This is a genomic window from Paraburkholderia sp. SIMBA_027 (assembly GCF_046535315.1).
GTDB classification, from domain to species: domain Bacteria; phylum Pseudomonadota; class Gammaproteobacteria; order Burkholderiales; family Burkholderiaceae; genus Paraburkholderia; species Paraburkholderia tropica.
This window is the reverse complement of the sequence record NZ_JAWRWY010000002.1, coordinates 1-55,126: the sequence shown is the minus strand read 5'-3', so window position 1 is coordinate 55,126 and position 55,126 is coordinate 1. Positions and strand designations below refer to the sequence as shown.

Here is a 55,126-nt window from a genome sequence, read left to right as displayed (position 1 = left end):
GAGTCGGGCGCGGCCGCGACTGCCGTGCAATCCGCGAGCGGGTCACGTGCCAGCGCTTCGAGCGCGGCCATGTCGCGCGCAATCACCTCGCCCAGATAGTTACGCAGAAACTCCACCCAGGTGCGGGTCTTCGCATCGACAAATTTGCGCGAGGGATAGAGCGCATACACATTGACCCGTTGCAGGATGTGTTGCGGCAGCACGCGCACGAGCGCACCGCTGCGCAGCCCGTCGATGGCCGCATAGACAGGCAGCATGCCGATGCCCATGCCCTCGCGAATCGCAACGGCCAGCGACTCCGCGATATTCACCTGCACCGGCCCATCGACATGCATCGACACAACGCCTTCGGGACCTTCGAGCGTCCACTCGTTCGCAGGCGCCGTGGGAGTCTTCAGGATCAAACAGTCGTGACGCGCGAGATCGGCCGGCGTTCGCGGCGCGCCGTGCGCCTGGATGTATTCGGGCGATGCGCACAGAATGCTGCACGACGCGCCCAGCCGATGCGAAACGAGATCGGAATTGGGCAACGAACTCGCGATCACCAGCGACACGTCGCTGCTGCCGCCATACAGATCGGGCATACGCTGCGAAAGCGTGAGTTCGACCGTGACGTCCGGATGCAGCGCACGATACTGCGAGATCGCTGGCAGCACGTAATGCTGCCCGATGCTCGCAAAACTATGCATACGCAGCACGCCCGCGGGACGCTCATGCGCGCAACTGGCTTCCTCTTCGGCGCCTTCGACGTCGGCGAGAATCTGCTTGCAGCGCTGCAAATAACGCTCGCCGGCCGTCGTGAGTGCGAGACGGCGCGTCGTGCGATTGAGCAAACGTGTACGCAGATGTGCCTCAAGCTCCGAAACCGCGCGCGACATCGCGCCGGTGGTCGAGTCGAGCGACTGGGCGGCTGCAGTGAAACTGCCCGCTTCGACCACGCGGGTAAACACCCGCATATTTTGTAGCGTATCCATCAGACCTTCAGTCGTTATCTTGTCTCGCGAATGACCATCGAGCGCGCCACGGGTGACATCGCCTGATCCGCGAAAAGGCTGCCGCGCTCATTTCAAGCGCTGCCGCAAGCTCGCTTCCTTGTATGAAGAATCGCGCCTGGTCGAGCTTCAGCCGAGAGCCAGTTTAATGAAAATTCAGCGATGCATATCGTGATTTTATGTCATAAAATTCAGTCGTTTTTTTCATGTGTCTTTAAGGCGGGAAGCATGCCGATCGATATCCGCGCACTGCGCTATTTCGTCGAAACTGTTCAACTCGGGAGCTTCACGCAGGCTGCCGCCGCGGTGTTTGTCACCCAGTCGACAATCAGCAAGATGGTGAAGCAACTGGAGGACGAAGTCGGTCAGCCGCTTTTGATCCGCGATGGTCGGCGAGTTCAGCTCACCGACATTGGCCGCGTGGTTTACGAACGCGGCTTGCAGGCGCTTTCCGTGATTGAACAATTGCAGCTGGAAGTCGCCGACGTCGCGCAACTCGCTCGCGGACAACTCACCGTGGGCATGCCGCCCATGGGCAATCTGTTTTTCCCCAGCGCGGTCAGAGCCTTTCAGCAACGTTACCCGACGCTCGAACTGCGGCTCGCCGAACACGGTGGGCAACTGCTCGAGCAGAAAGTCATAGCAGGCGAACTGGAAGTCGGCGCTACCGTGCTTTTACCCGGCAGCACGCCGGAAGGTCTTGCAAGCCGCGCGATTGCACGCCATTCGATCTGGGCGGTGGGTCCGCGTGAAGCCTCATGGCATGGACGCCGGACCGTGCGACTTGGCGCGCTCAAACACCAGCCGCTGATTCTGCTCGACGAAGGTTTCGCCCTGACCCGCCGCGTGCTTGCCGCGTTTCGCGAAGCCGGTATAGAACCTCATGTCGTGGCACGCAGCGGACATTGGGACTTTCTCGCCGCCATGGCGGCGGCAGGCCTGGGCACCACCTTCCTGCCCGAGCCGTTCCTGGCTCACCTCGACACGGGCAATCTTGCGGTCGCGCGCGTGACCGAACCCGCGCTCGACTGGACGCTGTCGCATATCTGGTCCACGGACCGGTACATGTCGCACGCCGCGCGGGCGTGGCTGGACGTCTGCCATGAGGTGCTGGGCAAACAAACGCGCGTCGGCGCGCTTTAAATTCCGCACGCATTCGATATCGGGCCGCGAAGCATTCTCATACCTGAGCCATGCGAAAGACCGAGATCGCCGTTTCGAGTTGCCCCGACTGCGCCTTGAGCGACAGCGCGGCAGCCGATGCCTGCTCCACGAGCGCCGCGTTCTGCTGGGTCACGCGGTCCATTTCGGAAACCGCCTGATTCACCTGCTCGATATCCTTGGACTGGGCTTCCGAGGCAACGGCGATTTCCTCCATCAAATGACTGGCGCGCTTCACCGAAGCCTGAATTTCCTGCATCGCTCCAATCGCACGATCCGCCTGTTTCGCGCCCGCGCCGACCCGATTCAACGAATCGGTAATCAGGTCCCGGATTTCGCGCGACGCCGTCGCGCTGCGTTGCGCGAGCGAACGCACTTCGCTGGCGACAACGGCAAAACCCCGGCCTTGCTCACCGGCCCTGGCGGCCTCCACGGCGGCATTCAGGGAAAGAATATTCGTCTGGAAAGCAATGCCTTCAATCGCACCGATGATCTCCGCGATCTTTCCCGACGAATCGGACAAGCCGCGCATGGTCCGCACCACGGCCTGCGTGGCCTCGTTGCCCTGATCGGTGAGCAGCGCGGTGCTTCTCACCACATCGCTCGCCTGTTTTGCATTCTCTGCGTTCAGGCGCACGGTCGCCGTCAGCTCGTCCATGGATGCAGCGGTTTGCTCCAGCGACGCCGCCTGCTCCTCCGTGCGCTGCGAAAGATCCACGTTGCCTTCGGAAATTTCGTGACTGGCCATTTCGATCTGGCGCGAGCCATCCCGAACGACGCCGATGGTCCGAATGAGCTTGCCCTGCATCGCCTTCAGGCCTTCCATCAGTCGCCCCATTTCGTCGCGCGAATGGACCTCGACATGCGTGGTGAGATCGCCGTTTGCAATGGCGCTGAAGTGATTGAGCGCCCGATCCAGCGGAACGCCAATTGCACGCTGCAGCGATCGCCACGCCAGAACCGCGGCCGCGAGCGCAATGGCGATACCCACGATGGCGATTGCCACAAACCAGCGAAAACGCGTCTGGGCGGCGTCGAACAATTCCCGTGCGGTCGTGACCTGCGTTCCGCCGAGCGAGTCCATGCCGTCGGATACATCGATAAACAGCGCGGGCGGCAGGTTTTTCCACACGTCCGCAATTCTGGCCGGGTCGTGGGTGTCGATCGCCGCGAACATCCGGTCCAGCCCGTTGGTGACGAGCAGGCCGAACTTCTCGTTGACGTCGCGCGCTTGACGCGCCTCGTCGGCGCTGGAAAACGGCAACGCGCGGTAACTGTCCCACGCGCTCCTGGCGGCGGTCAGCAAATTGTGGGCGGTCTGCGTCTCCTGCTGGACGTCGGGGCTCGTCGGGTCGAGTGCGATGCGATACAGCCACAAACGCGCCCGCGACAGCGCGACGTTCGCCTGCCCCAAGGCCTCGGAAGAAGCGAGCCGGTTCGCGTACAACTCCTTGACATCGTTATTGCTCACGAACACGCCGCCGACGCCCATCAGTCCGCCGATGACGAGCAAAACCGCGAGAAAGGCCATCGCCATCGCAAGGCGGGCACGAATGCTGACATCCTGAGGCATAGAGGTCGCTACCTGGGGCTAGAGTGTTTTAATGTCCCGCCATGATTTCCCTGTTGCCGCTGGAGAATGTGCATGGCATTTTTTTTGGTCACCTGCCCTGCTAACGGCGCGAATTCCCCGACCATTAGCGGTCAATTCAGAAAGGACATTTATTGAACTTCACATTGCCGCCGGCCCGATAAAATGATACATAACATGATATTGTCAGACGAATAACGACTGCCGATTTATTGTTTAAATCGCCAATACGCCTCCTCACGATAACGGCGCGCGCATTCACCCGATTTCGAGCAGATCGACCACAGCCCGCACGCCTGACGTCGCTTTGGCGGCTCCGAACACGAGCCTGCGTTCGGCATTCGACGCGACTTTGCCGGTGAGGATCGCCGTGCCGTCGTCAATCTCGATGCCAATATGCTTCGCTTCGCGATCGCCGTGACGCTGTATCGCATCGCGAATTCCCACCGCGATATCTTCCGCCGACGCCTCGCCCCGGACGCGAATCGTATCGGTGACACCCGTCACGCCGAGCAGATGCGCAATGGCGTTTTTCGCGGCATGACTCTGATAGCTCCAATCGCACTCGCCCATCAGCGTGACCCAGCCCTTTTCGACCCGCGCCTGCACCATCTGATTGTTCAACCCGACGGTCCACTCGAGAATCGAGCGCACGGTGTCCGCGATGTCCTCGTCGCTGCGCACGTCATGGCGCGCGAGACGCACCTCCATTTCGACGACGATTCCGCGCACACCCGCAACCCTCGCGGCCGCCCGTTCCGCCGCGAGTTTCTGCGCAAAGCTCGCGGGATGTCCCGACAAGGTGACGACGCCATTCGACACGCCGACCCCGATCTCCGCGGGGTTGATCGATTTATCCCACGCGAACTCGGCTTCGACGTCGCGCTTTAGTTCGATATCGGATTTCATTGCGTTTCACTCCTGATCTACACGCTGATATCTACGTCAGCATCATGAAAAAGATCGGCTGTCATGCGGCCGAAACGAACAGCTTGTCGGATTGTTTTTCGCAGCTGCATTCATGCATTTGCGTCATGCCACTGGCAGATTGCCGACCAGATATCCTGCGCGTTCTCGCAATAGCGAAAAAGCGTGAGGTCGTCGGGCGCGATCATGCCTTCTTCGGCCATCATGTCGAAGTCGACAAGGCTGCGCCAATACGCCTCGCCGACCAGCACCACCGGAATCGGCTCGATTTTTCTCGTTTGCAAAAGCGTCAGGACTTCGAATAATTCATCGCAGGTTCCATAGCCACCAGGAAAAAACACCGCGGCTTTGGCCTTTTCGAGCAGATGGAGTTTGCGAATGGCGAAGTAATGAAACCGGAAACACAATTCGGGCGTCAGATATGCGTTCGGAAGCTGATCGTGCGGCAACGCGATATTCATGCCGACGGTGGGCGAGTCGGTGTCGTACGCGCCGCGATTGGCCGCCTCCATGATGCCGGGACCGCCGCCCGTCACGATCGTGAGCCTCGGAAGCCGCGTGCTGCCCTCCGATGCGCCAACCAGGCGTCCGAACTCGCGCGCGATTTCGTAATACACGCTGTGGCGCATGTTTGCATCCGCCGCGCGAACCGCGCGTTGGCGCTGCGCGTCGGACGGTTTGGCCTTGAGCCGCGCGCGCGCCTCAGCGAGCCGGCGGCGCGCGCGAGCGGGCGCTTCGATGCGTGTGCTGCCGTACACCACGACCGTGTCACGAATGCCGAGCTGCTGCAGCTTTTCCTCGGCTTTCCAGTAATCGAGCTGCAAACGCACGCCACACATTTCCGGGCGACGCAGGAAAGCGCCGTCCTCATCGGCCTGAACATAGGTCGGGCTCTCGACGAGGCGGCGCACGCGCGGCGGCAGAGCCTGTCGTGTCTTTCGCGCGGGCCGCCGTTCCGGTTTGACAGACGTGTTCATGCGGGCACCGAAGCGAAGTGGCCGCGAACGAACTCGCGCACGCGTGCGAAGTCGGTTGGCGCGCCCGCGGAGGGCAACGCCGTGCCGGCTTCATCGAAATGGAGGTGGCCGACCACGTCGAACCCCACCGCGCCGAAGACGTGCACGTCCTGGAGCATCTGCATCGCCTGCCAGCGGCCGTTGTCGACGAACGAAGCCAGCGGCGAGCCGGAGACCGTCACCCGCGCCGCCTGTCGCCCCGCGAGCAAACCGCGCACTTCGCCCTGTTCCACCGTGTACGCGAAACCGCGGCTGAAAACACGGTCGATGTAGCCCTTCATCATCGCGGGCATCGCCATCCACCAAAGCGGGTAGATGACGGTCAGCACGCCCGCTTCGAGCACGTCTTCCTGCGCGGACAGCACGTCGACCGTCCGGATGTGCGCGGCCGTTCCGTCGATCAGCTCCGCCGCCGACAGCACGGGATCGAAGCCCATCCGGTACAGGTCGTGAACGCGCACGTCATGCCCCAGCCGCACCAGTTCGCCGACATACGTCCGCATCAGGCGCATGGTGAGACTGTCTTCGACCGGATGCGCGGCCACGATCAGGTGTTGCATGGCATGGGCTCCTTCACATTGAGGATGATGCGCGGCATCGTCGCTGCACACGCAGATTCATCGTGCGCCTCGCCGCCGACCTCGAATTGACACATATCAAGGATGCGAAAAGCACACAGGACGCGTCGATGTCTGCGGCGTACCTCGCCGCGCGCTCGGAGCGCGCAGTCCTGATTGACCTGAGTCAATCGCGCCCCCGTTCCGCGCGCCGAGACTGAAACGGCAGACGGATGCCATGGCACGCGCACTCGCTCAAGGCATCGCGCATTTGCAGCGCGCCGCCATCGGCGTCATCCCTGTGCGTCGACGCGCAATCCGGCTCGACCGCCACGCCAGCGACTGGAGCAATCTCATGACCCCTGTTCAACGCATCGAGTACGAACCCGCGCCGCAATTGCCGCCCGCTCGCGCGAGCGGCGAGGCGCCCGTCTTCATCGACCTGCCGCGCCCGCGGCACGACGCCGGCGCACCGCTCCTGAGCGCGCTTGCGCGGCGCAGAAGCACCCGCGACTACGCGGATACGCCCATTGCGCTCGACACGCTCGGCGAACTGCTCTGGGCGGCGAACGGCATCAATCGCCCCGAAACCGACGGCCATACCGCACCGTCCGCGCAGGCTTTCAACGAGATCGACATCTATGTCGCGTTGCCTCACGGCGTGTACCGCTACGAGCCGGAATTCGACCGGCTGGCGCTCAAGCATGCCGTCGATGCGCGCAACATGACGGGCTATCAGGACTTCGTGGGCAAGGCGCCGCTCGATCTCGTCTACGTGCTGCGCGGTTCCCAGGTGCTCTCGACGCCGCGCCAGCAGCGCGAACTGTTCGCGGGCATCGCCGCCGGCGCGATTTGCCAGAACGTCTCGCTCTACTGCGCCTCCGAGGGGCTCGCCACCGTGGTGCGCGGCTGGATCAACCACCGGCTGCTTGCCGATGTGCTGCGGTTGAACGAAGACGAATTGCCGATCCTCGCGCAGACCGTCGGCAAACCGGCTGCGTGATCGCTCGCAAGCCTGGGACGCGCGGTTGACCGCGGTTGACAGAACCGCGCCCCTGCATCGCGGGACGATCCCGACCGGTGCGCGAGCGGCGCGCGTGAACTTCGCGAGCCAGTCAGCCGCCGCGCACCGCACTCGCCGCACTCACCGCACACTCAGTAAAGGCCCCGGACGAGCAGCACCGGACAGTCTGCCTCGCGCACGAACGCCTCCGCGACACTGCCGAGGAACGCGCGGCTCACGCCGCGGCGGCCGTGCGTGCCGAGGACGGCCAGTTGCGCGTCCACACGCACGGCGCAGCGGATCAGGCACGACGCGACGCTGTCCGTCACCCCTTCCACTTCCAGCAATAACGTCTCGCACGCCACCCCGGCCGCCGTCGCCCTCGCGCACGCGACGTCCAGCAGCCGCTTCGCTTCTTCCCGGTATGCGTCGACGAGATCCGCCGGCACATAGGTCAGCCCCATGCCAAGCGGGGCGATCACATCGATGACATGCGCCACGTAAAGTTTCGCGTGAGCCAGTTGAGCGAGGCGCAGCGCTTCGTCAAGCGCTTGCAGCGAGGTTTCGCTGCCGTCGAACGCCATCAGGATTTTCTCGTACATGGTCTGCTCCTCCCCGGGACGCCCCGTTACGTAACGTCTTGCCTGAACCCATCTTCGGATTCGCCGACGTCACGCAATTGATTTACATCAATGGAAAAACGCGGTTGCGACACGGCGAAAGTTTGACCTGCGTCAGGCGTGGCGTCCCGTCCCGAGCGATCCTTGGCTCACCACCCAGCCGATTGCCGATGCGAGGAGAAGGCCATGAAACGCATCCATGAGATCACGCTCGCCGTCGCGCTGATGTCGGTGCTAGCGCCCGGCTTCAGTTCTGGCGCCGCGGACATCGCCGACGCCGATACGAACGCCACGGCGACGCGGTCCATGCAGAACGGCATGGCCTATATCACCGGGGGCGTCGGCATCGACGAAGCCGACGCGCTGCGCAGCGTGGCGCATCAGTACAGCTTGCGGCTCACATTCCTGGCGCAGGGCGGCCAGTTCCTGTCGGACGTGGATGTCGAGATCGTCGGGCCCTCGGGAGCGGCGGTCTTCAGGACGCGTACGCTCGGCCCCTACCTTTACGTGGCGCTGCCGCCCGGACGCTATCAGGTCGCCGCCTACGCGGCGGGAACGAAACAGGTGCGCGTCGTGGTCGTGAACAGGCGCCAGGGCACGAATGTGCAATTCGCCTTTGTGCCGGCCGTGCGCCACGCCGTCGCGCCTTGCTGCCCGACGCCGCCCACGATCCGATGACGCCCTTGCGCGTCCCGTTCGCCGCACCACGCAGGCGCTCGCATCAATCACCCGGCCGGAACACCGCACCATGCTGCCCATCAGTGACGAGTACATGCCGTTTGCCGTCGCGCTGGGCGTGGGGCTGCTGGTCGGCGCGGAACGCGAGCGGCGCAAGGGGGAAGGCGTGGCCCGCGCCGCCGCCGGCATCCGCACCTTCACCATCACGGCCCTGCTCGGCACGATCGCCATGCGCGTGGGCGGCGCGATCCTGGCCGCCACGCTGGTCCTCGCGCTCACCGCGCTGGCCACCGCCGCCTATCTGCGGCCGCACGACGACCGGGGGCTGACCACCGAAACGGCGCTGATCGCCACACTGCTGATGGGCGCGCTGGCCGTCATCGACGCACCGCTCGCCGCCGCGCTGGGCGTGGCGCTCACGATCGTGCTCGCGGCGCGCGCGCCGTTGCACCGCTTCGTCGTGGCGCGTCTCGATCGCAAAGAAGTGGTCGATCTGCTGACGCTGGCGGCGTCCGCATTGATCATCCTGCCGATGCTGCCCGACCGGCCCGTCGACCCGCTCGGCGCGCTCAATCTTCAGACGGTCTGGCGCTTCGCCGTCCTCGTCATGGCGATCAGCGCGCTGGGGCACCTGGCACAACTGATGTTTGGCGCGCGCGTCGGCCTGCCGTTCGCGGGCCTGCTCGGCGGCTTCGTTTCCAGCATCGCGACCATCACCACGATGGGCCGCCGCGCCGCGCTGTCGCCCGCCGACTGTCCGCAGTTCGCCGCCGCCGCCGTGCTGTCCTCGGTCGCGACGCCGGTGCAACTGGCGCTGATCGTCGGCGTCGTGCATGAACCGCTGCTGCGCCACCTCGCGCCGGCGTTCGCCGCGGGGATGCTGGGCGCGCTGGTCTGGGGTCTGCTGATCGCCTGGCGCGCGATCCGCAAGCCGATGCAGGAAGCGCTCGTGGTGAGCCGCGCCGTGGATCTGAAGGCGGCCCTGCTGCTCGCCTCGACGCTCATGATCCTGACGCTCGGCGGCACCCTGCTCGCGCGCTGGTTCGGCGAGGCCGGCCTGTTGATCGCCGCGGTGCTGGGCGGCCTCATCGACACGCATTCCGCCGCGGCCTCGATCGCCGCGCTCAGCGCCCAGTCGCTGCTCAGCGCAGACGAGGCGGCCATGCCGATCATCGTCGCGCTCACGGCCAACTCGATCATGAAATGCGTGGTGGCCGCGATCGCAGGCCATCACGCATTCGCCTGGACGGTGGTCCCCGGCCAGGCGCTGATCCTCGTCTGTGTCTGGGGGGCGTGGTGGTTCGCCCACTGAATGCCGACGCAAACTATGACTTGATGTACGTCAAGTCTTCACCCGCATCCGGCGACAACATGGCCACCGGGCACGCGCGCCTCGCCGCGCACGCCACGCCACGCCACGCCACGCCATTTTCCCCAGCGGAGGCCGCCATGCAGTACAAGACCGTGCTCGCCTATCTCGACCCGGACGACCGCGCAACAGCAAGACTGGATTTCGCGCTGACGCTCGCGGGACGGTTCGACGCTCACCTCATCGGCCTGTATTCGCCGTTCGCGCCGGACGTGCGCGCCTGCTTCACGGTCGCGGGCAGCGCCCCGTACTACAGCGAATACTGCGACGCGCTGCGGGGCCAGCAGTCGGCGTCCGAAGCGGCTTTCCATCACGCCTTGAGGCGCGTGGGCATGGACGGCGAGTGGATCGCGTTCGACTTCCATGCCGAACAGCCGATCGTGCGCCGCAGCCGCCACGCCGATTTGCTCGTCGCCGGCCAGACCACTCCCGACGACGACAACGCCTCCCTGCGCAGACGCTTTCTCGAACAGGTCGTCATGACGTCCGGCCGGCCGGTGCTCGTCTTGCCTTACGCGGGCGCGCTGCGCGCCACGTGCGAAACGATCGTGATTGCGTGGGACGGCAGCCGCGAAGCGGCGCGCGCGGTGCACGACGCCATGCCGCTGCTGGAAACCGCAAAACGCGTGACGGTGTTGCATATCGCGACGCCGAATTCGTCCCGCACGGCGAAGCCCGGCCCCGCGATTGCCGACATCGATCTGATGCTGGCAAGACACGCGGTCAATGTGGACTTCGCGCAAGACTTCAGCGACTCGGACGAAACCGCGGGCGAGACCTTGATTTCGTGGGTCGCGAAGAACGACTGCGACTTCATCGTGGCGGGCGCCTACGGTCATCCGCAATGGCGCGAGCGCCTGCTCGGCGGCGTCACGCTCGCCCTGCTCGAGTCGGCCACCGTTCCGGTGCTGCTTTCGCATTGAGGAGCCGTGGAGGCACGCGTCACGCGCGGGCGCCGATCGGATGCGCAAGGCCTGTAGGACAATGCCTACAGCCTCAAATCGCGACCTACACGACTTTCAGCGCCCGCTCATTGGAGCGCCGCGCCGCGCTGACCATACTGGAGACGTAGCGAACCGGCTCGAAAGGCCCGCCTCCCGGAGCATCGTCATGCAAACCGCGAACCACCCTGCGCTGTCCTCCGTTCCGCTCGCCACGGCGACTGCCCCCGACGACGCCGAATCCCTGCTCTCGCTCGCGCGCGCCGCCGGCATGCTGGTCACGCTGGACGGCCAGATCGGCCGCGAAAAATACCAGAGCATCGCGGGTTCGCTGGGCGCGTTCCAGCGTTTTGCCGCTGCGCTGCGCGCGGCGCTCAGCGCGGCGAATTGAATCGCGCTGGAGCAGCGCCTCGGCTTGCATCGTTCCACCGCGAACCGTCGGCGCAAGCGCGCATGGGCCGCCGTCAAACGGCTGATCCGCATCGACTGACAGGACGTGGCGCGCTGTCCGGCCGCGCAAGAATCTCGCGCGGCGTCTCTGTCGGCCACGGATCCAGGCTTGACTCAAATCAATTCCAATCCGACGTCCGCGCCTAGACTGAGCCGCACGAGACACCGCTTCGGTGTGCCCTTCACCGCGGAGCGCCCAACATGGAGTACCGCAACATTCTGGTTCACCTTGACGAAAGCGAGAGCGCCCGCAAGCGCCTCGACGTCGCGCTGCGCGTCGCACAGCGTCACCGCGCCCACGTAAGCGCGCTTTTCGCGCCGACCGTGCAGGAGCACGACGTGGCGTATGCATTCGTTCTGAACGCCGAATACTGGTCGCAGTGCCAGCATGAACACCAGGCGTGCCGCCGCGCGCTCGAACATCACTTCTTCGGCAGCCTCGCCGAAGCCGGACTCAAGGGCAACTGGCGCACGGCCACGCACGCACAGCACGAGCTGCTGATGCGCGCCCGCTTCGCCGATCTGATCGTGCTCGGCCAAAGCGGTCCCGACGACCCCTACGCGTCGCTCGCCAACCGGCTGCAGGCGCGCGTGACATTGAGCGCCGGTCGACCGGTCCTGTGGGTCCCGCACGAAGGCGGCTTTCCCACCGTGGGCGAGCGCGTGATGGTCGCATGGAACGCGGATCAACCGGCCACGCGCGCGCTGTTCGATGCGCTGCCGTTCATGCGCCTCGCGGAGCACACCGAACTCGTGACCTTCACGCTCGCGCGCAAGGAAAAAGACCGCATTCCGGGTGCCGACATCGGGCTGGTGCTCGCGCGTCACGGGCTGGATGTGCAGGTCACGGAACTGCATCCGCCGCCGACCATCACGGTCGGCGACGCCCTGCTCGCACGCGCCGGCAAGACCGGCTGCGATCTGATCGTGATGGGCGCCTACGGCCATGCGCGCTGGAAAGAGCTGCTGCTCGGCGGCGTCACGCAGACGGTGCTCGGCTCGATGCCGGTACCGGTGCTGATGTCGCACTGAGCGCGCGAGGCGCGCATCACCTCCAGGAAAAACGTCATGTGCTACAAGACTCTGCTCGTCCACCTCGACGATTCGCCGCGATGCGAGGCCCGCCAGGCCTATGCGCTCGATCTGGCGGAGCGCTTCGACGCGCATCTCATCGGGCTGTATCTGCCGATGCCGCATGCGCGCGCGCCGGCGGCGCGCAACGGGTCCGTGCCCGAGCATCGCCGTGAGCACACGCACGCGCAGTTCCTCGAAGCGGGCGCGCGCGCGGGCCGGATGGTCGAATGGCGCGCGCTGCAGCCGGGCGACACGCCGTCCGCGACGCTGCACGCGCGTCACGCCGACCTGCTCGTGCTCGGACAGGGCGAGCACGGCAACGCCGCGTTCGACCCGACCAGCGGCCTCGTCGTGGACCTCCTGATGACGGCCGCGAGACCCGCCGTCGTGATCCCGCATGCCGGGAGCTTTCCGACGCTCGCTCGCAACATCCTGATCGCCTGGGACGGCAGCCGCGCCGCGGCGCGCGCCGCGTCCGACGCCTTGCCGCTTTTGCAGCGCGCCGATTGCGTATCGATCGAAATGATCGCGGCGCGGCCCGGCACCGCGCGCGTACGCGCGGCAACGGAAGCGGAAGATGCCGCCGCATGGCTGGACCTGCACGACGTCGGCGCGTCGTTTCACGAATGCGCGCGCGAACCGGGCGTCAAGACCGCTGCGACGCTGCTGGACCGCGCGAGCGCGCTGCACGCCGACATGATCGTGGCCGGTGCTTACGCGCACTTGCGCAACTTCGAGCGCGTACTGGGCGGCGTGACGCACAACCTGCTCGAAACCATGACGATTCCGCTGCTGATGTCGCACTGATATGCAATCGCACGGCGGCGCGCCCAACACGCCGACGTGCCTGCCCGACGGGAGCCCACCATGCAAAACCCTCCAGCCGCAGTCGATTCCGCCCATCCGCCCTGCAACGGCGCCGCCGACGTCACGCACGAGTTCGCGCTGCGCTTCGCCGTGCGTCATGCGACGCTCGCGCCGTCGAGCCACAACAGCCAGCCGTGGCGCTTCGTCTCCGGCGCGGACCGCGTGATGCTCTGCGCGGACAGACTGCGGGCGCTGCCCGTCGTGGACCCTTACGACCGGGAACTCGTCATCAGTTGCGGTGCGGCGCTCTTCAATCTTCGCGTGGCGATCGCGAGCCTCGGCATGGGATACGCGATCACCCTCTTTCCGTCGAGCACCGATCCCGATCTGCTGGCCGAAATCCGCCTGCTGCGTGAGCGCGTCACCGCGCCGGAACTGTCGACGCTGCTGAACGCGATTCCCGAGCGAGTGACCACGCGTCATCCTTTCTCTGCCGATCCCGTCGACGCCATGATCGAGCAGCACCTGATGGACGCCGCGCGCGCGGAAGGCGTCGAGGTTGCGTGCGTGAGCGCCGCCGCGCCCCGCAACGCGGTCGCCGACCTCGTCGCCGAAGCCGACCAGCAGCAATTCGCCGATCCGCGCTTCAGGCGCGAACTCGCGAAGTGGATCCACCCGCGCCACACCAACGACGGGATGCCGGTCTATGCAGCCGGACTCGGCGCGCTGCTCGATTTCGCCAGGCCGCTCGTGACATCCGCGATTCGAACCTTCGACCTCGGCGGCGGCGTGGCCGCCACGCATCGCGAACTTGCGGCGGGCTCGCCGCTGCTGCTGTGCATCGCAACCGGCGTCGACGATGCGCAGGCCTGGCTCGCCGCCGGTCAGGCGCTCGAACGGGTCCTGTTGCTGGCGACCGTGCATGGCCTCTGCGTTTCCTACCTGAACCAGCCGATCGAGATCGCAACGTTACGCTCCCGCCTCGCCGTGCTGATGGGGCTTCAGAGGACGGACTTTCCGCAGCTTCTGTTGCGGATCGGGCGCGGCACGCCCGACGCGGCGTCGCCACGGCGCCCGCTCGAAGACGTGATGTCCTGAGCTCCGTCTTTGCCGCGCGCGCAGGAGCGATGCGCGACTCGCGGCGGCAAAGACACAAGCAGGACACAACCGAGACACAAGCAGGACGCGACCGCGCAAAGCCGGCAGCCGCGCTTTCTCTCAGCTTGCGCTGCCCACGTCTCGCGCGAAATCGCGCTGGCCCTCGCGCAACTGTTCTGCGCAGGAGCGATAGAGCCATCCGGGTCCGTTATCCACGCTGTACATACCCCGGCACATGCCCTTCAGGCGAATCGTCGCCGTTCCGTCAGCCGCGGTTTCGCGGGCGGCCCAGAAATAGGCCACGCCGAATTGGTGCGGCATCCGCGTCTCGATCGTTTCGTCCGTGCTCCGCTCGATCGGCGTGGGCGAATGCGCCTGGACGAATGCCCGCGCGCGGTTCCATGCCTGCGCGCAATCGCGCAGCGTCATGCAGTGAATCGCCGCGTGCTCGCGCGCGAGCTCCAGCCCCGATTCGGAATCACGAAAGGCTTCGCGGCTCGCATCGGTCGCGCACGCCGCAAGCAGCACCGAAAACACCGAAAACAGCACAGCAAGCCGACCCGTCAGCCGATGCTGACACCATCCCTGAAACATGCTGACAACCCCGATAAAGAACCGGTCCGCGAAGTCGGACCGCATGGCCCAATCTAAGGATTGCCCGCCGCCCCCGATTGATCTGCCTCAAATCAGTCCCTCGCCTTCGATCGCCTCACGACTGACGCAGATCAACCGCGCAACAGAGAAGCGCGCTGCAATCTGTCTCGGAGGCGCCGTGGGGCGCGTTGAGAGGGAGTGCATGATGAAGCTGACCTTTCTGGGTGCGGCGCAAACCGTGACCGGCTCGCGCTACTTGCTCGAAGCGCAAGGCAAGCGGGTGCTGATCGACTGCGGGCTGTTCCAGGGCACCAAGAACCTGCGTTTGCGCAACTGGGCGCCCTTGCCTTTTCCGGCCGATACGCTCGATGCCGTGATCCTCACGCACGCGCACATCGATCACTGCGGCTACCTGCCGGTACTCGCGCGCAGCGGCTATCGCGGCCCGGTCTGGTGCACGCCGGGCACGGCCGACCTGTGCGGCGTGATGCTGCGTGACAGCGCCCGCCTGCAGGAAGAAGACGCGGCGTTTGCAAACCGTCACGGCTATTCGAAGCACAAGCCCGCTCTGCCGCTCTACACGCTCGACGACGCCGAAGCGGCGCTGCGGCTCCTCGCGCCACGCGAATTCGACACGCCGGTCGAGCTCGGCGAACAACTGACCTTCCGGCTGCTGCCCGCCGGGCATATCCTCGGCGCCGCGAGCGTCGTGCTGTGCAGCGGCTCGACCGTCGTCGCCTTTTCCGGCGATCTCGGGCGCCCCGACGATACGCTCATGCGGGCGCCGATGCCGCCCGTTCACGCCGACTATCTCGTGGTCGAATCGACCTATGGCGACCGGCTGCACGATGCCCTCGACCCTGAAGACGAACTCGCCCATCTGTTCGCGCGCACCTTCGCGCGCGGAGGCATCGTGGTGATGCCGTGCTTCGCGGTCGGCCGCGCGCAGGAGGTGCTTTACTACATCGCTCACCTCAAGGAAACCGGGCGCATGGCGAACGTGCCCGTCTATCTCGACAGCCCGATGGCCATCAGCGTCACGGACCTTTACCGCCATCACATGCGCGAGCACCGGCTGAGCATCTCCCAACTGCACGCCATCGATCATGCGGCCTTCATGACCCGCACCGTCGACGATTCGAAGGCCATTGCCGCGCGTCACGGCCCGATGGTCATCATCGCCGGCAGCGGCATGGCGACGGGCGGACGCGTGCTCCATCACCTGAACCTCTATGCCCCCGATCCGCGCAACACGATCGCGCTGGTGGGCTACCAGGCGCCCGGCACGCGCGGCGCGGCGCTCGAGGCCCATGCGCCGACCATCAAACTGCATGGCGACTACGTGCGCGTGCGCGCCGAAGTGGCGTCGATTTCCTCGCTCTCCGCGCATTCGGATTACCGCGAAACGATACGCTGGCTGGCCGGCATGACCTGCCCGCCGGTGCGCACGTTCGTGACGCATGGCGAGCCCGCCGCCGCCGATGCCCTGCGCCGGCGTATCGCCGAAACGCTTCATTGGGACTGCTGTGTGCCGGAGCAGGGGCAAACCATCGAACTGCCCGAGAATCCGGTTCGCGAACATCCGTGTCCGCCGTGCGAGTCCGCCAGCGCGGCGTAAGCTCCCGCGCGAATGACCTTGCCGTACGCGGCGGCGTTCACGCCGCGTCGGCATTGCGGCGCGCCGCCCGCAGGCGAAAGAATTGCGCCCTGCGCCACACAAACTCGCAATTTTTTCCGGACAGATCTGCGCGGCGATCCTAAAATTAGGGCAAGCGGCCCATCCATCCCGGCTCCCGACTGTTCTCCAATGAAGTCGCTACTTCATAGGGGAATGACTGACACAACCGTTCCACGCAAGCGCATCTTCGCAACTTCATCCGGACAGTTGCCATGAGCACACGCGCTCAGCCACGCGCGCACGGCGCAGTACGCATGTTTCTCGCACGTCTACGTCGGCCGGCAGGGGCATCGGCGCTGACGTTCGTTGTCGTCCTGACGCTCGCGCTCGTCGTTGCCGCGTTCGTCGCCGCGCAATGGCAGACCACCGCCGGGCACCGATTCGCGCGCCGCGCGGCCGCGCTGCGCGACACGGTCGAGCAAGCGCTCGTCGCCGACGAAGCCGCCCTGCGCGGCGCGCGCGGATGGCTCGCGCAACAGCCCGCGCCCAGTTCCGCAGCCTGGCGGCAGTACGCCGCCGATACCGTTCTCGACGATTCCCGGCTCGCGGTGGTCGCACTCGGGTATTTCCCGCTGCCTCTCGGCGTGTCCGAGACGGCATCCGCGCAGTCTGCGCAGTCCACGCTCGCCACGCTCTGGGCGGGCCCGGCCGCTTCCGAAGCCGGCAGTGCGTTCGACACGAGCGCCGCGGCCGTGGCGGCGCGCCGCTACGCGCTGCAAACCGGCAATGCCGGGCTCGCCGCCGAAGCCGCTCCGGAACCGGCGCAGCCTCGTCTGCTGCTGTATCTGCCCGTCTATGCCGCGCCGGCGGCGGGCGACGCACAACGGCCGCTGGCCGGCTTCACCGTGGCCTTGCTCGATGTGCAGCGCCTCTTCGAGCCGATCGTCGCCAGCCGGCCGGACCTCGCCCTTGCCGTTCATGCCGGCCAGCACGCCGCCGAGCTGTATCGCAGCGCCCCCACCGAAAATGCCGCCGTCGCCGGGGGCGCGCGATTCGAGCACACCGAGACCATCGTGTTCGGCGGCACGACCCTCACGCTGCACACGAGCGCGGACGGCAGTCCCTTCGTCACCGGCGCGGCCCTCAGCGCCGCGCCCGTGCTGCTCTTCGGCGTCCTTGCCGCCGCGTTGAGCGCCTTTCTCGCCCATCGGCTCGCGCGGGCCAATGCCGCGTCGCCCGGTCGTCTCCCCGCGTCCGAGCCCGCGGTCTCCGACGCACGGCTGAACGAAGCACGGCTGAACGAAGCGCGCATGATGGGCATCGTGCGTTCGTCGATGGAAGCCATCATCACGGTCGACGAAGCGCAGCGCATCGTCATCTTCAATCCCGCCGCCGAGTTCGTCTTCGGGCTGTCCGCCATGGAAGCGATCGGCTCGCCGCTGTCGCGTTTCATTCCTGAGCGCTTCCGCCCGGCCCACGCGCGCCACGTCGACCAGTTCGGCGCCACCGGCGTCACCGAGCGTCAGATGGGCCATCAGCAACGCACGCTGTTCGGCCTGCGCGCCAACGGCGAGGAATTCCCGATCGAAGCGTCGATTTCGCAGATTCACGATGTATCCGGCAAGCTGTTCACGGTCATGTTGCGCGACATCACCGAGCGTTTGCGCGCGGAGGACTCGCTCAAGCGTTCGCGCGAGGAATTGCGAGAACTCTCCGCCAATCTGCAAAACGTGCGCGAGGCTGAAAAGACGCGTATCGCGCGCGAGTTGCACGACGATCTCGGCCAGCAGCTCACCGCGCTCAAAATCGATCTCTCCACGCTCCAGAACCGGCTCGGCGGCGCCGTCGACGACGACATCGCCACGCGGCTCGACGGCATGGGCAAGCTGATCGACTCGACCGTGCGGGCCGTGCGCCGCATCGCGGCCGACCTGCGCCCCGTCATGCTCGACGACCTGGGCCTCGTGCCCGCGATCGAATGGCTCGCGAACGACTTCACGAGCCGCTACGGCATCGCCGTGCAGCAGACCATCCACACCGGCAACACGGTGTTTTCCGGCGAGGCGGCGTCGGCGCTCTTTCGCATCATCCAGGAAGCGCTCACCAACGTCGCGCGCCACGCCGAAGCGAGCGTCGTCACCTTGAAACTCGAAGTCGACAGCCAGCACTGCACGTTGCGCATCGCGGACAACGGCCGCGGCGCGCAGCACACCGCCTGCGATCCGCAGCGGCACGGACGCCGCGAAAAGTCGTTCGGATTGCTCGGCATCCGCGAGCGCGCGCATATGTTCAACGGGGAAGTCGAGATCGACACGGCGCCGGGCGAAGGATTCGCCATTGCCATCACGTTCGCGCTCGACGCCCTCCTGCCAGCAGAGACCGCTTCATGATCAAGGTGATCCTCGCCGACGATCACACGCTCGTGCGTGACGGTCTGCGGCGCATCCTCGAAGACGCGCGGGAATTCGACATCGTCGGCGAAGGCTGCGACGGCGCGACCACGCTTGCGCTCGTGCGCGAGCGCGAGGCCAGGGTGCTCGTGCTCGATCTGTCCATGCCGGGGCGCAGCGGCGTGGAGCTCATCAAGCAGATCAAGGAAGAGAAACCGGCCTTGCGCATTCTCGTGTTGACGATGCATGCCGAACAGCAATATGCGGTGCGCGCGTTCAAGGCGGGCGCTTCGGGCTATCTCACCAAGGAAAGCGCCAGTGCGGAACTGGTGAACGCCGTGCTCAAGGTGGCGGCCGGCGGCGTCTACGTGAGCATGGCGATGGCCGAGCGCTTCGCGCAAAGCCTGAACGAGCCGGGCGACACCTTGCCGCACCAGCGTCTCTCCGATCGCGAGTTCGAAGTGTTCCGGCGCCTCGCCAACGGCGAAACCATCGGCGAAATCGCGCAGGCGCTCTGCGTGAGCGCGAAGACCATCAGCACCTACAAGGTGCGCATCCTCGAAAAAATGGAAATGCCGCACGAGGCCGCCCTCGTGCGTTACGCGCTGCGCCACAAGCTGCTCGACGATCAGGACGAACCCTGAGCCGACGCTGTTGCCAGTCGCTGTAGCCAACTTCCGCTGCCCTGCCCGGCGACGCATCGTCGCATGTTTGTAGGAATCGCCCTACATAACTTCCGTTTCGCGTACGCCGCTTTCCATCGCCGCCGATTCTCTTTCTCGCCGCGCTCGCCAATACTGGCTACATGACAGCCGATACCACCACGCGCGCGCTGCACGTGTTTCTCGTCGACGAGGCGACGGCGGTGCGCCGCAGAGTCGCCGAGACGCTCGCCGCCCTGTCGGACGTGAGCGTGGTCGGCGAGGCCGAGGACACCGTCACGGCTCTGCACGGCATCGCCACGAGCGGAGCGCATGTCGCGGTCGTCGACCTGCGGCTGAACGCGAGCAACGGCATGGAACTCATTGCCCGACTGTCGCGCGAACAACCGGGCGTGCTGACTATCGTGCTGACCAACCATGCGGCGGCGCCGTTCAAGGCCGCCTGCGAACGGGCGGGCGCCGCCTTGTTCTTCGACAAGACGTCCGAATTCGACGCCGCCTGCCATGCCATTGAAGCGCTTGCGAAACAACGCGCGACCCTCGCGCGATGAATTGGAGACTCTCATGTATGCCGAGCCCGTTTGCGACCCCTCTCTTCCCATGCCTGCGCCCACGCCCTGGCCGGTGATCGCGCTGCAACCCGCGGCGCACGAGGCCGCTGTGCGCCGTCCTGCCTCGCGCTGCTCGACCTGCTCGCTGCGCGCGGTCTGCATGCCGGCCGACCTCAGTTCCGCGGAGCTCCAGCAACTGGATACCCTCGTCCTCACGACGCGCATCGTGCGGCGCGGCGAGACGCTGTTTCGCACCCACGATCCCTTCCAGAGCCTCTACGCGGTACGCACCGGCTCGTTCAAAACGGTCGTCATGCATCGCGACGGCCATGAACAGATCACGGGCTTCCAGATTCCCGGCGAACCGCTCGGCCTCGACGGCGTGTGCGCCGGTACGCACAATTGCGACGCGATCGCGCTCGAAGACAGCTCGGTCTGCATCATCCCGTTCGGCCAGCTGGAGTCGCTGTGCCGCGAAAGCCGCCGCATGCAACATCATCTCTATCAGTTGATGAGCGGCGAAATCGTGCGCGAATCGAGCCTCATGATGCTGCTCGGCACGATGACGGCGGAACAACGGCTCGCGGCCTTCCTGCTCGACCTTTCCGCCCGTTTTCGCATGCGCGGCTACTCGGGCGCGCAGTTCAACCTGAAGATGAGCCGTGAAGAAATTGGCTGTTTTCTCGGCATGAAACTCGAAACCGTCAGCCGGATGTTTTCGCGCTTCCACCGGGAAGGGCTCGTCGAGCCGGACGGCAAGCAGATCCGCATCGTCGATGCGCAGGGTCTCGCGCGCGTGTGACCCGCGACCCATCCAGGGTGAATGTTCCGCAAGCTGGCCGCGGGTCGTCAGGCGCGGGGCGTTTTTTCGCCCTTGCCGCAGCGCTTCCCGCGGCGCACTTTTGGCCTTGACTCAAATCAACGCCATACCGCCGGACGATGTCAGCATGAACAAAGGCGGCGCGCCTTTCGGCCTGCCCGACACTCGAGGAGATCATTCATGGCCTGCGCACCGTTTCCCGCCGCCGTTGCCATTCGACCGCTGCGCGAATCGCGCCGCGCGCGGTCAGGCGCCCTGCTCGTACAGGCGGCTGTGTTAGTCGCCGTTTCGCTGCACGCCGCCGGCGCGGCCGCGCAAACGCAGGAGCCCGTCGAACTCGTCGATCAGCAGCATTGCATGTTTTGTCACACCTCCGACGCCCCGTTTCTCGCGCCCTCGTTCCACCAGATCGCGCAACGCTATCGCGACCAGCCCAACGCCAGCACGATGCTGGAGGAAAAACTCCGGCATGGCGGCAAGGTGCACTGGGGCGACATGTCCATGCCGCTGCCCGCCGATCGCGGCGGTCCGCTTTCGGCCGAGGACGCGCGCACGCTCGTCCAGTGGGTGCTGAGTCAGTAACTGCGCGGCGGCTTCGTGTGCGCATTCGTGCGTTTCGTGCGTGTCAGACACGCAAGCGAAGATCAGCGCGCCGCGACGCGCCCGATGCTCACCTCAATGACCGCGCCGCGCCGGACCGCTGTGAACGGCGTAGCGCGACGTACCGGCGAGTTGCAGTTCACGCTCGGCGGCATCGAAAGCCTGGCGGATGGCGACGAGCGGATCGTCGCCCGAGCAGTGAACGATGGGCTTGAGACCTGTGGCGGCCATGAGAAGATCGAGCCGCACATCGTAGGTCTGAACAGGGCCCGTTATATGCATCGACTCGATCGCCAGGTGGCATGCCTGCAGCACACCGCTGTACCGCTCCAGACGCAGGAGCTGCACACCGGCCTCAGCCTCGATCGCGGCGGACCCGACGAATCCGAGATAAACAATCTGCATGCCTAATCCCATTGCCGCGCCCCTTCTCTTCATACGCCCCATGACTGCGTGCACGCGCATCTCGCCGATCATCGCTGCACGTGGAATGCATGGCGATTCATGAGATCGATCCAGAGCATGCCTTCACGCAGGCCGTCGAGCATCGCGGCCGTCTCGGTGACGAATGTTCGATGATGATCGAAGGCGTGGCAGACCGCCTGTTCCGGCGCGCGCTGCCTGATCGCGATATGGCAGGAGAAGCCGCCTTGTGGCGCAGGCGACGTGACCGCCTCCACGATCCATGTATCGCTGTCGACCGTACCCTTGAGTGTCATGATGCGGATCTCTGTTTAGCACGTCGCTGAGAATGAAATGGCACGCGCGTCGGCGCGTGTCAGCTGCCATAAACGCGAAACACGCCGCTGTGCAGCAGCACGGGCGCCCCGCGCGTCGCCCGAATCAGCGTGACCGCCGTGTCCTCGATGGCGTGGCGATGCTCGTCGAAGGCTTCGACGAGATCCGTCTCGCGAACCGATCGCGCGCCGAAATGATCCTCAAGCGCCTCGGCGGTAATGCCGCACTCGATCCGCTTGCCGTCCACACAGACCGGAAACACCAAGGTGTAGCATTGCGCGTCGTATTGCGGCACCGACGGCGGAAACGTAATGTCCATGACCAGATCTCCTTGCCTCGCCTGCCACCCGCAGCTCACGGGGCGGCCTGAATTCAGCATAGGGTCTTGAAGTGCGGAACCGTTGACACATATCAATTCAGTGAAAGCTGCACCCAGCCGCGAAGACCAGGCGCTCAACAGTCTGCGGCACGACCCACCGTGGCCGCATCAGGCGTCGGCGAGAAAAAAAGCGCAGGGCGTGCCCTGCGCCTGACCGGCGCATCCCGTGCGGGCCAGCACGGATCGATGCGCCGCCTCCCCACAAAGCCCGCCTGATTTACTCGATGCGCAGCCGCTTTTGCTCCGCCGGCGCCTTTTTCAGCAGCGTCAGCGACAGCACGCCGTCCTGATACTGGGCCGTCGACGCGCTCTCGTCGATATCGCCGCCCAGCGAGAACGAGCGCGCAAACGCGCCGCTATAACGCTCGCGGCGGATGACCCGCTCGCCTTCCTTCTGCTCGGCCTTGCGCTCGACCTTCGCGCTGATCGAGACCACATTGCCGTCGATCTTCACGTCGATGTCTTTCTTGTCCACGCCCGGCAATTCCGCCTTGACCGTGTAGGCCTGATCGCTCTCGGTCACGTCGATTTTCATGGCCGCCAGATCGTGCTCCTCCGACGCGAGCAGGCCGCGCATAGGGCGGAACAGCCCCTGAAACAGATCGGAAACCGGCTCGACCGAAAACGGGTCGTAACGTGTCAGATTGCTCATCGCGATTCCTCCTTTTGAGCTGTCACTCGCCGCACCGTCCGCTTGCGCGCACCGCGCGGCAGCGCGGGTAGATGCCCACTCCTTGCGCGCCCGCACATCGCCGCCGGGCGCGCATCAGCTTCAATCTACGAACCCGCGACGTTTCCCGATTGATCCAACTCAATGCTCGTGTGTCTGAAGCGCGTCTCGACGCTGCACGGAAGTGCCCGATTTGGCGGAATAGGACGCTTGACTTAAGTCAAGCGTGCGCCCGTCCTCATTCGTAGACTCGAATTCATTCGTGGCCTGCATCAAGCCGGGCGACGATCGCCCGTTCCCACTCGCCGGAGCCCCGCCATGAGTTTGAAGACCTTGCTGCTTCATCTGGATACCAGTGCGCGCGCCAGCGCACGCCTCGCGCTTGCGTTGAAACTCGCGCGCACGTACGGCGCGCACCTGGACGGTCTGTTCGCGGTTTTCGAACCGAGCCCGCGCGAGTTTCACGTCATGGCCGGCACGGCGGACTACTACGACTCGCATCGCAGACTGCGAGCGGAACAGCGCGCCGCGATCGAGCGGCTGTTCCATGCGGAGCTGGCGCGCGCGCAGGTGAATGGCGCATGGGTGGCCGCCGAGGGCGAACCCGTCGCCGCCGTCATGCAGCGCAGCCGCAGCGCCGATCTGACGATCGTCGGCCAAACCGATCTCGACGAACCGGAAGCCTATGTGGCGAATCACTTTGTCGAATCGGTCGTGCTCGGCGCCGGCGGGCCCGTGCTCGTCATGCCCTACACCGGCCACTTCGAATCGGTAGGCGAACGCGTGCTGATTGGCTGGAACGGCAGCCGCGAGGCAGCGCGCGCGGTTCACGATGCGATTCCGTTCATCGCGCGCGCCGCACATGTCACGATTGCCGCCGTTTCCAGCAGCTTTACGCCCGCGCCTTCGGCGGCCTCGTGCTCGGATCTGGCCGCGATGCTCGCGCGCCATGGCGCGAACACCGTCGACATCACGCGTTTCGACCGCAGCGCCTCGGAATCCACGGGCGACGCCCTGCTCAGCTACGCGGCCGATAACGGCTTCGACCTGCTGGTGATGGGCGCGTATGGTCACTACCGCTTGCAGGAAACCGTGCTTGGCGGCGCGACGCGCTCGGTTCTGCTCACGATGACACTGCCCGTGCTCATGTCCCATTGAGCGGCAGCGAACGCACGCGACCGCACGTGCCCCGGAGACAGATCATGTTTTCCCGCATTCTCGTTGCACTCGACGGCAGCCAGACCGCGTCGAAAGCACTCGATGCCGCGATCGAACTCGCGCGTGACAGCGCCGCGGAACTACAGCCGCTGTACGTCATCGACATGCCGATGCTGGCCTACGACGTGCCGGGCTTCGATCCGTCGATCATTCGCGATGCGTACGTCGAAGAGAGCCGGATCCTCGGTGCCGATGCCCAGAACCGCATGACCGGCGCGGGCGTGAGAGGCGCCCCGCGCACGGCGGAAGTCCAGCTGGGCGCCGATGACATCGCGCAATGCATCGAACGCGCGGCCGCCGACTGGCACGCCGATCTGATCGTCATGGGCACGCACGGACGCCGCGGCATGCAGCGGCTGGCACTCGGCAGCGTCGCTGAACGCGTGCTGCGCAGCGCCTGCCGTCCGGTGTTGCTGATCCCGGCGCGCGCGACCGCGAAGGAGCGCGCCTGAGCCCTGGCGAGCGTGTGGCGCACCGCCCGCCTCCGTCAACATTGACTTAGATCAACCATTGACCGGATCGCGCTTGCGCGCACTAAACGTGACTGCCACTGCGCACTGTTGCTTGCGCGCGGCATTCAGCGTGCATAAACCCCGCTATCATTCAAAGAATAAGAAGATACGGGCGAACAATTTCATGGTGAAACGGAAAGGCACGCCGCACGATGCCGCCGCAAGCAATCTCCGCGGACAGAAAACTCAATCCGCACAGGCCTTCCGGCAGATCCTGAAGGTCATCGCCCGCAACATGGTCTCGCCGGCCGGCATCCTCGGTTGCAGCATCGTGTTGTGGCTGGCGACGCTCAGCATCGGCACCGCCATGTTAATGACGTCCCGCACCGACGCCTTCAACCACGCGCTACGGAATTCACGCAATCTCACGCTGGTCCTCGAGCGCGACATCGAGCGCAGCATCGATCTGTACGACCTTTCGTTGCGCGCGGTCTCCGACGGCGCGGCCGACAGCCAGGTGATGGCGTTGCCGGCCAACCTGCGCGACCGGGTCCTGTTCGACCGGGCCGCGACGGCCCACTATATGGGACCGATGACGATCAGCGCCGGGAACGGCACGCTGATCGCCACCTCGGATCCCCGATCCGCCGGGCGCGAGCGCGCCGCGCCGGATCTGAACGCCGCCGGCCACCTGATGACGCCGGACGGCCTCTATATCGGCCGCCCTGTCCATTCGTCGGCGAACCCCGCCCAGTTCGCCATTCCGCTAGGCCGCTCGATCTATCGCCCCGACGGAAAATTTCTGGGGACGGTCATGGGCAGTCTCAGCATGGAGTACTTCCGGGAACTGACCAATGGCTTGTCGATTGGCGAGCGCGGCTCGGTCATCGTGTTCGAAACGGATGGCACCTTGATTTCCCGCTTGCCGGACAGTTCGGAAAATATCGGCCGGAATTTCGCGCAGAGCCCGATATTCCGGCGCTTGATGACGGGCACGGAGGGCCACTTTGTGGGCACGCCGAACCTCGATGGCGTTCGTCGGCTTTACGTCTATAAACGCCTGCCCGATTTACCTTTGATTGTTGCCGTTGCGCCCGCGATGAGCACCGTCTATGCCGAATGGTGGGCGCGAGCGACGTGGTTCGGCGCGCTTATTCTGGCGTTCACGGCCATCAAGGCAGCCGGGACCTGGCTATTCGTGCGCGAGCTTCGCCGCAGGCAGCGCGCCGAGGCCTCGCTGGAGCGCATGGCGCATCACGACCCGCTCACCGGGCTGGAGAATCGCGCCACGTTCGACGACGTGCTGGCCCGGGAATGGAAATGCGCAAGGCGAAACGAAAAGCCACTGTCCCTGTTGTTTATCGATATCGACCGGTTCAAATCGTATAACGATCAATATGGTCATCAAGCCGGCGACGTCGCCTTGAAATCCGTGGCCACGCGAATTGCCGCGTGTCTCGACAGACCCGGCGATCACGCCGCGCGGTATGGCGGCGAGGAATTTATCGTCGTCTTGCCCGACACGGATACGCGCGGCGCCGCCTTGATGGCGGAGAAGATTCGGAGCGCGGTATTCAATCTCCAGATCGAGCATCGGCAAGCGCCATTGCACATGCTCACGGTGAGCATTGGCGTGTCGACGACGGCGGTCGATCGAGTGACGGACGCAAGCACCCTGCTGAAAACAGCCGATATGGCGCTATACGAGGCGAAGCGACTGGGGCGGAACTGCGTGTCGATCGTGCCGCAACTCGATACAGAATGTGCGGCCTGAAACTGGGAAGCCGCACGTTTCGACAACGCCTCGTTCGCTAGTCATCGCTGGACACGTCGACGCCGGTCACTCCGACAAATGGCGGAGCAGCACTGGATTGATCCAGACGCAGTTCGCCGCGCGCGCGCTCGGCAAGATTTTCATAGTGGCGCCGGAAGCGCGCCAGTTCCTTTTCGTCGAGTTCCTCCAGATCCAGTAACGCGTTGTGCGCGCCCGCGAGCGCGCGTATCAGCTCGTCCAGCTTGATCTGCATGGCAGCGGTATCGCGATTCTGCGTGTTCTGGATAAGGAAGACCATCAGAAACGTCACGATGGTCGTGGAGGTGTTGATCACCAGTTGCCACGTGTCGCTATAGTGGAAAACCGGTCCGGTGATCGCCCATACGATCACCAGTGCGGTGGCCAAAACGAACGTCGCCGGACGGCCGGCGAAACTCGACAATTTGCTGGAGAATCTGGAAAACCAGTTGCTGTTCATGCTCGCCTCCCAGTCCGTTGTGCCCGCGAGCGTTCGCCTCATGGCGCACGGGTCTGCTGCAAATCCGAAGCGAGCATCCGCCGTGCCCGCACAGACTGCACCCGCTGTTTCCACGGCGCGAGAAGTGGCCAGTCTGCCTGGGCCATAGCGTCTACACGTACTGTGCGTATCTCGTGGACAGCCTTCCCCGTATGAAGCACGCCCGTTGAGACCGCTTGGCGGACAACGTCTTCGCTTCCCATCCGCGTGCAACTCCGGTTTGAAAACACCGTACACTTGGCGGTCCGAATGACTGTTTGCTACGCGAGGACCACGCATGCCGACGACTGCCCTGGTTGCCCTTGCCGTTGTACTCACGCTCATCGTCGTATTGCTGATCGCCAATCTCACTAGCGGCGAGAAGAAGATCGAGCACAAGATCGAGCGGCTTTACGCCAGCGACGATGCCCAATTCACACGCTCGATGGGGCTGTTGCTCGGGCCGCCGGTTGTCGGCGGCAACCGCTTTGAAGTGCTGGTCAACGGCGACCGGATTTTTCCCGCCATGCTCGGCTGCATTCGCGCCGCAAAGCACACCATTACCTTCGAAACGTTTATCTATTGGTCCGGTGCAATCGGTGAGCAGCTTGCGCAGGCGCTGTCCGAAAGAGCGCGTGCCGGAATCGCGGTCCATGTGCTGCTCGACTGGATCGGATCGTCGAAGATGGACCCGCGTTATCTGCGCATGTTGCGCGAAGCGGGCGCACAGGTGATTCAGTATCACAAGCCGCACTGGACCGGGCTCGGCAGAATGAACGATCGCACGCACCGCAAACTGCTCGTGATCGATGGCCGCATCGGTTTTACAGGGGGCGTGGGTATCGCCGAAGAATGGACCGGCGACGCGCAGGACGACAAGCATTGGCGCGACACCCATTTTCGTGTCGACGGACCAGCGGTCGGCCAGATGCAAGCCGTATTCATGGACAACTGGGTCAAGGCGACGGGCAATGTATTGCACGGCCCCACGTATTTTCCGCAGATCGACGCATCGGGCGACGGGCTCGCCCACATGTTCAGCAGTTCGCCATCGGGCGGCAGCGACGACATGCAGTTGATGTACCTGATGGCCATCACGGCCGCGACGCATTCGATACAGCTTTCGAGCGCGTACTTCGTGCCGGACAAATTGACGATCAACGCAATCGTTGAAGCGGCGAAGCGCGGCGTGGCCGTGCGCATCATTACGCCTGGCAAACACATCGACACGCATACCGTGCGCGAAGCGTCGCGCGCGTGCTGGGGACCGCTGCTGGAGGCCGGCGTAGAGATGTACGAATATCAACCCACCATGTTCCATTGCAAGCTCATGGTCGTGGATGAATATATGGTGTCGGTCGGTTCGACCAATTTCGACAGCCGCTCTTTCAGGCTCAACGACGAAGCCAATCTCAATGTCTACAATCGCGACTTCGCGCGGCAACAGACGGCGATCTTCGATCGCGACATCAGCCACGCGAAACGCATCACGCTCGAAGCATGGCGCAACCGTCCATTGCGGGAAAAGCTGCTTGAACGCGCGGTTCAATTGCTCGACTCGCAGCTTTGATTGGGGATCGGCGTAGCGCCAACGTTGCGGCCGGGCGCGCGAATCGCACCGAGCGGTGCAGATCCGTTTCGCGGGACATCGCGTCTTCTTTCGTTCTTTCAAAACTCTGTCAATTTGATTAACGCATTCAAACTCATGGCCGATCTGCGCCGAGGTAATCAAGTCCGCCATAATATGGCGCGGTAGCGCACGCACAAAAATCCCGAAACAAGCGCTGCCGGATCGGAGATAAAAATTGGACAAGAGTCGTCGTAATTGGCTGAAGGCTGGCGCCACTATCACCGCCACGGCAACGGGCGTATTTTCCGGCCGCATTTTCGCCGCGCAGGAACAGCAAGCGGGCACGAAGATCGAATCGATTCCGCCTCTGACGGGCCAGCCTGGCGTGCGCCTCGTCACGTATAGCGTCGGTGCGCAGCCGTCCATCGGCGTGGTGCTCGACGACGGCCGCCTGCTCGATCTCAAGGCCGAAGCGCACGCACGTCACCTCAAGCTGGCGTTCGACCCAAGCTCGATGCTTTCGCTGATCAAGGTCGGCGATCCGGCACTGCAACAGGTCAGAACGCTGAGCGAGCATCCGCGATCCACACTGCTGTCGCTGGAAACAGTGCGGCTGCTTTCGCCGATCCCGCGCCCGGATCGCAACATCTACTGTGTCGGCTGGAACTATCTCGACCACTTCGAGGAGGGACAGGCCGTGCGCACCGACAACAAAACCAGTACGTTGCCCGCGCACCCTGTTTTCTTCACCAAGGGTACGCACACCATGAACGGGCCGTTCGATCCGATTCCCTACGATGCGGCGAACTCCACCAGCACCGACTGGGAAGCGGAACTGGCCGTCATCATCGGCCGCACCGGCATCAATATCTCCGAGGCGGACGCGATGAATTACGTGTTCGGCTATTCGGCGTTCAACGACACGACCGAGCGCGATATCCAGCAGAAACGCCACGGCGGCCAGTGGTTCAAAGGCAAGAGCCTCGACGGCCACGGCCCGATGGGTCCCTGGATCGTCACGGCGGCCGGCGTGAAGCTCGACGATGTACGCGTCATTTGCCGCGTGAACGGTGTCGAAAAGCAGAATGCCAGCTACCAGCAGATGTACTTCAAGATCCCGCGCATCATCGCCGAACTGTCGCGCGGTATGACGCTGGAGGCCGGTGACATCATCGCGACAGGCACGCCCTCGGGCGTCGGTTTCGCCCGTCAGCCGCCGGAATTCCTGAAGCCGGGGGACATCATGGAAACCGACATTGTCGGCGTGGGTGTCATCCGTAACGAAATCCAGCCGGTGTAACGCCATCGTCGTCGAGACTACGCGCCACTTCGCCGAACGTGGCGCGCGGCGCTCGCTCAATATGGCTGCTGTATAGTTGCGCGGTCGTCGGTGTGGAACGCGATATCGCGCGCATCCGGCAACCCTGCGACGCCCGCCCTTTCCCACTCCCGAGACCCCGCCCGCATGGATCGCCTGGCCGCAATGGAAACCTTCGTCGCCGTCGTAGAGGCGGGTTCGTTCTCGGCGGCGGCGCGTCGGCTGCATATCGGACAACCCGCCGTATCGAAGTCGATCGCGCAACTCGAAGAGCATCTGAACGCGCGCCTCCTGCTGCGCTCGACCCGCGGCCTCACCCCCACCGATGCTGGCCAGCGCTTCTACGAACACGCGTGTCTGGCGATCGAAGAAGCCGATCGCGCGGAACATTCGGTGCGCGAGTCGTCGGAGGGACTGGTCGGGAGGCTGCGCGTGGGCGCGGCCGTGACCTTCGCGAGGCTGCACGTCATCCCCGCGCTTGGCGCGTTCCTCGAACAGCACCCGAGACTCGATGTGGAGATCGTGATGGACGACCGTCCGATCGATCTGCTCGAGGAAGGCGTCGACGTCGCGTTGCGCATGGGCCGGCTCGACGACTCCGCGATGACGGCGCGGCGCGTCGCAAGCGGAAAGCGTCTGGTGGTCGGCACGAAGGCGTATTTCGCACGGCATGGCGTGCCGCAAACGCCCGCGGAACTCAGTCAGCATCGGGCAATCGTTCACGCCATGCGCAGCGGTGGAGACGCGTGGGCGTTCGGACACGCGGACGGCACCGAAGTGGCCGTCACGGTGTCGGGCCGCGTGCGGGTCAGCGCGGCCGAAGGCGTGCGCGCCGCCGTCCTCGCCGATCTGGGACTGGCCGTGGCCTCGGAATGGATGTTCGCGCCGGAACTCGCGGACGGCTCCGTGCAGGCCGCGCTCACCGACTGGACGCTGCCGGGCATCGACGTATGGGCGGTGTTTCCTTCCGGGCGCATGGCAACGACGAAGGCGCGCGCCTTCGTCGCCTTCGTCGAAAGCCTGTTTGCCGGACAGACCTAAAACTGGCCATCGGATTCCAGCCTGGCCGATCGAGGCGCCGCGTGCGATCGCGCGATGCCGATGACGGGCGCGCCCGCTCACACCTTCGCGTTCGCGCGCGCCAGAACCGACAACATATCGACCGGATCGGGACGATGCGTGTAATCGGGATTCACTTCCGAATACAGCACGATGCCATCCTGACCGATCACGTAGCGCGCGGGCATCGGCAGCGTCCATGAAGGATCGGCGTTGAACGCGGGCAGATCGTTTTTCAAGGCCTGGTAGAGATCGACCAGATAATCGGGCAGCGCGAAGCGCAGGCCAAATGAAGCACCGACCTCGCCGTTCGTATCGCTCAACACCGGAAAGCCGAGTTTGTTATCGCGCACGGATTTGCGGCTGTTCACCGCGGTCTGCGGCGAGATGGCCACGACGCTCGCGCCGTATCCCTCGATCTGCGGAAGCACGTCATTGATCGCCTGTAGCTCGATGTTGCAATACGGGCACCACACGCCACGATAGAACGTGATGACGAGCGGGCCGCGGCGCAGTAGTTCGACCGATGATACGTCGTTGCCGTCCTGATCCTTGAGCGTGAAGCTGGGCGCGCGCTCGCCGGCCTTGATTGCGCGCGTCGCCTGACCGCTTGCGATCAGTTCGGCGGTGGCGCGCTCCATGATCGGGTGAATCTCCGGCGGTGCATAGTACGGCGGCTTGCCGCCCTTGAAGTCCGCCTTGAACGCGTCGAGTTTGTCTTGCAGTGACATGTCCTTCTCCTGTATCGGGTGATCGAGTGAGAACCTGCGCTCAGGCGCTGGCCGCGACGCTCGTCTGCGGCTTGACCCATTCGTTGCCCTTCATGAAAGCGTCGTAAGGCGTATGCACGATGTGATTGGTGTAATTGCTCATCACCTTCGTCGCCACGCCGAGAATCACTTCGAACACGTTGCGGCGCGTGTAGCCGGCGGCGAGGAATGCGTCGATGTCGGCATCGGTGGCGAAGCCGCGCTCACGCACCACGACGGTTGTGAAGCGATGCAGCGCTTCGAGCTTTGCGTCGGGAAGCTCGGTGCCGGCGCGCAGCGCGTCGATCACGGCCGGGTCCATCTTGATCATCTTTGCGAGCGTGCTGTGACCGGCCATGCAGTAGTGGCAGTCGTTCTCGAAGTTCGAGGTCAGATAGACAACCTGCTGTTCATGCGGCGTCAGCGTGCTTTTCGAAAACAGATCCCAGAGCGCCGAATAGCCGGCCAGCAATTCGGGCGATTCCGCCATGAAAGACTGGAGATTCGGGACGAAGCCGAAGGCGGCTTTCGTGCCTTCGAGCAGGGGCTTCGAGTCGGCCGGTGCGGTCTCGACGGTGTAGGCGTTGAAGGTGTTCATCGTGGATTCCTCTGTGGGTTGACGGTGAACACATGATCGGGCAGACGCCGCGCCCCAAGAAGGCAGGCGGTGGTGATAGGACTTATTCCTTTGCGGAATGGCGCGCGACTTGTCTGTTACGAGGTTTCGCAACGTGACCGATGCCGTGACTTGAGCGAGTTTTCAAGCGCGTTCACAACCAGCACGCCCCGCATCTACGAATAAAAAACGACCGCTCATCGAAGCAACGATTCAACGCGGACATACACGCCGCTAGCGGCGCGGCATTAACACGCCACAAAACACACGCAACCTATCCAAACTGGCAGGTCATCCAGGTCCATGGATCGCGGCTCACACACGAATCGCCGTGTTCGTCCTGTTTCGGCTGCTTTAAAAAATTCGCTTTGAATTCGAATTGCATTACACAGGCCGGCAACGTTACGCGGTGTTCCGTAACAAGCAACATGAGCCATTACGTTACGCACGATGCCGCGCGCATCGCTCAGTTCGCTGCGCGCACATCGAATTTTCCTGGCCCGCACAAACCGGCCTCGACCATCTCCTGAAGAAGTCCGCTGCACAACGATCCTCGCCCGCCCTCGCGATCCGATTCGCGAATTCGTCAGTCGAATGGCACACCTGTTGCATTAGAAGCAGTGCAGCAAATCGTGCGAGCGCCGATACAAGGCGCAAGCGGCAGTCTCACCGCCGCGCCCGACACATGGCCTGGAGGAGACACCTCAAGCCACGGGTCAACATAGGCGGCAACGTCGCGCGTCGATGCGCGGCGCGGCCCTGGCGAAATCGAGTGCAGTCAGTCGTGGACCGACCATGATGGCTGCGAGTGCGTTCGTCTTTCAGCGCTACATGCGGGGGAGAAGTCTCATGTCAGTCGAGAAGCAGCTATTGCCACTGCCGGGTGGCCTGAAAGTCTACGTCGAGCATCATTGCTTCGATCCATCGTTCGAAACCGTCCTGCTCGTCAACGGTGCGCTGGCGACCACGGCATCGTTTGGCCAGACCATCCGTTACCTGGGCGAACGCGTCAATGCGCTGTGCTTCGATCTGCCGTACGCGGGCCAGTCGCGCCAGCACAACGCGTGCGACTACACGCTCACGAAGGACGACGAGATCGACATTCTCATGCATATCGCCGATCGTTTTCGCCCGTCGTATCTGCTGTCGGTGTCATGGGGCGGCGTGGCGTCGCTATTCGCGCTCGCGCGCGGCTGCGCGAGCGTACGGCGTGCCGCCATTGCGTCGTTCTCGCCCTTCCTCAACGCGGCCATGACCGATTACGTGACGCGCGCGCGCGACCACATCGCGGCCGGTCAGAACCTCCAGGCGGCACAACTGCTCAACGATACCGTTGGCCGTCATCTGCCGCGCATCATGAAGCTCTACAACTATCGCTACCTGACGCGTCTGCCGCGCGACGAACAGGATCAGGTCGCGTTTCACGTCGACCAGATTCTTGCCATGAAGCCGGAGCGATATCTGGACGAATTCCGCCGCATCGATTGCGACGTGAAATTCGTCAACGGCGATCTCGACGAATACACCACCGCCGCCGACGTGCGCCGTCTGGGCGATTACGTGCGGCACGCGGAGTTCGCGACGATTCATGGTGCCGGACACTTCCTCGATCTCGAAGGGCGCACGCAACAGGAGCAGATGCGCAACGTGCTGTGCGACTTCTTCTGCGGCGAGCGCGAGACCTACGCGTCGCTTGCCGTGATACCGAATTCGAGCACGCCGCAGCGTCTGCCGTTCCAGGTGCCCGCGCTGTCGTGAGATGCGCGAATCGCGCGCGCACGCATTCCCTCTCCATCGTCGAGATCTCTTCATGAATATCGCTCAAAGCATCGCCATTGTCGTGCCGTGGCTCGCGTGGCTGGTTTACTGGATCGCGACGGCGCAGGCCGTCAAGACCACCGCTCGCCGCGAAGCGCGCAGCGCGCGCACCTGGCAGTCGCTGCCATTGATCGCAGGTGGCGCGCTCCTCATCCTGCCCGACCCGACATTGAACGCGCTCTCGCCCGATCCGACGCGCCTGGGTGCAATGCAGTTCGGCGGCTTCGCGGTCCTCGTTGCCGGCCTGCTGTTTTCGGTGTGGGCACGCGTGCATCTGGGAACGAACTGGAGCGTCTCGGTGACGCTCAAGGAAGGTCACGAACTAATCCGAACTGGTCCTTATGCACTCGTTCGGCATCCTATCTATACTGGATGCCTGATCGCGCTGGCCGGTTCGGCCTTGATCGGCGAGACCTGGCGCGGCGTGGCTGGGGTCGTGCTGATCTTCGCGTCGCTGGCCTTCAAGGTGCGCATCGAAGAAAGCTGGCTCACGGGGCATTTCGGCGACGCCTACGCGCGCTACCGCCGCGAAGTCGCGGCGCTGATCCCCGGCATCTATTGATGTCGCGAACACCATATAAACGACTGACACGCACGGCGGCCCGATGGCACAAATCATCATCACGGCGATAGGTTCGGCTGGCGATGTGCACCCGCTGCTCGGCGTCGGGCGGGCGCTCGCCGCGCGCGGTCATCGCGTGGTGTTCTGTTCGCATCCGCCATTCGAAGCGGCCGCGCGCCGCGAGGGTTTCACGTTCGTCGCCATCGGTCTTGCCGAAGACTATGCAGCCGCGCTCGCGAACCCTGCGCTCTGGCATCCGCGCACGTCGTTCAAGACGTTGTGGGCTTTGATCGCACCCGTGCTGCAACCGCATTACGCCACCCTTGACGCGCTGCGCGGCCCGGACACGGTTCTCGTCGGCACGCTGTGGGCGTTCTCCGCGCGCCTGCTCCAGGAGCGGCACGGCACGCCTTACGTGTCCATTCAGGTCTCGCCGTCGACACTGCTCTCCGCGCACGCGCCACCGGCGCACAAGCGTCTCACGATTCCGCGCGGCCTGCCGTTGGCGTTCAAAGCCGCGTTGATGACGCTGATCGAGCGCGCCCTGCTCGACGCCGTGTGCGGGCCGAATCTGAACGCATTGCGCGCGACGCTCGCACTGCCGCCCGCGAAACGCATTCTGGGCCGCTGGCTCCATTCGACCGACGGCGTGCTCTGCCTCTTCCCCGACTGGTTCGCCCCGCCGCAGCCGGACTGGCCCGCGCAGCACAGGCAATGCGGGTTTCCGCTCTTCAACGATCTCGACGACGGCACGCCCGACGCGGAACTCGACGCGTTCCTGAGCGCGGGCGAACCGCCGGTGGTGTTCACGGCGGGGTCGACGCTCGTCGACGGCCAGCACTATGCGCGCGCCGTGCTGCACGCATTGCGTGCGACCGGCACACGCGGCCTGCTGCTGGGCTCGGACTTCACACTCGACGACGCGCAACGCGGCCGCGATATGCCACGCCAACGCCTGCTGCAACGCCGCTACGTGCCGCTGCGCGCGCTGTTGCCGCGTTGCCGCGCGCTCGTGCATCACGGCGGCATCGGCACCGCATCGCTGGCGTTTGAAGCCGGTATCGCGCAACTCGTCACGCCGTTCGCGCACGATCAGTTCGACAACGCGCAACGTGTCGCCGACGCCGGTTGCGGCCTGCGCCTCGACGCACCGATCAAGGAAGCCGCGTTGGCCCGTGCACTCGCCCGGGTCCTGCACGACCCACGCATCGCCACGCGTTGCGCACAGATACGCAACAAGCTCGCGACCTCGCCCGACGGTTGCGTCGACGCCGCGCGTTTTATCGAGCGCTTCGTGCCGCAAGCCACATCGCACGCCGCGCAGGAGATGGCACGCGCGCCCCTGCTCAAAGTGGCGGGCGCATGAGCACGGCCTCGCCCTTCACGATCCCCGACGCGAGCGCCGCGCACGCACGCGGCGGCGTTCGTCTCGCGCTTTTGACGTTCGCACTGTCGCTCGCGACCTTCATCGAAGTGCTCGATTCGACGGTGACGAACGTCGCCGTGCCCGCGATCTCCGGCAGCCTCGGCGTGGCCAACAGCCAGGGCACGTGGGTCATCAGTTCATATTCCGTCGCCGCGGCGATTGCCGTTCCGCTCACGGGCTGGCTCGCGCGACGGCTCGGCGAAACACGCCTTTTCATCGGCGCGGTGCTGCTTTTCACGCTCACCTCGCTGATGTGCGCGCTCGCCGCCGACCTGCATGTACTGGTCGCCTGCCGCGCGCTGCAAGGACTCTGTTCCGGGCCGATGGTGCCGCTTTCGCAAACGATCCTCCTGCGCACGTTCCCACCCGCGAAACGCACGCTCGCGCTTGCGCTCTGGGGCATGACGGTGTTGCTCGCGCCGATCTTCGGCCCCGTGGTCGGCGGCTACCTGATCGACACGTTGTCGTGGGAATGGATCTTCCTCATCAACCTGCCCATCGGCCTGTTCTCTTTCGTTGTCTGCGCAACCCTGTTGAGAAAAGACGCGAAACGCGGCGAACGCGTTCCAGTGGATTTTATCGGCATCGCACTGCTGGTGGTCGGCGTGGGCGCATTGCAGGCGATGCTCGATCTGGGCCACGACGCGGGCTGGTTCGACTCGACACTGATCGTCACGCTCGCCATCGTCGCCACACTCGCGCTGGTCTCGCTGCTACTCTGGGAAGCAGGCGAAGCACAGCCTGTCATCGACCTGAGCCTGTTCCGCGATCGCACCTTCTCGTTCTGCGTGCTCATCATTTCGCTCGGCATGGCGAGCTTTTCGATTGTGGGCGTGGTGTTCCCACTCTGGCTTCAGGCGGTGATGGGCTACGACGCCTTTCACGCCGGCCTCGCGACCGCACCGCTCGGCATGCTCGCGCTGGTGTTCTCGATTCTCGTGGGTCTCTATGCACATCGTTTCGACGCGCGCGTGCTCACGACCTTCGGCTTTCTCGTGTTCGCCGCCGTGCTCTGGTGGGACACGCATTTCACACTGACCATGTCGTTCACGCAGATCGTCACGCCCGGCCTGATTCAGGGGATCGGCCTGCCGTGCTTCTTTATTCCGCTGACCGCGGCGACGCTATCTCGCGTACCCGATCATCAGCTTGCCGCCGCGTCGAGCCTGTCTAATTTTCTGCGGACGCTCGCCGCCGCATTCGGCACGGCGATGAGCGTGACGCTCTGGGACCACCGCGCGACGTTCCACTACGCGACCCTCGCGCAATCGCTGACAAAGGAATCGGGCGGCACGCAACACTACGTCGCCACGCTGCATGCGATGGGGATCAGCGGCGCACGCGAAGCCGGCGCACTGCATCAGGTGACCCTGCAGCAGGCCTACATGATGGCGACGAGCGACATGTTCTTCATGGCGTCCGTGACCTGCCTCGTGCTCGCCACGATGATGTGGTTCACGCGCCCCAAACGGGGCGCCGCCATGACCCTCGGGCACTGACACCAGAACGATAAAAAGAGGAACCACGCGATGCGATCAGGCGCACTTGTCATTCTCTACCACCCGAGCGGCGAACAGCTCGCGCGGCTGGCCGCGTTGCGCGACGCGTGCGACGCACTCGTAGTCGTCGACAACACGCCTTATAAGGACGCCGCGAACAACGCCGCTCGCGACGCAGCGCAACGCGACGGCTATACGCTGATTCAGAACGGCAATCGCGGCGGCATTGCGGGCGCGTATAACGTGGGCCTCGCGCATCTGTTTTCGCTCGAAGACAAGCTCGATGCCGTCGCGCTGTTCGATCAGGATTCCGTGGTGCCCGATGCCTATTTTCCGGCGATGCACGCATTCGCAAAACATCAGATTGGACGGCCTTTCATTGCAGGGCCGCGCATCTTCGATGAAAACGACGGGCGCTTTCTCCCCGCGCTCGCGACCAACGGCATCGGCGTGCGGCGCATCGAACTCGACATCGGCGAAACGGCCGACCTGCAACCGGTCCGCTGTGCGTTTCTGATTTCGTCGGGCAGCCTGGTGTCGCGCGAAGCTTATACAGCACTCGGCCGTTTCGACGAAGCGCTGTTTATCGATCACGTCGATACGGAGTATTGTTTTCGCGCGCTCGCGCACAACGTGCCGCTCTATCTCGTGCCCGCGCTCGTGCTGCGTCATCGCATCGGCAACAAGGCGCGCAGACGCATCGGCCCGCTCAATATCCCGACCATGAATCACCCGTGGATGCGCCGTTACTACAGCGCCCGCAACGCGATGGAGATTGCCCTTCAATATGGCCCGCGCTTTCCGGTTGCGTGGGTGCCGAATCTGCTCACGCTTGGGCAAATCGTGCAAGTCCTGCTCGGCGAGCAGGACAAACGCGCCAAGCTCAAGGCCATTCTCTATGGTCTGATCGACGGTCTCGCAGGAAAGCTCGGGCCGCTCGATATCTCGCATCCACGCTGGACCGCACGCCCCACCGTGCAGGAGCGTCGCGGATGAAGACACACGCGATCACGCGCCTGCTTGCGCTCGGTACCGCCACGCTGCTCGCGTGCGCCTGTGTGCCGACAATCACGCCAGCCTTGCAACCGCACACGCCCGATGCGAATGCACTCTCGCGCACGCTGTCCGATACGCCGAAATCGAACAGCGCCGCCGCGTGGCCCGCGCCCGACTGGGTGCGCCAGTTCGGCGATGCGCAGCTCGACCAGCTCGTGACCGAAGCCTATGCGCACAATCCCGATCTGCAAATCGCGAAGGCCCGTATTGGCGTCGCGCAATCGCAGTTGCGGCAGTTTTCGTCGTTGACGGGACTCACGGCCACGGCGGGCGCGACCGTCAACAAGGCGCGCATGCCGCAATCAAACGGCGTCGCCAATGTTTCCGCAAACGGCTACGACATCCCCGTACAATTATTTGGCAATCCTGTTCAATCGCCCTCTTCAATTTTCGTCGCGCTGGATTATCAACTCGATCTCTGGGGACGCAATGCGGCGGCCACGCGCGGGCTGCTATCACTGCGCGATGCGGCACGCGTCGACGCGGAACAGGCGCGTCTCACCCTCGCCATCGCGATCGTCACGCTCTATTGCGATCTGGATCAGGCCTACGCGTTGCGCGATCTCTGGATCGAGAAACGCGACGCGAGCGATCAGATTACCGCCGTGCTGCGCGAGCGCACGGCGCGCGGCATCGATAACGGTTACGACGCCGACGATGCCGCCGTGCGCCGCAACAAGCTCATCGCGCAGATCGAACTCGCCGACGAGCGTATCCGCCTCGCGCAACTGCAACTGGGCGTGCTCTCCGGCGGCGGCCCCGAGCGCGGCCTCGCGCTCGCCAGGCCGCGTCCCGCGAGGCTCTCCCGTCTCGCCGACCAGCCGCTGCCCGCACGCCTGTCCGCCGATCTGCTCGGACGTCGCCCCGATATCGTCGCGGCCCGGCTGCGCGTCGAAGCGACCTACGCCGCGATCGACGGCACGCGCGCCGAGTTTTATCCCGACGTGAACCTCGTTGGCTTCGCGGGCCTGCTCGCGCTGACACCTGGCGCGATGTTCTCGCGCCAGGCGCTCGCGGGATCCGTCGGCCCGGCGGTATCGCTACCGATTTTCGATCGCGGCCGCCTCAAGGCGAAGCTCTCGGGCGACGCGGCCAATGCCGACGTCGCCATCGGGCTCTACAACAAGACCGTCGATACGGCGCTGGGCGATGTCGCGCGCACGCTCGTTTCGCTCTCGACCGTGGATCGCCTCGTGAGCGGCGAGCGCGACGCCACCGACGCCGCGCAACGCTACGTCTCGATCGCCGAAGAGCGGCACCGGCGCGGTCTGCTGATGCAAAAGGACGTGAATACGGCCAGGCTCACGCTCTATGACGAGCGCGCCCAACTGATCGACCTGCAATCGCAGCAGCGCACGCTGCGCATTGCGCTGATCGGCGCGCTCGGCGGCGGCTTCGACGAACGCACGCTGCCCGGACCCGCGATCTCGCATTTCGATGTCGTCTTCCCCTCCCACGATCGGCTCACGGATCGATCCAACGAACGACTCACCAGCGCGCGCGTCGACTAATGCACCACGACCACACCAACCTCCATCCCGATCCGGCCACGCTCGCCGCAAACGCCGCCCTGCTCGCACGCAAGCGCGCGACGCGGCGGCGACGCTTCGCGATCTTCGGCGCGGTCGCCGCCGTCACCGCGCTCGCTGCGGCAACGTACTGGTTCATGGCCGTGCGCTTTCGCGAAGACACCGACGACGCCTACGTCGCCGGCAATGTCGTGCAGATCGCCGCGCAAACGGCCGGCACGGTGATCGACGTCGCCGCCGCCGATACGCAACGCGTGCGCGCGGGACAGCCGCTCGTGCAACTCGACGATGCTGAAGCCTCGGTCGCGTATGCGCAAGCGAAGGCACAACTCGCGCAAGCCGTGCGGCAAACCGCCAACGCGCGCTATTCCGCGACGATGTACGCCGAAGCGGTGAAGGCGCGTCAAGCCGATCTCGATCTCGCACAACGTGCGTTGGCCGCGCGCGATCACGCGTCGGTCGAAGTCGTCTCGCCCGAGGAACTGGCGCGTGCGCGAGCCGCCGTGACGGGCGCCCAGGCGCAGCTCGGCGCGGCGCAGGCTCAACTGGACGCAGCGCGTGCGCTCGGCAGCCGCCTCGCCGTCGAGGACAATCCGGGCGTGATTCAGGCCGTCGCGCAATTCAAGCTGGCGTGGCGCAATCTCAAACGCACCACCATCGTCGCGCCAATCGATGGCGTGGTGGGACAGCGCACCGTACAAATCGGCCAGCAGGTCGGACCGGGTCTCACGCTGATGTCGATCGTGCAATTGCACGGCTTGTGGATCGAAGCGAATTTCAAGGAGGGGCAAATTCGCAATATGCGGGTCGGCCAGCCGGTGACGATCAATTCAGATATCTACGGATCGAAGGTCAATTATCGCGGACGCGTAGAAGGATTTTCCGCGGGGACCGGCAGTGCGTTTTCGATGCTGCCGCCGCAAAATGCGGCCGGAAACTGGATCAAGGTCGTGCAGCGTGTGCCCGTGGTGATTTCGATCGATCCCGGCGATCTGGCCGCGCATCCGCTGCGGATTGGATTGTCGATGCGCGTGCGCGTGGATACGCACGAGCGCGACGGGCATCTGCTCGATTCGGAGACGCCGCTCGCCGCACTGGCGACGCGCGTTCATGACGGCATGGCGAGCGAAGCGCAAGCGGCGGCGGAAAAAGTGATTCGCGACAATCGGGGCGGTTAAGTGGCGAGGAGCCAAAGTCATTGATATTTACCAATAAAATTCAATTCTCCAATTTACACGGGTGAATGTGCATTTCACCCGCGGCCTTTTTCTCGATGCCGGCTTGATATGGATGATTAACTAAAACGGTATTGGACCGTCGATTAAGCGTCGCAGCATGATTTCCCCTGTTAAACAGGAGAAAACGATGCCGCTTGTTCAAATCTCTCTTCTAGAGGGCCGTAGTGACGACCTCATCAAATCGTGCATCAAAGCCGTAGCGGAGGCAGTGCATCAGACCTTAGGTGCGCCATACGGGGCGATCAGTGTTTATGCCGTCGAAGTCCCTCGCGCGCATTGGGCCACCGGTGTGCATACGAAAGACGAACCGGAGACCGCGGCGGCGCAGGCATTGAAACCGGGAAACGAAAAATCCTGAGACCGGGGCAATGTGCGGAGTTGACGGCTACGCTTGCCCACGCTGGTTTGCGTAGCCATCGTTGAGATCTTCGGGGCGCGCAGCCTGCTGCGCATTATCACCGCTACAGAATCTGAAATGCGACTGAGAAACATCGGTATCGCCGGCAAATTGAGTATCGGCTTTGGAATCGCCATTTTTTCGTTGTGTCTCATCGGCGGCCTCGCGCTGCTGCAAGTGTCGCGCATCTATCGTGGAACCGATGAACTGGCAAACCAGTGGCTACCCGGCGTGCAGGCGCTGGGCGAAATCCGGGCATACATGAATGACGCCCGGCGCGCGTCGCTGGTCGTGGCAATGGCGTCGGACGCGAACACCCAGGCATTATTCGCGCAGAGGCGAAACGACGCGCTTGCATCGCTAAACAGTGCGCTCGGCAAGTATGAGCGTGTCGTTTCGTCGCCGGAACAAGTGCAATTGCTTAACGACTTTAAAGGCGCCTGGTCCTCGTATCTGGACGTCGACACCCGGCTCAACGCGTTAGCGCAGGGTGGCGGCGACCAACTGGAAGCGGCAAGAAAGCTGGCGAGCGGCGATTCGTCTCCACGCTTCATGGCCGCTGCGGATATCGTCACGCGCGATGTCACGCTCAACCGACAGGGTGCGGATCATGCCGCCGCCACAGCGGCTTCCCGTTATCGCACGACGCTCGTTCTCACCGCGGCATTGATCGCTGGTGCAATCGCACTCAGCGTCATCGCCGCCATGCTGATCACACGCTCTATCGTGGTGCCGCTACGCCGTTCGCTCGAAGTTGCGAGCACGGTCGCTCAGGGCGATCTCACGTCGGTGATCGTCGTCGACGGAGACGACGAAACCGGCCGGTTGCTGCGCGCGCTGCACACGATGAACGAGGGCCTCGGCGACCTCGTCGGCCGCGTGCGAAACGGCAGCGAGAGCGTGGCCTCTGCCTCCGCCGAGATTGCGGCCGGCAACACGGACCTGAGCCAGCGCACCGAGGAGCAAGCGGCCTCGTTGCAGGAAACGGCGGCCAGCATGGAACAACTGACGTCCACCGTGAAGCAGAACACCGAGAATGCACGCCGCGGCAACACGCTTGCGGCCAGTGCGTCGGAGGTGGCGGCGCGCGGCGGCGCCGTCGTGAGCCGCGTGGTCGGCACCATGAAGGACATCAGCACGAGTTCCGCAAAAATGGCGGACATCATCGACGTCATCGAAGGCATTGCATTTCAGACGAATATTCTCGCGCTGAATGCGGCTGTCGAGGCCGCACGCGCCGGAGAACAGGGGCGAGGCTTTGCGGTGGTCGCGGGCGAAGTGCGCACGCTGGCGCAACGAAGCGCAACGGCTGCGCGGGAAATCAAGGAGCTCATCGACGCTTCCGCAGAGAACGTTCGTACCGGCTCGCAACTGGTGGAGGAAGCCGGCCAGACGATGGACGACGTGGTGCATTCGGTCAGGCAGGTCGCGGATCTGATGGCGGAAATCTCGGCGGCATCGTCGGAGCAGCATACGGGCATCGAGCAGGTCAATGTCGCTGTTGCGCAGATGGATCAGGTGACGCAACAGAACGCGGCGCTGGTCGAGGAAGCGAGCGCGGCGGCCCATTCGATGGCGCAACAGTCGAGTTCGCTGCGAGACCTCGTGGCATTTTTCAAGCTTCGTGGCGCGGTCGTCGCTGCGGGGCGATAGGCGCTTGCGCCTGACGGTTCGAGACGGCGCTCCGGTCGGGAATGAAATTCGCTGAAGGCGTTATCAACGCGAACCGCAAGCGCATCTTCGCCGCGCACGTTCCGTCCAGCGTGATTGTGCAGACAATTGCACGGGGCGTGCACGATGCCACGAAGCGCCACGCCAATCGGCTCGCGAACGCTCTGGAGGCGCGAATGCAGGGAACCCACGTCCGGCATGCGACCGATGCGACCGAGTGCGCTGCACAAGCGGAAATCGACGCCGCCCTGCACGGCTTCGAATTGCCACTCGATGCCGTCAGTCTTCCCTCGGCTGCCTATCGACTTGTCGAGGCCTGCCCGGCGTTGCCTCAGCCCGGCGGCGGCAATACGCTGGCGCGCTGGCGCTCGCTCGCGGCGGTCGCCGCGCATGACCTGCCGCTGGTGAAGATCTTCGAAGCACACGCCGACGCCATCGCCATCCTGACTGAACTCGGCGGAGATCGGCCGCAATCCGCAGAGGCGGGCCCTGCCCTCTGGGCCGTGTGGGCCGCGCGGGCGCCGCACAACGATCTGCGTGTTACGTGGCAAGAGGGGCAGCGAGTCCGGCTCTCGGGTACGAAGCCATGGTGCTCCGGCGCGGCCTTCGTCACGTTCGCGCTCGTGACCTGTGTCGACGATGATCAGCAAGACTGGCTCGCCGCGCTGCGCGTCAAGCAGCCGGATGTACAGGTCAGCACGCGCGGTTGGAATGCGGTCGGGATGCAGGTCACGCAAAGCGTCGAGATCGACATGGAGGGCGCGGACGCGATCCTCATCGGTCCGCCCCGCGCTTACCTCGAACGGCCCGGTTTCTGGCACGGCGGCGCAGGTATCGCCGCCTGCTGGTACGGCGCCGCGGCAGCGCTCGCGGGACGCTTGCGCGAAGCCGCCGCGCGACGCAAAGATCCGCATCTGCACGCCCATCTGGGCGCGGCCGATGCGGCACTCGCCTCCGCACGCGCATTGCTGCGTGAATCAGCGCAATGCATTGACGCGGACCCCCACGCTTTTGGATCCGCCGCTGCATTACGGGTTCGCGCCGCCGTCGAACAGGCCTGCGATGCCGTCCTGCGTGCAGCCGCGCGTGGCCTGGGCGCCGGGCCGCTCTGCCAGGACGCGTGGTTCGCGCACATGACGTCCGACCTTTCCGTGTTCATGCGCCAGAGTCACGCCGAGCGCGACCTCGCGTCGCTTGGCGGCACGCTCGCCGAGATCGGCGAGGACTGGCAGCTATAAACGCGACAGGAGCGCAAATGCAGACCCAGCGTGACGAGGATGCCGCACGATTTGACGCAGCATTCCAGCTCGATTCCGATCCGTGGCGCTATCGCACCAGTTGGTACGAGGCGCGTAAGCGGGCGTTGATGGTGGCGGCGCTCCCGCGAGCAAAATACCGACGCGGTTTCGAACCCGGCTGTGCGACCGGGGAACTCTCCGCGCTGCTTGCCGATCGCTGCGACGAATTGCTGTGCGCTGACTTCGCGCCGCGCGCCGTCTCGCTCACACGACAGCGGCTGGACGATTGGCCCGCCGCCCAGGTGGAAACGCGCGCCATGCCGCAGGACTGGCCCGCAGGCCGCTTCGACCTGATCGTCATCAGCGAGTTTGCCTACTATCTCGACGAAGCGCGTTGCCGCGCCCTCGCGCGACTCGCGTGTTCATCGCTCGATGCTGACGGCGCACTGCTGTGCTGCCACTGGCGACACCACGCCGACGACTTTCTCATAACCGGCAACGCGGTTCACAGCCTGTTTCGCGAGTCCGCGCACGCCGCTTCGTTACAGCATACCGTGCACGTCGACGATGCGGATTTCACACTCGACGTCTGGTGCGCCGATCAACTCAGCGTCGCCGAAAGAGCATCGCTGATGTCGCGCTCGCGCGGCGAAAACGACGCGCCCTGATATCTGGGCCACTCCACGCGCCAGAAATGTTCCGGTTCGGACAGATCGGCGGGAATGTCCTCGCCAAAGGCCTGAAGCTGACTGCCGTAATCCCGCACCGCGAGCTGCTTCAAGCGCAGCGCACGCGTGCTTTCGCGCTGCGGAGTCCACGAAGCATCGAACGCGGTAACGCGCAGTCCGGCGGCTGACAGTTGGTCGAGGCGTGCCGCCGTGATGCCCGGCACCGTACGATGAATCGCATCTTCGTAGACGATGCACGACTGCACGGCCCGCGTGCGCAGCAACGCGAGCCATGCATCGGCCACGCGCAGGTGATCGGGGTGCCTCAGCCCGAGTGGAACGACAAGACTGGATCGATCGAGCGGCTCGAAGCAAGCGAGCAAAGCCCTCGCCACAGTGCGAACGGAAGGCAGTTCGCCGTACTGGCCGTCGAGAAATGGCAGCCGGATCGCCCGCGCGCCCAGACGCGCGAGCGCGCGTGCGTCCTCTCGCGTGCGGGCGCGCATCGCCGCGGACGAATCGCTGAAGCCCGCCGCTGCATCCCACGGTTGAATCTGCGGCGCCCGTGGCGTACCGGCGAATACAGTGCAGACCGTGGCGCCGGGTGGCGAAGCCAGCAGCGTGGCACATCCAAACACCGCATCGTCCAGATGGGGCGACACGACAAAGAGCGATCCGACGCCGCTATTCATGGTGCTCCCTGCCCTGAAGCGTCTCGTTCAGCGTAACGCCTGCGGGCGCACACGCAACCCCGCTCGACCATGACGACAAGGTATCGCCAAAACCGCCGCGAATCCGGAAATCGGTGCGCGCGCTCGTCGTCACGCGCGGCGCAACGCTCCAGGCGATTCTCGCGCCGTTCGCCGTCAGCCGCTCCACGAGCGCCACATCCTCGCCACACGCGAGCGGAGGAAACCCGCCTGCGCGTTGATACGCCTTCGCGCACACGCCGAGGTTGGCCCCATGCACGTGGCGATGTCCGTCGACGCTTCGGTAATGGGTCGACCACGTTTCGCGTACACACGGTGGATGCGCGCCCCAGTCGTCGACTTCGACCGCTCCGCAAACGACATCGGCACGCAGTGCGAGCTGGGCCACGATCCAGTCGGGCGCGACGCATGTGTCGGCGTCCGTCATCGCCAGCCAGCGTGCGCCCAGCGCGATCAGATGACTTGCGCCCGTCGCGCGCGCGATGCCCACGTTGCGCGCCTGCACCGTCAGCGCGGTTGCCCCGAATGCCTGAGTGACGCAGGCCGAGTCGTCGGTACAACTGTCGAGCACGACGACGATGCAGACAGATTCGCCCATCAGCTCGACATGCCGCGCGGCCAGGGCAGCGGCGAACAGGCATCGCCCGAGCCAGCTCGCCTCGTTGTGTGCAGGTATCACGACGCCGATCATTGTCCACTCCTTGGCATGATGAGCAGAGAGCCGATGGCTCTTTCGCGACCCCAATGCATTTTCGGTGCCCGGGTTCTAAATCGAGTGGCGGCGTCCAACGCGTCGTTGGCAGGGCTTAAGAAAAAAGCACGGCACGCCGTTTGCGACGTGTTTTCGTTTTGCGTTGTTTCATTGAAAATGAAACGGTCAGAAGCGCCATTAAAACTGCGCTCGCGACCGGTCGACATTTAAAAATCGTACGAAATCGTCACCTGCGCCGATAAAGGCGGACTTGGCGTCAGCGTGTAATCGAACGTCGCCGCCGAGCCGCCGGTGTAGTACTTGCGATTGAACAGATTGAAGATATTCAACTGCGTCTTCCAATGCCCTTGGCGATAAGAGGCCATCGCATCGGTACGCACATAACCCGCGAGTTTAAAGCTGTTGGGTAGCGTCGCCTCGCGTGGCCCGACATAATAAACACCCGCGCCAATCCGCAAGCCCGGAACGGACTCCGGATCGTAGACGGTCCAGAGGCTCGCACTGTTGCGCGGAACATTGCTCAGAATGTCGCCCACCGGATACGTCGTGTCGCTCGTGACCTTCGCAAGCGTATAGGCGTAGCTCACGATGGCCTTCCATCGCGGCGTGATATTGCCGGTGATATCCAGTTCCACACCCTGGCTGCGCTGCTTGCCGGTGAGCACTTCGAGCAAGGGATTCGTGGGATCGGTCGTGAGAATGTGATTCCGGTTGATATTGAAAACCGCCAGATTTGCATTCAGGCGATCTTTAATCAGTTCCTGCTTCACGCCGATTTCGAATTGTTCCGCGACCTCCGCCGCATACGTGACGTTGCTGCCGCTGTGACCGACATTCGGTGCGTAACTACGGCTCCAGTCGGTGAAAAACGACGTGCTGCGCGTGGGCTGCCAGACCAGGCCGACGCGCGGCGAGAAAGCCGTCTGCTGACCTCGCCCGGTCGGCTCGCCTGCTTCGTCGGCACTATTGATGAAACGGTCCGCGCGCAATCCGACCTGAAGCTTGATCTGTCGAGTCAGATCGATCAGATCCTGCACATAGACGCCGTAATCCGCGCCGCGCCCTTGATGTCCGGGCAATGCGTCCCCCGCGGTCAATCCAGATGTGTAGCTCGGGTTGAAGAGATCCACGTTCATGGTGGAAACCTGCGAGCCGCCGCTGCCGACTTCCAGATACCCGTAATCCACACCGGCCAATAGCGAATGTTTCAGGCTGCCGGTGAAGAAGTCGCCGACCAGTTCGGCACGGGCGGAATACTGACGCGAAAATTCATTCGCGCCGCTGTAGACGGCGTATTCGAGCAGATTGTCCGTGGCGGTCGTGCTGTCGGGGAACGACTGCGTTGAGTGCTGGCGCGCGTACGCGTACTGCCCGGCGAGGCGCAGTTTCCAGTTCTGCGAAAGTTCGTGCTCGAACAACAGCGTTTCGGACCAGGTGTCGTTACGGCCGTAGTCGCCATCGACGCCCGGATAGACGCCGCTGCGAAGTCCGTAATAGCGGCTGCGCGAAAGCGCCTGATAATTGTCGACCGCCGGCACGCCGAAGTCGAATCCGTCGCGATTCAGATGATTGAATTCGCTCAGCAACGTCACGGACGTGCCGTGATGGTTATTCCAGGTGATGGCCGGTGCAATAGACCATGACTTGTAGCCGCCGTTGTCCTGAAACGTCGAGTTCGTTTCGGCAGACGCATTGAGCCGGATGCTCAGGTCGTCGTTCAGCACGCGGTTCACATCCACCGTCGTGCGCGCGAGGCCGTAGCTTCCCGCCGTCGCGCTGACTTCGCCGAAATTCTCCTGCTCGGGTCGCTTCGAGACGGTGTTGATATAGCCGCCTACTGCGCCGATGCCGCCATAAAGCGCACCCGCCGGGCCCTTGAATATCTCCACGTTGTCGATATTCTGCACATCGCGAAACGCGTAATAGCCATAGTTGCGGAAGCCATCGCGCAAGCCATTGCTCTCGCTGAATCCGCGAATATTGAAGAACGTCGCGCCGTTGCCGCCGTAACTTGCTTCGGCGTGCACACCGCTTACGGTATCGGCGACCTGATCGATGCTCGTCACGCCACGGTCCTGCAGAACCTCGGACGGCACGACCTGAATGGATGCAGCGTAGTCCTTGATGGGCGTGTCGGTCCTCGTCGTGCTGCTCGACGTGGGCGCGATATAAGGCGAACCGCGCGTGCCCACCACCGATATCGGCGCCATGACCGGGTCCGCGGCGCTGCTATCGCTCGAAGTGGGCGGGGCCGATTCCGGTTCTGCCGCGCGTGCTTCAGGTATCACCGCGAGTGCCGTCATCAGCACGGCCAGCACCGCACGGACAGGTGCGGCTTCAGGACGTGCACGCAATGTAAAAAGATGCGGTTCGGCGCGGTGCGTTCCGGACGCGCGCGTGCCGACGACGCCCGCGCGCGGCGGTCGTTGTTGGGTCTTCATGTTGTCGATTCAGCTAAAAGAAATGGTCGTGCATGCGCGGCGCCATCGCGACGCGCAGCAGGGAGACGGCATTTAGCTGAAAAGCGGCGGCGCCCGCGAAAGGGGCCGGAAATGAAGTGACAGGCGCACCAGCGGGCGCGTCGATACAGCACGCCACGACTGCGTCACACGGGTCAGCGTGAACAGAGCAATCGCGAGCGCGATGCCCACGCACGCGACGACCAGCGCGGCGCTGAACGGACAAAGCCCGTCGTCGCCGGTCATGGCGCCGTGATCGTGTGCGGGCGAACCCGCCATGCCGGACATGTCCATGTCGCCGTGCATCATGCCCGCCATGTGAGTCATGTTCATGCCGGGCATGACATCGGACATCTTCACTGCCGCGCCGGAATCACCCGCGAACATCGGACCGTGCCCGGAACACATCACGAGTGCAAAATCGCCCTGCGCCACGGATGCCGGATCCAGCATGACGGCGCCCGGCAGCAGCGCGCGTACAAGGAGGACAGCCACAGCAATCAGGAACCATGCCCGATTCGCCATGCCGCCTCGCAGCAGGAATCGGCGAAAGGCACTCATGGCGCGCATTCTATCCGGCTTTCAAATTCCTAAGGGATAAACAGAGCAGCGTGAACGGGCTTTCGCGATTCGGTGCTGCTGCACCGCCGCTGCCCCGCTGCTCCATGCGGCGAAAAGCGTGCTTCAGCGACCACTTGGTTCATCGACGCGACATTCCGTCTCACACGCGGACTGAGCCTGGTCCGAGTGCACATTCGCTACCGCAATGTCGAGAGAGTGAGCTACCATGCGCGCATGACTGCACTCGCACGCACTCGAAAACAACTCGGCACATGGCTAGCCTTGCTCGCCATGTGCCTGATTGTGTTCGCGCCGCTCGTCAGTCAAATGCGTGCTTCGGCGCGCGCGGCGTCGCCCGACGCGGCGCTCTGCTCCGCCGGGCCGCCGATCCATAGCCATGCCGCTGTAGCGGACGATCCGCTCGCGGCCTGTGGCTATTGCAATCTGCTCGCCACGCCCTCGGCGCCGCCGCCTCTTGCGCCATCCGTTGCGCAATGGCTGCCGCTTTTTGCGGCTGTTGTCGTCATGCCCGCATTGCGGGCCGACTTCCCGACGCTTCCCTACTTTGCGGGTTATCCGCGCGCCCCGCCGTCTGCGCACTGAAGCGTCGCCGCGCGCTTCACGTCCCCCGCTTCACGTCCTTATTCGCACGATCGACACGCCAGGCCCGGGCCTGCGCCTGCGCTCGTCCGCGCGCCGTCGTCGCGCAAACGCTTTCGATAACGCATCATGCAAAAACCGCTTTTAACCGCGGCGTCCGCCCCATGGCGACGCGCCGCCGTGACGGCTTGCGCCGTCCTGACGCTTTGCGGTGCGCTCGCGCTCAGCGGGTGCAATCAGCAGCCCGTACTGTCCTTCCAGAATCTGGACATTACGGGCAATACGCAGTTTTCAGGCCAGTTTTCCCTGCCGGATACCAACGGACAAACCCGCACGCTTGCGGATTACCACGGCAAGATCGTCGTGATGGTTTTCGGCTACACGCATTGCCCCGATGTTTGCCCGACCACGCTGGCCGAACTCTCGCAGGCGATGCAGCAACTCGGCCCCGAAAAAGCCGCGCGCATTCAGGTGCTGTTCGTGACGCTCGACCCGCAACGCGACACGCCTTCCGTGCTCGCACAATATGCGGCGGCCTTCAATCCATCGTTTCGCGCACTGCGTCCCGCAGACGATGCGCAACTCAGAACGCTGGCCGAGGACTTCAAGCTGGTCTTCGAAAAAGTCCCCGGTACGAACGCGGACAACTACACCATGAATCACACGGCAGCCAGTTTTGTTTTCGACGCCGACGGCAAATTGCGCCTGTATGCACGCGACGCACAGGGTGCGACGCCGTGGGTTCACGATCTGGGCGGATTGCTGAAGCCCGCTTAATCGCAATGTATTTCCAAAACCTTATCCACTCAAAACTGGAGATTCACCATGTCCGCTCTTTTCCGTTCGCTCGCAACGACGTTCGTCCTGTTTGCCGCTCCAATCGCCGCAATGGCCGCGACTGACTCCGTCATGGTGTCGGATTGCTGGATTCGTTCCATGCCCGGCGACGTGCCTTCGGGCGGCTATTTCAAACTCATGAACATGAGCGACAAGCCGGTCGATCTCGTTGGTATTTCAACGGAAGCGTTTGGTATGTCGATGCTGCATCAGACGCAAAGCAACGGCAGTACCTCGAAGATGATCATGGTCGACAAGGCCACCGTTCCTGCAAATGGCACGCTCGAATTTGCGCCCGGTGGCTATCACGTGATGTTCGAGCACGCGAAACATCCACTCAAAATTGGCACCAGCATTCCGGTGACCTTTGCTTTCAGCGACGGCGAGAAAGTGTCGGCGCAATGCGATGTGAAGAACGCTGCGGGGAAATAAATTCCACGCGGATTTCATAGCATCGAAAATAACGCCGCTGCCGAATTGTCTGGCTGACATGCGTTTCCGCGCGTCAGCCAGATCATCGCTTCGGCTTACACGTACAACGCAGCCTCGCGGTCGCCTGCGGGCAACTGCACGACGACGCCGGACTCGCTCGCCTGCTTCGCCAGGCCGCCCGCATCGCGCAGCTTGAGCGTCGCACTCGCGCCATCGGCGAGTTCGAACAGATGCAGTTCGCTGCGCGACGCGTAGTTGTCATCCGGGCGCTGATCCGTAGTCCCGATCGCGAGCAGCGTATTCGGCCGCACGTACACCGGCAGACTCAAAAAGCCGTGACGCTCGCGCAGCCACCTGCTGCCCGCAACGGTTTTACTCGTGAAGAGATGCGTCCAGCGGCCCTCGGGCAGCCAGAAGTCCACGTCGCCGATCGCGTTGAACACCGGCGCGACCAGCAGCGCATCGCCGGGCAGATACTGACGATCCAGTTGATCGCGGGCCGAATCGTCGGGAAACTCCAGCAGCATCGCGCGCAGCATCGGCGTGCCATGCTCGACCGCCTGTTGCGCGGCATCGAACAGAGACGGCATCAGACGCGACTTCCATTCGGTGAAAGGGCGCACGACCTCCACGGCTTCGTTGTCGAACAACCCTGGCACGCGATACGACTTGCTGCCGTTCAAACGGCTATGGCTCGACAGCAGCCCGAACGCGCACCAGCGCGTGTAGACATCGGCGGGCGCCGTATGCTCGAACCCGCCGATGTCGTGGCTCCAGAAGCCGAAGCCGCTCAGGTCGAGCGACAGCCCGCCGCGCAGCGTTTCAGCTATCGATTCGATCGTAAGTCGCGCTGCAATCGCCGCCCCAATGCACGGGCAATGGCTGGCTGCCCACGGTGCCGGATCGCGCGAACACCCCGGCCTCACCTTCGCCGCGCACTTCGCGCAGCACGTCGAGCAGCACCTTGTTATAAAGGTAGCTGTAGTCGTTGTGCATCTTTTGCAGATCGGAACCGTCGTGATAGATCACGTCGGTAGGAATACGCTCGCCGAAATCCGTCTTGAAGCAATCGACGCCCATCTCCAGCAAGCGTCAAAAATGCCCCGCGTACCACTGCCATACCTCACCATCAGGTTTGCGCAGCTAATAGCCCTTCTCCATGCCTTCGGCAAACAGCGGCGCGCCCGTCCGCTGGCCTTATGGTGGAGCAGTGAGCCGGGGCGCGCGATGCGTCCCCGACGCCGCACAGCATAACGGGAAGTGGCTTTAAAGCGGCACGTCTTCGATTAGCCGCGCTTTTAACGCGCGAATACGCTGATCGACGAAATAGCCGCCGCCTTCGGTATAGCGCAGATAAAGCCGGCCGCACTGCGTGCATTTCCACACGCCGCAGCGGTTATAGGGAAAGTAACGCGGGGCAATGGGCGCTTCGTCGGACCAGTAACCGTGGTTTTCCGGCAAATATTCGGAAAAAGTCGGTTCTGCCTCATCTTCCGGAATGAGTGTGCCGATCTGTTCGAGTTGCCGCTCGTCGAGCGAAAGTGGCTGCGATTGCCAGCCATCGAGCGGTGTTTTTGTGCAGCCGCACACGGGGGCGTCGGCGTGCTCCGCGCGTTGAGCGAGTTCGAGTAATGCAGCGGCGTCGAGGTATTGGGGCATGGCGCGAGGAGGAGTCTGCGATTGAGCCTGATTGAGCCAGAGAGACATCGGTGTCGAGCGCGCATCTTAACGCCAATAGCGATTACGCTCATTTTTCGTTTCGCGCGCTTCTGTTTCGCGTTATTTCCGATGCGGAATTCGGGCGTTTTATGCGGCTTCGCACAACGTGCAATACGTGTCTTGGCCCCATCAAATCCCCGCAATTTCGGCAATTCCACGTCGATTTTCAGCGAAATTACCTCAGGGCTTTCACCAAGTTTTCATTGGATTGCCATCGTGCGACTCTATGTCTCAGTGCCACTTCCTATGGAGACAGGCATGCACGCTGAAACGCTCAAGAACGCAAAGGTCGCCGTTTTCCTCAATCGGTCGGCGCTGTGTATGTTGCTGTTGCCAGCTGCCTGCCTTTCATGGGCACTCCCCGCGTACCCTCCTCAAGACGCTTTCTGGTTCTGCTTCGTTCTGGCCACTTTTTCCTGGCCGTTTGCAGGAGTCCTGTTCATTGTCTCGGCCGGATTTCAGTCCGGTAGACGTGCCGAGCGATTCGAACATGACGCTGGTTTCAGGGAAGCGCACGGTCATTGATCCGCGTTTTGCCTGACCAGTCAGCCGGTCACGCTTCGCAATCGCCAGTCGAACAAAAGCCTCCTGTTTTCAGGAGGCTTTTGAACAATACCTGGTTATCCGAACGATGTTCGCAAACCAGACGTTTTTAAGCGGCCGGTGCAAATTCGTGTAATCAGTTTTTGTGACAACAGACGCGAGCCCAACGCTCGCACCCTGCCCGAGCTGGAGTGCGTTGTGTGCGCTGTAACTGTGCGCCGGGAACCGGCGTCGGCGGAACGCGGAGGTTTCTGGCAGTTAGTTGCATCTTCATCCGCACGCCATCACCCGGCGCGCGCGTCGCGCTTGTCTGCCGATTTCCCGCCCGCGTTCTGCGAAATAATCCGCGCAATCTCCGCATCGGCTTCATCGCCATACTTCTCGAACACGTTCGTCTCGTACACCGTGTTCTGCGCGTTGCCGAGCTGGCTGCCCGCATCGTTCTTGATGTCGACATCGACCTGCATCGACAGACCGATACGCAGCGGATGCTTCTGCAGATCTTCCGGATCCAGCGAAATACGCACCGGCAGACGCTGCACCACCTTGATCCAGTTGCCCGTCGCGTTCTGCGCCGGCAGCAGCGAGAACGCCGAGCCCGTGCCCGCCGAGAAGCCCACCACCTTGCCGTGATACACCACCGACGAGCCGTACACGTCCGCCGTCATTTCCACCGGCTGGCCGATGCGCATGTGCTTGAGCTGCACTTCCTTGAAGTTCGCGTCGATCCACAGCGAGTTCAGCGGCACCACCGACATCAGCGGCGTGCCCGGCGAAACGCGCTGGCCGACCTGCACCGAACGCTTCGCCACATAGCCCGTGACCGGCGCGGGCAGCGTGTTGCGCGCGTTCGCGAGGTAGGCGTCGCGCACCTTCGCGGCGGCCGCCATCAC

The 55,126-nt window shown here is 64.0% G+C and carries 58 protein-coding genes (1 of these 58 cut by a window edge); 36 read left to right on the top strand and 22 right to left on the bottom strand.

Annotation, left to right across the window (positions count from 1 at the left end):
• A protein-coding gene (locus SB764_RS03210) for a LysR family transcriptional regulator (protein WP_065058362.1) crosses the window boundary here: on the bottom strand, positions 1–974 show its 5' portion. The gene continues 46 nt to the left of window position 1, outside the view; 974 of the gene's 1,020 nt are visible here — the first part of the coding sequence; its start codon is at positions 972–974; its stop codon lies off the left edge, out of view.
• Positions 975–1,220: 246 nt separating this feature from the next.
• On the opposite strand from SB764_RS03210, the gene SB764_RS03205 reads away from it, so the two are divergent.
• Entirely contained in the window at positions 1,221–2,135 is a 915-nt protein-coding gene (locus SB764_RS03205) for a LysR family transcriptional regulator (protein ID WP_074987396.1), read from the top strand.
• 37 nt (positions 2,136–2,172) lie between these two features.
• On the opposite strand, the gene SB764_RS03200 is transcribed toward SB764_RS03205, so the two are convergent.
• The 4 genes from SB764_RS03200 to SB764_RS03185 form a co-directional block, all read right to left on the bottom strand.
• On the bottom strand, positions 2,173–3,726 hold the full coding sequence (locus tag SB764_RS03200) for a methyl-accepting chemotaxis protein (protein ID WP_410862645.1): 1,554 nt from the start codon (positions 3,724–3,726) through the stop codon (positions 2,173–2,175).
• Between the two features lie 276 nt (positions 3,727–4,002).
• Entirely contained in the window at positions 4,003–4,653 is a 651-nt protein-coding gene (locus SB764_RS03195; RefSeq protein WP_074987398.1) for a BON domain-containing protein, read from the bottom strand.
• Positions 4,654–4,763: 110 nt separating this feature from the next.
• Entirely contained in the window at positions 4,764–5,648 is an 885-nt protein-coding gene (locus tag SB764_RS03190) for a TIGR00730 family Rossman fold protein (protein ID WP_074987399.1), read from the bottom strand.
• A complete protein-coding gene (locus SB764_RS03185) occupies positions 5,645–6,247 on the bottom strand; it encodes an NAD(P)H-dependent oxidoreductase (protein ID WP_410862643.1) in 603 nt (200 codons plus the stop codon). The genes SB764_RS03190 and SB764_RS03185 overlap by 4 nt, the downstream gene beginning before the upstream one ends.
• Positions 6,248–6,599: 352 nt before the next feature.
• Between SB764_RS03185 and SB764_RS03180 the strand changes: the two genes are divergently transcribed.
• Positions 6,600–7,247 carry a nitroreductase family protein gene (locus SB764_RS03180; RefSeq protein ID WP_183039222.1) on the top strand — a complete coding sequence of 216 codons (648 nt, stop codon included), beginning with the start codon at positions 6,600–6,602 and terminating at the stop codon, positions 7,245–7,247.
• Between the two features lie 152 nt (positions 7,248–7,399).
• Here SB764_RS03180 and SB764_RS03175 read toward each other — a convergent pair whose 3' ends face one another.
• Positions 7,400–7,849: a universal stress protein gene (locus tag SB764_RS03175; protein WP_065058356.1), complete on the bottom strand. Its 450-nt coding sequence runs from the start codon at positions 7,847–7,849 to the stop codon at positions 7,400–7,402.
• A gap of 204 nt (positions 7,850–8,053) precedes the next feature.
• Here SB764_RS03175 and SB764_RS03170 point away from each other — a divergent pair, with 204 nt between their 5' ends.
• The 7 genes from SB764_RS03170 to SB764_RS03140 all read left to right on the top strand — a co-directional run bounded on the left by SB764_RS03170 (position 8,054) and on the right by SB764_RS03140 (position 14,284).
• Positions 8,054–8,545 (top strand): carboxypeptidase regulatory-like domain-containing protein, encoded by a 492-nt coding sequence (locus SB764_RS03170; RefSeq protein ID WP_183717326.1) that lies wholly within the window; start codon positions 8,054–8,056, stop codon positions 8,543–8,545.
• A 70-nt stretch (positions 8,546–8,615) separates the two neighbouring features.
• On the top strand, positions 8,616–9,857 hold the full coding sequence (locus SB764_RS03165; protein ID WP_065058354.1) for an MgtC/SapB family protein: 1,242 nt from the start codon (positions 8,616–8,618) through the stop codon (positions 9,855–9,857).
• Between the two features lie 59 nt (positions 9,858–9,916).
• Positions 9,917–10,837, top strand: a complete 921-nt coding sequence (locus SB764_RS03160; RefSeq protein ID WP_410862640.1) for a universal stress protein — start codon at positions 9,917–9,919, stop codon at positions 10,835–10,837.
• 187 nt (positions 10,838–11,024) lie between these two features.
• Positions 11,025–11,246, top strand: coding sequence for a hypothetical protein (locus tag SB764_RS03155; RefSeq protein ID WP_065058352.1), 222 nt, complete (start codon positions 11,025–11,027; stop codon positions 11,244–11,246).
• A 260-nt stretch (positions 11,247–11,506) separates the two neighbouring features.
• The gene (locus SB764_RS03150) at positions 11,507–12,337 is read left to right on the top strand and encodes a universal stress protein (protein ID WP_410862638.1); all 831 of its coding nucleotides are present in this window, start codon (positions 11,507–11,509) and stop codon (positions 12,335–12,337) included.
• Between the two features lie 36 nt (positions 12,338–12,373).
• Positions 12,374–13,186 carry a universal stress protein gene (locus tag SB764_RS03145; RefSeq protein WP_110329578.1) on the top strand — a complete coding sequence of 271 codons (813 nt, stop codon included), beginning with the start codon at positions 12,374–12,376 and terminating at the stop codon, positions 13,184–13,186.
• A gap of 60 nt (positions 13,187–13,246) precedes the next feature.
• Positions 13,247–14,284: an Acg family FMN-binding oxidoreductase gene (locus tag SB764_RS03140; RefSeq protein ID WP_176080541.1), complete on the top strand. Its 1,038-nt coding sequence runs from the start codon at positions 13,247–13,249 to the stop codon at positions 14,282–14,284.
• 120 nt (positions 14,285–14,404) lie between these two features.
• Here SB764_RS03140 and SB764_RS03135 read toward each other — a convergent pair whose 3' ends face one another.
• Entirely contained in the window at positions 14,405–14,923 is a 519-nt protein-coding gene (locus SB764_RS03135; RefSeq protein ID WP_231957451.1) for a hypothetical protein, read from the bottom strand.
• 160 nt (positions 14,924–15,083) lie between these two features.
• On the opposite strand from SB764_RS03135, the gene SB764_RS03130 reads away from it, so the two are divergent.
• The 6 genes from SB764_RS03130 to SB764_RS03105 all read left to right on the top strand — a co-directional run bounded on the left by SB764_RS03130 (position 15,084) and on the right by SB764_RS03105 (position 21,501).
• Complete coding sequence (locus SB764_RS03130) at positions 15,084–16,496, top strand: MBL fold metallo-hydrolase RNA specificity domain-containing protein (protein ID WP_410862879.1); 1,413 nt, start codon at positions 15,084–15,086, stop codon at positions 16,494–16,496.
• Between the two features lie 272 nt (positions 16,497–16,768).
• Complete coding sequence (locus SB764_RS03125) at positions 16,769–18,886, top strand: PAS domain S-box protein (protein WP_410862635.1); 2,118 nt, start codon at positions 16,769–16,771, stop codon at positions 18,884–18,886.
• Positions 18,883–19,530 carry a response regulator transcription factor gene (locus SB764_RS03120; protein ID WP_065058346.1) on the top strand — a complete coding sequence of 216 codons (648 nt, stop codon included), beginning with the start codon at positions 18,883–18,885 and terminating at the stop codon, positions 19,528–19,530. The genes SB764_RS03125 and SB764_RS03120 overlap by 4 nt, the downstream gene beginning before the upstream one ends.
• A gap of 161 nt (positions 19,531–19,691) precedes the next feature.
• Complete coding sequence (locus tag SB764_RS03115; RefSeq protein WP_065058345.1) at positions 19,692–20,099, top strand: response regulator; 408 nt, start codon at positions 19,692–19,694, stop codon at positions 20,097–20,099.
• A 49-nt stretch (positions 20,100–20,148) separates the two neighbouring features.
• Positions 20,149–20,901, top strand: a complete 753-nt coding sequence (locus tag SB764_RS03110; protein ID WP_110329581.1) for a helix-turn-helix domain-containing protein — start codon at positions 20,149–20,151, stop codon at positions 20,899–20,901.
• Positions 20,902–21,099: 198 nt separating this feature from the next.
• On the top strand, positions 21,100–21,501 hold the full coding sequence (locus SB764_RS03105) for a c-type cytochrome (protein ID WP_065058343.1): 402 nt from the start codon (positions 21,100–21,102) through the stop codon (positions 21,499–21,501).
• 93 nt (positions 21,502–21,594) lie between these two features.
• Here the strand turns inward: SB764_RS03105 and SB764_RS03100 are convergent, their stop codons facing one another.
• From SB764_RS03100 to SB764_RS03085, 4 genes are all read right to left on the bottom strand, one after another.
• Positions 21,595–21,924 carry a hypothetical protein gene (locus SB764_RS03100; protein WP_074987428.1) on the bottom strand — a complete coding sequence of 110 codons (330 nt, stop codon included), beginning with the start codon at positions 21,922–21,924 and terminating at the stop codon, positions 21,595–21,597.
• A 68-nt stretch (positions 21,925–21,992) separates the two neighbouring features.
• Positions 21,993–22,238 carry a hypothetical protein gene (locus tag SB764_RS03095; RefSeq protein WP_065058342.1) on the bottom strand — a complete coding sequence of 82 codons (246 nt, stop codon included), beginning with the start codon at positions 22,236–22,238 and terminating at the stop codon, positions 21,993–21,995.
• A 59-nt stretch (positions 22,239–22,297) separates the two neighbouring features.
• Positions 22,298–22,576: a DUF1488 domain-containing protein gene (locus SB764_RS03090; protein WP_065058384.1), complete on the bottom strand. Its 279-nt coding sequence runs from the start codon at positions 22,574–22,576 to the stop codon at positions 22,298–22,300.
• Between the two features lie 277 nt (positions 22,577–22,853).
• Positions 22,854–23,288: an Hsp20/alpha crystallin family protein gene (locus SB764_RS03085; RefSeq protein WP_321867538.1), complete on the bottom strand. Its 435-nt coding sequence runs from the start codon at positions 23,286–23,288 to the stop codon at positions 22,854–22,856.
• 336 nt (positions 23,289–23,624) lie between these two features.
• Here SB764_RS03085 and SB764_RS03080 point away from each other — a divergent pair, with 336 nt between their 5' ends.
• The 3 genes from SB764_RS03080 to SB764_RS03070 all read left to right on the top strand — a co-directional run bounded on the left by SB764_RS03080 (position 23,625) and on the right by SB764_RS03070 (position 26,750).
• Positions 23,625–24,464: a universal stress protein gene (locus SB764_RS03080; RefSeq protein ID WP_065058340.1), complete on the top strand. Its 840-nt coding sequence runs from the start codon at positions 23,625–23,627 to the stop codon at positions 24,462–24,464.
• Positions 24,465–24,508: 44 nt separating this feature from the next.
• Positions 24,509–24,976: a universal stress protein gene (locus tag SB764_RS03075; RefSeq protein WP_065058339.1), complete on the top strand. Its 468-nt coding sequence runs from the start codon at positions 24,509–24,511 to the stop codon at positions 24,974–24,976.
• 184 nt (positions 24,977–25,160) lie between these two features.
• Positions 25,161–26,750 (top strand): diguanylate cyclase, encoded by a 1,590-nt coding sequence (locus SB764_RS03070; protein WP_080180539.1) that lies wholly within the window; start codon positions 25,161–25,163, stop codon positions 26,748–26,750.
• 37 nt (positions 26,751–26,787) lie between these two features.
• Here SB764_RS03070 and SB764_RS03065 read toward each other — a convergent pair whose 3' ends face one another.
• Positions 26,788–27,228, bottom strand: coding sequence for a low affinity iron permease family protein (locus SB764_RS03065; protein WP_110329607.1), 441 nt, complete (start codon positions 27,226–27,228; stop codon positions 26,788–26,790).
• Positions 27,229–27,544: 316 nt separating this feature from the next.
• Here SB764_RS03065 and cls point away from each other — a divergent pair, with 316 nt between their 5' ends.
• From cls to SB764_RS03050, 3 genes are all read left to right on the top strand, one after another.
• Positions 27,545–28,816 (top strand): cardiolipin synthase, encoded by a 1,272-nt coding sequence (gene cls / locus SB764_RS03060; RefSeq protein ID WP_074987406.1) that lies wholly within the window; start codon positions 27,545–27,547, stop codon positions 28,814–28,816.
• A 385-nt stretch (positions 28,817–29,201) separates the two neighbouring features.
• Positions 29,202–30,116 carry a fumarylacetoacetate hydrolase family protein gene (locus SB764_RS03055; RefSeq protein ID WP_321858344.1) on the top strand — a complete coding sequence of 305 codons (915 nt, stop codon included), beginning with the start codon at positions 29,202–29,204 and terminating at the stop codon, positions 30,114–30,116.
• 165 nt (positions 30,117–30,281) lie between these two features.
• Complete coding sequence (locus SB764_RS03050) at positions 30,282–31,175, top strand: LysR family transcriptional regulator (protein ID WP_074987407.1); 894 nt, start codon at positions 30,282–30,284, stop codon at positions 31,173–31,175.
• Positions 31,176–31,252: 77 nt separating this feature from the next.
• Here the strand turns inward: SB764_RS03050 and SB764_RS03045 are convergent, their stop codons facing one another.
• Both SB764_RS03045 and SB764_RS03040 read right to left on the bottom strand, forming a co-directional pair.
• Entirely contained in the window at positions 31,253–31,924 is a 672-nt protein-coding gene (locus tag SB764_RS03045; protein ID WP_110329584.1) for a peroxiredoxin-like family protein, read from the bottom strand.
• 40 nt (positions 31,925–31,964) lie between these two features.
• Positions 31,965–32,540, bottom strand: a complete 576-nt coding sequence (locus SB764_RS03040) for a carboxymuconolactone decarboxylase family protein (RefSeq protein ID WP_065058335.1) — start codon at positions 32,538–32,540, stop codon at positions 31,965–31,967.
• A gap of 867 nt (positions 32,541–33,407) precedes the next feature.
• On the opposite strand from SB764_RS03040, the gene SB764_RS03035 reads away from it, so the two are divergent.
• The 11 genes from SB764_RS03035 to SB764_RS02985 all read left to right on the top strand — a co-directional run bounded on the left by SB764_RS03035 (position 33,408) and on the right by SB764_RS02985 (position 45,660).
• Positions 33,408–34,316 (top strand): alpha/beta fold hydrolase, encoded by a 909-nt coding sequence (locus SB764_RS03035; protein WP_065058334.1) that lies wholly within the window; start codon positions 33,408–33,410, stop codon positions 34,314–34,316.
• A 52-nt stretch (positions 34,317–34,368) separates the two neighbouring features.
• On the top strand, positions 34,369–34,938 hold the full coding sequence (locus SB764_RS03030; RefSeq protein WP_110329608.1) for a methyltransferase family protein: 570 nt from the start codon (positions 34,369–34,371) through the stop codon (positions 34,936–34,938).
• A gap of 43 nt (positions 34,939–34,981) precedes the next feature.
• Positions 34,982–36,304: a glycosyltransferase gene (locus SB764_RS03025; protein WP_410862630.1), complete on the top strand. Its 1,323-nt coding sequence runs from the start codon at positions 34,982–34,984 to the stop codon at positions 36,302–36,304.
• Positions 36,301–37,863 carry a DHA2 family efflux MFS transporter permease subunit gene (locus SB764_RS03020; RefSeq protein WP_410862628.1) on the top strand — a complete coding sequence of 521 codons (1,563 nt, stop codon included), beginning with the start codon at positions 36,301–36,303 and terminating at the stop codon, positions 37,861–37,863. Before SB764_RS03025 ends, SB764_RS03020 begins: the two co-directional genes overlap by 4 nt.
• Positions 37,864–37,893: 30 nt before the next feature.
• Positions 37,894–38,859 (top strand): glycosyltransferase family 2 protein, encoded by a 966-nt coding sequence (locus SB764_RS03015; RefSeq protein ID WP_124261742.1) that lies wholly within the window; start codon positions 37,894–37,896, stop codon positions 38,857–38,859.
• Positions 38,856–40,430 (top strand): efflux transporter outer membrane subunit, encoded by a 1,575-nt coding sequence (locus SB764_RS03010; protein ID WP_410862625.1) that lies wholly within the window; start codon positions 38,856–38,858, stop codon positions 40,428–40,430. Before SB764_RS03015 ends, SB764_RS03010 begins: the two co-directional genes overlap by 4 nt.
• Positions 40,430–41,626 carry an HlyD family efflux transporter periplasmic adaptor subunit gene (locus SB764_RS03005; RefSeq protein ID WP_321858330.1) on the top strand — a complete coding sequence of 399 codons (1,197 nt, stop codon included), beginning with the start codon at positions 40,430–40,432 and terminating at the stop codon, positions 41,624–41,626. Before SB764_RS03010 ends, SB764_RS03005 begins: the two co-directional genes overlap by 1 nt.
• Before the next feature lie 187 nt (positions 41,627–41,813).
• Positions 41,814–42,044, top strand: coding sequence for a tautomerase family protein (locus SB764_RS03000; protein WP_074987413.1), 231 nt, complete (start codon positions 41,814–41,816; stop codon positions 42,042–42,044).
• A gap of 117 nt (positions 42,045–42,161) precedes the next feature.
• Entirely contained in the window at positions 42,162–43,736 is a 1,575-nt protein-coding gene (locus SB764_RS02995; protein WP_184853158.1) for a methyl-accepting chemotaxis protein, read from the top strand.
• A gap of 41 nt (positions 43,737–43,777) precedes the next feature.
• Positions 43,778–44,992 carry an acyl-CoA dehydrogenase gene (locus SB764_RS02990; protein ID WP_410862623.1) on the top strand — a complete coding sequence of 405 codons (1,215 nt, stop codon included), beginning with the start codon at positions 43,778–43,780 and terminating at the stop codon, positions 44,990–44,992.
• A 17-nt stretch (positions 44,993–45,009) separates the two neighbouring features.
• A complete protein-coding gene (locus SB764_RS02985) occupies positions 45,010–45,660 on the top strand; it encodes an SAM-dependent methyltransferase (protein WP_410862621.1) in 651 nt (216 codons plus the stop codon).
• Here SB764_RS02985 and SB764_RS02980 read toward each other — a convergent pair.
• The 3 genes from SB764_RS02980 to SB764_RS02970 form a co-directional block, all read right to left on the bottom strand.
• Complete coding sequence (locus tag SB764_RS02980; RefSeq protein WP_074987417.1) at positions 45,594–46,352, bottom strand: PIG-L family deacetylase; 759 nt, start codon at positions 46,350–46,352, stop codon at positions 45,594–45,596. The genes SB764_RS02985 and SB764_RS02980 overlap by 67 nt on opposite strands.
• Positions 46,345–47,061, bottom strand: coding sequence for a glycosyltransferase (locus SB764_RS02975; protein ID WP_065058324.1), 717 nt, complete (start codon positions 47,059–47,061; stop codon positions 46,345–46,347). The genes SB764_RS02980 and SB764_RS02975 overlap by 8 nt, the downstream gene beginning before the upstream one ends.
• Positions 47,062–47,288: 227 nt before the next feature.
• Complete coding sequence (locus SB764_RS02970; protein ID WP_410862619.1) at positions 47,289–49,292, bottom strand: TonB-dependent receptor; 2,004 nt, start codon at positions 49,290–49,292, stop codon at positions 47,289–47,291.
• Between SB764_RS02970 and SB764_RS02965 the strand changes: the two genes are divergently transcribed.
• Positions 49,267–49,599 carry a hypothetical protein gene (locus SB764_RS02965; RefSeq protein WP_161495572.1) on the top strand — a complete coding sequence of 111 codons (333 nt, stop codon included), beginning with the start codon at positions 49,267–49,269 and terminating at the stop codon, positions 49,597–49,599. The genes SB764_RS02970 and SB764_RS02965 overlap by 26 nt on opposite strands.
• Here the strand turns inward: SB764_RS02965 and SB764_RS02960 are convergent.
• Complete coding sequence (locus tag SB764_RS02960) at positions 49,596–50,102, bottom strand: DUF2946 family protein (RefSeq protein WP_156773645.1); 507 nt, start codon at positions 50,100–50,102, stop codon at positions 49,596–49,598. The genes SB764_RS02965 and SB764_RS02960 overlap by 4 nt on opposite strands.
• Before the next feature lie 186 nt (positions 50,103–50,288).
• Between SB764_RS02960 and SB764_RS02955 the strand changes: the two genes are divergently transcribed.
• The 3 genes from SB764_RS02955 (at position 50,289) to SB764_RS02945 (ending at position 51,971) form a co-directional block, all read left to right on the top strand.
• Positions 50,289–50,705: a DUF2946 domain-containing protein gene (locus SB764_RS02955; protein WP_321944134.1), complete on the top strand. Its 417-nt coding sequence runs from the start codon at positions 50,289–50,291 to the stop codon at positions 50,703–50,705.
• Between the two features lie 126 nt (positions 50,706–50,831).
• Positions 50,832–51,479: an SCO family protein gene (locus tag SB764_RS02950; RefSeq protein WP_410862616.1), complete on the top strand. Its 648-nt coding sequence runs from the start codon at positions 50,832–50,834 to the stop codon at positions 51,477–51,479.
• A 48-nt stretch (positions 51,480–51,527) separates the two neighbouring features.
• Positions 51,528–51,971 (top strand): copper chaperone PCu(A)C, encoded by a 444-nt coding sequence (locus tag SB764_RS02945; protein WP_110329597.1) that lies wholly within the window; start codon positions 51,528–51,530, stop codon positions 51,969–51,971.
• Positions 51,972–52,066: 95 nt separating this feature from the next.
• Here the strand turns inward: SB764_RS02945 and SB764_RS02940 are convergent, their stop codons facing one another.
• The 4 genes from SB764_RS02940 to SB764_RS02925 all read right to left on the bottom strand — a co-directional run.
• Complete coding sequence (locus SB764_RS02940) at positions 52,067–52,897, bottom strand: TIM-barrel domain-containing protein (RefSeq protein WP_410862614.1); 831 nt, start codon at positions 52,895–52,897, stop codon at positions 52,067–52,069.
• A complete protein-coding gene (locus SB764_RS02935; protein WP_410862612.1) occupies positions 52,794–53,051 on the bottom strand; it encodes a TIM-barrel domain-containing protein in 258 nt (85 codons plus the stop codon). The genes SB764_RS02940 and SB764_RS02935 overlap by 104 nt, the downstream gene beginning before the upstream one ends.
• 186 nt (positions 53,052–53,237) lie before the next feature.
• On the bottom strand, positions 53,238–53,630 hold the full coding sequence (locus tag SB764_RS02930) for a hypothetical protein (protein WP_065058315.1): 393 nt from the start codon (positions 53,628–53,630) through the stop codon (positions 53,238–53,240).
• Between the two features lie 887 nt (positions 53,631–54,517).
• The coding region (locus SB764_RS02925; protein WP_410862610.1) for an HlyD family efflux transporter periplasmic adaptor subunit at positions 54,518–55,126 on the bottom strand (609 nt) is incomplete at its 5' end.

What these genes read in the sequence shown, in the direction of transcription:
- SB764_RS03205 (WP_074987396.1), top strand. Translation starts at nt 1,221, where the DNA reads ATGCCGATCGATATCCGCGCACTGCGCTATTTCGTCGAAACTGTTCAA.
- SB764_RS03200 (WP_410862645.1), bottom strand. Translation starts at nt 3,726, where the DNA reads ATGCCTCAGGATGTCAGCATTCGTGCCCGCCTTGCGATGGCGATGGCC.
- SB764_RS03195 (WP_074987398.1), bottom strand. Translation starts at nt 4,653, where the DNA reads ATGAAATCCGATATCGAACTAAAGCGCGACGTCGAAGCCGAGTTCGCG.
- SB764_RS03190 (WP_074987399.1), bottom strand. Translation starts at nt 5,648, where the DNA reads ATGAACACGTCTGTCAAACCGGAACGGCGGCCCGCGCGAAAGACACGA.
- SB764_RS03185 (WP_410862643.1), bottom strand. Translation starts at nt 6,247, where the DNA reads ATGCAACACCTGATCGTGGCCGCGCATCCGGTCGAAGACAGTCTCACC.
- SB764_RS03180 (WP_183039222.1), top strand. Translation starts at nt 6,600, where the DNA reads ATGACCCCTGTTCAACGCATCGAGTACGAACCCGCGCCGCAATTGCCG.
- SB764_RS03175 (WP_065058356.1), bottom strand. Translation starts at nt 7,849, where the DNA reads ATGTACGAGAAAATCCTGATGGCGTTCGACGGCAGCGAAACCTCGCTG.
- SB764_RS03170 (WP_183717326.1), top strand. Translation starts at nt 8,054, where the DNA reads ATGAAACGCATCCATGAGATCACGCTCGCCGTCGCGCTGATGTCGGTG.
- SB764_RS03165 (WP_065058354.1), top strand. Translation starts at nt 8,616, where the DNA reads ATGCTGCCCATCAGTGACGAGTACATGCCGTTTGCCGTCGCGCTGGGC.
- SB764_RS03160 (WP_410862640.1), top strand. Translation starts at nt 9,917, where the DNA reads ATGGCCACCGGGCACGCGCGCCTCGCCGCGCACGCCACGCCACGCCAC.
- SB764_RS03155 (WP_065058352.1), top strand. Translation starts at nt 11,025, where the DNA reads ATGCAAACCGCGAACCACCCTGCGCTGTCCTCCGTTCCGCTCGCCACG.
- SB764_RS03150 (WP_410862638.1), top strand. Translation starts at nt 11,507, where the DNA reads ATGGAGTACCGCAACATTCTGGTTCACCTTGACGAAAGCGAGAGCGCC.
- SB764_RS03145 (WP_110329578.1), top strand. Translation starts at nt 12,374, where the DNA reads ATGTGCTACAAGACTCTGCTCGTCCACCTCGACGATTCGCCGCGATGC.
- SB764_RS03140 (WP_176080541.1), top strand. Translation starts at nt 13,247, where the DNA reads ATGCAAAACCCTCCAGCCGCAGTCGATTCCGCCCATCCGCCCTGCAAC.
- SB764_RS03135 (WP_231957451.1), bottom strand. Translation starts at nt 14,923, where the DNA reads ATGCGGTCCGACTTCGCGGACCGGTTCTTTATCGGGGTTGTCAGCATG.
- SB764_RS03130 (WP_410862879.1), top strand. Translation starts at nt 15,084, where the DNA reads ATGAAGCTGACCTTTCTGGGTGCGGCGCAAACCGTGACCGGCTCGCGC.
- SB764_RS03125 (WP_410862635.1), top strand. Translation starts at nt 16,769, where the DNA reads ATGAGCACACGCGCTCAGCCACGCGCGCACGGCGCAGTACGCATGTTT.
- SB764_RS03120 (WP_065058346.1), top strand. Translation starts at nt 18,883, where the DNA reads ATGATCAAGGTGATCCTCGCCGACGATCACACGCTCGTGCGTGACGGT.
- SB764_RS03115 (WP_065058345.1), top strand. Translation starts at nt 19,692, where the DNA reads ATGACAGCCGATACCACCACGCGCGCGCTGCACGTGTTTCTCGTCGAC.
- SB764_RS03110 (WP_110329581.1), top strand. Translation starts at nt 20,149, where the DNA reads ATGCCTGCGCCCACGCCCTGGCCGGTGATCGCGCTGCAACCCGCGGCG.
- SB764_RS03105 (WP_065058343.1), top strand. Translation starts at nt 21,100, where the DNA reads ATGGCCTGCGCACCGTTTCCCGCCGCCGTTGCCATTCGACCGCTGCGC.
- SB764_RS03100 (WP_074987428.1), bottom strand. Translation starts at nt 21,924, where the DNA reads ATGCAGATTGTTTATCTCGGATTCGTCGGGTCCGCCGCGATCGAGGCT.
- SB764_RS03095 (WP_065058342.1), bottom strand. Translation starts at nt 22,238, where the DNA reads ATGACACTCAAGGGTACGGTCGACAGCGATACATGGATCGTGGAGGCG.
- SB764_RS03090 (WP_065058384.1), bottom strand. Translation starts at nt 22,576, where the DNA reads ATGGACATTACGTTTCCGCCGTCGGTGCCGCAATACGACGCGCAATGC.
- SB764_RS03085 (WP_321867538.1), bottom strand. Translation starts at nt 23,288, where the DNA reads ATGAGCAATCTGACACGTTACGACCCGTTTTCGGTCGAGCCGGTTTCC.
- SB764_RS03080 (WP_065058340.1), top strand. Translation starts at nt 23,625, where the DNA reads ATGAGTTTGAAGACCTTGCTGCTTCATCTGGATACCAGTGCGCGCGCC.
- SB764_RS03075 (WP_065058339.1), top strand. Translation starts at nt 24,509, where the DNA reads ATGTTTTCCCGCATTCTCGTTGCACTCGACGGCAGCCAGACCGCGTCG.
- SB764_RS03070 (WP_080180539.1), top strand. Translation starts at nt 25,161, where the DNA reads ATGGTGAAACGGAAAGGCACGCCGCACGATGCCGCCGCAAGCAATCTC.
- SB764_RS03065 (WP_110329607.1), bottom strand. Translation starts at nt 27,228, where the DNA reads ATGAACAGCAACTGGTTTTCCAGATTCTCCAGCAAATTGTCGAGTTTC.
- cls (WP_074987406.1), top strand. Translation starts at nt 27,545, where the DNA reads ATGCCGACGACTGCCCTGGTTGCCCTTGCCGTTGTACTCACGCTCATC.
- SB764_RS03050 (WP_074987407.1), top strand. Translation starts at nt 30,282, where the DNA reads ATGGATCGCCTGGCCGCAATGGAAACCTTCGTCGCCGTCGTAGAGGCG.
- SB764_RS03045 (WP_110329584.1), bottom strand. Translation starts at nt 31,924, where the DNA reads ATGTCACTGCAAGACAAACTCGACGCGTTCAAGGCGGACTTCAAGGGC.
- SB764_RS03040 (WP_065058335.1), bottom strand. Translation starts at nt 32,540, where the DNA reads ATGAACACCTTCAACGCCTACACCGTCGAGACCGCACCGGCCGACTCG.
- SB764_RS03035 (WP_065058334.1), top strand. Translation starts at nt 33,408, where the DNA reads ATGTCAGTCGAGAAGCAGCTATTGCCACTGCCGGGTGGCCTGAAAGTC.
- SB764_RS03030 (WP_110329608.1), top strand. Translation starts at nt 34,369, where the DNA reads ATGAATATCGCTCAAAGCATCGCCATTGTCGTGCCGTGGCTCGCGTGG.
- SB764_RS03025 (WP_410862630.1), top strand. Translation starts at nt 34,982, where the DNA reads ATGGCACAAATCATCATCACGGCGATAGGTTCGGCTGGCGATGTGCAC.
- SB764_RS03020 (WP_410862628.1), top strand. Translation starts at nt 36,301, where the DNA reads ATGAGCACGGCCTCGCCCTTCACGATCCCCGACGCGAGCGCCGCGCAC.
- SB764_RS03015 (WP_124261742.1), top strand. Translation starts at nt 37,894, where the DNA reads ATGCGATCAGGCGCACTTGTCATTCTCTACCACCCGAGCGGCGAACAG.
- SB764_RS03010 (WP_410862625.1), top strand. Translation starts at nt 38,856, where the DNA reads ATGAAGACACACGCGATCACGCGCCTGCTTGCGCTCGGTACCGCCACG.
- SB764_RS03005 (WP_321858330.1), top strand. Translation starts at nt 40,430, where the DNA reads ATGCACCACGACCACACCAACCTCCATCCCGATCCGGCCACGCTCGCC.
- SB764_RS03000 (WP_074987413.1), top strand. Translation starts at nt 41,814, where the DNA reads ATGCCGCTTGTTCAAATCTCTCTTCTAGAGGGCCGTAGTGACGACCTC.
- SB764_RS02995 (WP_184853158.1), top strand. Translation starts at nt 42,162, where the DNA reads ATGCGACTGAGAAACATCGGTATCGCCGGCAAATTGAGTATCGGCTTT.
- SB764_RS02990 (WP_410862623.1), top strand. Translation starts at nt 43,778, where the DNA reads ATGAAATTCGCTGAAGGCGTTATCAACGCGAACCGCAAGCGCATCTTC.
- SB764_RS02985 (WP_410862621.1), top strand. Translation starts at nt 45,010, where the DNA reads ATGCAGACCCAGCGTGACGAGGATGCCGCACGATTTGACGCAGCATTC.
- SB764_RS02980 (WP_074987417.1), bottom strand. Translation starts at nt 46,352, where the DNA reads ATGAATAGCGGCGTCGGATCGCTCTTTGTCGTGTCGCCCCATCTGGAC.
- SB764_RS02975 (WP_065058324.1), bottom strand. Translation starts at nt 47,061, where the DNA reads ATGATCGGCGTCGTGATACCTGCACACAACGAGGCGAGCTGGCTCGGG.
- SB764_RS02970 (WP_410862619.1), bottom strand. Translation starts at nt 49,292, where the DNA reads ATGGCGCCGATATCGGTGGTGGGCACGCGCGGTTCGCCTTATATCGCG.
- SB764_RS02960 (WP_156773645.1), bottom strand. Translation starts at nt 50,102, where the DNA reads ATGAGTGCCTTTCGCCGATTCCTGCTGCGAGGCGGCATGGCGAATCGG.
- SB764_RS02950 (WP_410862616.1), top strand. Translation starts at nt 50,832, where the DNA reads ATGCAAAAACCGCTTTTAACCGCGGCGTCCGCCCCATGGCGACGCGCC.
- SB764_RS02945 (WP_110329597.1), top strand. Translation starts at nt 51,528, where the DNA reads ATGTCCGCTCTTTTCCGTTCGCTCGCAACGACGTTCGTCCTGTTTGCC.
- SB764_RS02935 (WP_410862612.1), bottom strand. Translation starts at nt 53,051, where the DNA reads ATGGGCGTCGATTGCTTCAAGACGGATTTCGGCGAGCGTATTCCTACC.
- SB764_RS02930 (WP_065058315.1), bottom strand. Translation starts at nt 53,630, where the DNA reads ATGCCCCAATACCTCGACGCCGCTGCATTACTCGAACTCGCTCAACGC.